42 protein-coding genes (1 of these 42 running past the window's edge) are annotated in these 57,671 nt (G+C 33.5%); 4 read left to right on the top strand and 38 right to left on the bottom strand.

What is annotated here, in order from left to right; all coding sequences use genetic code 11:
• Positions 1-340: 340 nt before the first annotated feature.
• Positions 341-1,210 (bottom strand): HAD family hydrolase, encoded by an 870-nt coding sequence (locus N4A68_11530; protein ID MCT4564925.1) that lies wholly within the window; start codon positions 1,208-1,210, stop codon positions 341-343.
• Between the two features lie 363 nt (positions 1,211-1,573).
• On the opposite strand from N4A68_11530, the gene N4A68_11535 reads away from it, so the two are divergent.
• Positions 1,574-2,767: an MFS transporter gene (locus N4A68_11535; protein MCT4564926.1), complete on the top strand. Its 1,194-nt coding sequence runs from the start codon at positions 1,574-1,576 to the stop codon at positions 2,765-2,767.
• 22 nt (positions 2,768-2,789) lie between these two features.
• Here N4A68_11535 and N4A68_11540 read toward each other — a convergent pair whose 3' ends face one another.
• Complete coding sequence (locus tag N4A68_11540; GenBank protein ID MCT4564927.1) at positions 2,790-3,446, bottom strand: MtnX-like HAD-IB family phosphatase; 657 nt, start codon at positions 3,444-3,446, stop codon at positions 2,790-2,792.
• Positions 3,447-3,584: 138 nt separating this feature from the next.
• A complete protein-coding gene (locus tag N4A68_11545; protein MCT4564928.1) occupies positions 3,585-5,015 on the bottom strand; it encodes an HD domain-containing protein in 1,431 nt (476 codons plus the stop codon).
• A gap of 410 nt (positions 5,016-5,425) precedes the next feature.
• Between N4A68_11545 and N4A68_11550 the strand changes: the two genes are divergently transcribed.
• Positions 5,426-5,671, top strand: a complete 246-nt coding sequence (locus N4A68_11550) for an AbrB/MazE/SpoVT family DNA-binding domain-containing protein (GenBank protein ID MCT4564929.1) — start codon at positions 5,426-5,428, stop codon at positions 5,669-5,671.
• Between the two features lie 223 nt (positions 5,672-5,894).
• Here the strand turns inward: N4A68_11550 and N4A68_11555 are convergent, their stop codons facing one another.
• The 11 genes from N4A68_11555 to N4A68_11605 form a co-directional block, all read right to left on the bottom strand.
• Entirely contained in the window at positions 5,895-6,101 is a 207-nt protein-coding gene (locus N4A68_11555) for a DUF1858 domain-containing protein (protein MCT4564930.1), read from the bottom strand.
• A 156-nt stretch (positions 6,102-6,257) separates the two neighbouring features.
• On the bottom strand, positions 6,258-7,100 hold the full coding sequence (rsmI, locus tag N4A68_11560) for a 16S rRNA (cytidine(1402)-2'-O)-methyltransferase (GenBank protein ID MCT4564931.1): 843 nt from the start codon (positions 7,098-7,100) through the stop codon (positions 6,258-6,260).
• 38 nt (positions 7,101-7,138) lie between these two features.
• Entirely contained in the window at positions 7,139-7,894 is a 756-nt protein-coding gene (locus N4A68_11565; GenBank protein ID MCT4564932.1) for a tRNA1(Val) (adenine(37)-N6)-methyltransferase, read from the bottom strand.
• Positions 7,895-8,010: 116 nt separating this feature from the next.
• Positions 8,011-8,637 carry a TlpA family protein disulfide reductase gene (locus N4A68_11570; GenBank protein ID MCT4564933.1) on the bottom strand — a complete coding sequence of 209 codons (627 nt, stop codon included), beginning with the start codon at positions 8,635-8,637 and terminating at the stop codon, positions 8,011-8,013.
• A 23-nt stretch (positions 8,638-8,660) separates the two neighbouring features.
• Complete coding sequence (locus N4A68_11575; GenBank protein MCT4564934.1) at positions 8,661-9,356, bottom strand: cytochrome c biogenesis protein CcdA; 696 nt, start codon at positions 9,354-9,356, stop codon at positions 8,661-8,663.
• A 117-nt stretch (positions 9,357-9,473) separates the two neighbouring features.
• On the bottom strand, positions 9,474-9,647 hold the full coding sequence (locus N4A68_11580) for a 4Fe-4S binding protein (protein MCT4564935.1): 174 nt from the start codon (positions 9,645-9,647) through the stop codon (positions 9,474-9,476).
• Between the two features lie 86 nt (positions 9,648-9,733).
• Positions 9,734-10,624: a stage 0 sporulation family protein gene (locus N4A68_11585; GenBank protein ID MCT4564936.1), complete on the bottom strand. Its 891-nt coding sequence runs from the start codon at positions 10,622-10,624 to the stop codon at positions 9,734-9,736.
• A 3-nt stretch (positions 10,625-10,627) separates the two neighbouring features.
• Positions 10,628-11,605: a DNA polymerase III subunit delta' gene (gene holB / locus N4A68_11590; protein ID MCT4564937.1), complete on the bottom strand. Its 978-nt coding sequence runs from the start codon at positions 11,603-11,605 to the stop codon at positions 10,628-10,630.
• Positions 11,606-11,730: 125 nt separating this feature from the next.
• Positions 11,731-12,057 (bottom strand): cyclic-di-AMP receptor, encoded by a 327-nt coding sequence (locus tag N4A68_11595; protein ID MCT4564938.1) that lies wholly within the window; start codon positions 12,055-12,057, stop codon positions 11,731-11,733.
• Positions 12,058-12,086: 29 nt separating this feature from the next.
• The gene (gene tmk, locus N4A68_11600; GenBank protein MCT4564939.1) at positions 12,087-12,713 is read right to left on the bottom strand and encodes a dTMP kinase; all 627 of its coding nucleotides are present in this window, start codon (positions 12,711-12,713) and stop codon (positions 12,087-12,089) included.
• A gap of 10 nt (positions 12,714-12,723) precedes the next feature.
• A complete protein-coding gene (locus tag N4A68_11605; protein ID MCT4564940.1) occupies positions 12,724-14,166 on the bottom strand; it encodes an aminotransferase class I/II-fold pyridoxal phosphate-dependent enzyme in 1,443 nt (480 codons plus the stop codon).
• A gap of 133 nt (positions 14,167-14,299) precedes the next feature.
• Here N4A68_11605 and N4A68_11610 point away from each other — a divergent pair, with 133 nt between their 5' ends.
• Positions 14,300-14,467 carry a hypothetical protein gene (locus N4A68_11610; GenBank protein ID MCT4564941.1) on the top strand — a complete coding sequence of 56 codons (168 nt, stop codon included), beginning with the start codon at positions 14,300-14,302 and terminating at the stop codon, positions 14,465-14,467.
• Between the two features lie 31 nt (positions 14,468-14,498).
• On the opposite strand, the gene N4A68_11615 is transcribed toward N4A68_11610, so the two are convergent.
• The 9 genes from N4A68_11615 to N4A68_11655 form a co-directional block, all read right to left on the bottom strand.
• Complete coding sequence (locus N4A68_11615; GenBank protein MCT4564942.1) at positions 14,499-15,020, bottom strand: hypothetical protein; 522 nt, start codon at positions 15,018-15,020, stop codon at positions 14,499-14,501.
• A gap of 317 nt (positions 15,021-15,337) precedes the next feature.
• Positions 15,338-15,529, bottom strand: a complete 192-nt coding sequence (locus N4A68_11620) for a hypothetical protein (protein ID MCT4564943.1) — start codon at positions 15,527-15,529, stop codon at positions 15,338-15,340.
• 414 nt (positions 15,530-15,943) lie between these two features.
• The gene (locus tag N4A68_11625) at positions 15,944-17,911 is read right to left on the bottom strand and encodes a hypothetical protein (GenBank protein ID MCT4564944.1); all 1,968 of its coding nucleotides are present in this window, start codon (positions 17,909-17,911) and stop codon (positions 15,944-15,946) included.
• A 53-nt stretch (positions 17,912-17,964) separates the two neighbouring features.
• The gene (locus N4A68_11630) at positions 17,965-19,392 is read right to left on the bottom strand and encodes a HAMP domain-containing histidine kinase (GenBank protein ID MCT4564945.1); all 1,428 of its coding nucleotides are present in this window, start codon (positions 19,390-19,392) and stop codon (positions 17,965-17,967) included.
• Complete coding sequence (locus N4A68_11635) at positions 19,382-20,032, bottom strand: response regulator transcription factor (protein MCT4564946.1); 651 nt, start codon at positions 20,030-20,032, stop codon at positions 19,382-19,384. The genes N4A68_11630 and N4A68_11635 overlap by 11 nt, the downstream gene beginning before the upstream one ends.
• A 153-nt stretch (positions 20,033-20,185) precedes the next feature.
• A complete protein-coding gene (locus N4A68_11640; protein ID MCT4564947.1) occupies positions 20,186-21,286 on the bottom strand; it encodes an ATP-NAD kinase family protein in 1,101 nt (366 codons plus the stop codon).
• Between the two features lie 105 nt (positions 21,287-21,391).
• A complete protein-coding gene (gcvPB, locus tag N4A68_11645) occupies positions 21,392-22,963 on the bottom strand; it encodes an aminomethyl-transferring glycine dehydrogenase subunit GcvPB (GenBank protein ID MCT4564948.1) in 1,572 nt (523 codons plus the stop codon).
• Positions 22,964-22,989: 26 nt separating this feature from the next.
• Complete coding sequence (gene gcvPA, locus N4A68_11650; protein ID MCT4564949.1) at positions 22,990-24,393, bottom strand: aminomethyl-transferring glycine dehydrogenase subunit GcvPA; 1,404 nt, start codon at positions 24,391-24,393, stop codon at positions 22,990-22,992.
• A gap of 30 nt (positions 24,394-24,423) precedes the next feature.
• Positions 24,424-25,218, bottom strand: coding sequence for an SDR family oxidoreductase (locus N4A68_11655; protein ID MCT4564950.1), 795 nt, complete (start codon positions 25,216-25,218; stop codon positions 24,424-24,426).
• Positions 25,219-25,626: 408 nt separating this feature from the next.
• Here N4A68_11655 and N4A68_11660 point away from each other — a divergent pair, with 408 nt between their 5' ends.
• On the top strand, positions 25,627-27,357 hold the full coding sequence (locus tag N4A68_11660; protein ID MCT4564951.1) for a sigma 54-interacting transcriptional regulator: 1,731 nt from the start codon (positions 25,627-25,629) through the stop codon (positions 27,355-27,357).
• Here the strand turns inward: N4A68_11660 and N4A68_11665 are convergent.
• From N4A68_11665 to ebgA, 15 genes are all read right to left on the bottom strand, one after another.
• A complete protein-coding gene (locus N4A68_11665; protein MCT4564952.1) occupies positions 27,338-28,048 on the bottom strand; it encodes a 4'-phosphopantetheinyl transferase superfamily protein in 711 nt (236 codons plus the stop codon). The two genes, N4A68_11660 and N4A68_11665, sit on opposite strands and share 20 nt — an antisense overlap.
• Before the next feature lie 28 nt (positions 28,049-28,076).
• Positions 28,077-29,180 carry a C39 family peptidase gene (locus N4A68_11670; protein MCT4564953.1) on the bottom strand — a complete coding sequence of 368 codons (1,104 nt, stop codon included), beginning with the start codon at positions 29,178-29,180 and terminating at the stop codon, positions 28,077-28,079.
• A 286-nt stretch (positions 29,181-29,466) separates the two neighbouring features.
• Positions 29,467-30,732, bottom strand: coding sequence for an ACP S-malonyltransferase (fabD, locus tag N4A68_11675; protein ID MCT4564954.1), 1,266 nt, complete (start codon positions 30,730-30,732; stop codon positions 29,467-29,469).
• 40 nt (positions 30,733-30,772) lie between these two features.
• Complete coding sequence (locus N4A68_11680) at positions 30,773-31,930, bottom strand: radical SAM protein (GenBank protein MCT4564955.1); 1,158 nt, start codon at positions 31,928-31,930, stop codon at positions 30,773-30,775.
• A gap of 94 nt (positions 31,931-32,024) precedes the next feature.
• Positions 32,025-32,297, bottom strand: a complete 273-nt coding sequence (locus tag N4A68_11685) for an acyl carrier protein (GenBank protein MCT4564956.1) — start codon at positions 32,295-32,297, stop codon at positions 32,025-32,027.
• 13 nt (positions 32,298-32,310) lie between these two features.
• Positions 32,311-40,272 (bottom strand): amino acid adenylation domain-containing protein, encoded by a 7,962-nt coding sequence (locus N4A68_11690; GenBank protein MCT4564957.1) that lies wholly within the window; start codon positions 40,270-40,272, stop codon positions 32,311-32,313.
• A 35-nt stretch (positions 40,273-40,307) separates the two neighbouring features.
• Complete coding sequence (locus N4A68_11695; GenBank protein MCT4564958.1) at positions 40,308-43,406, bottom strand: cyclic peptide export ABC transporter; 3,099 nt, start codon at positions 43,404-43,406, stop codon at positions 40,308-40,310.
• Positions 43,403-44,638, bottom strand: coding sequence for a hypothetical protein (locus N4A68_11700; protein MCT4564959.1), 1,236 nt, complete (start codon positions 44,636-44,638; stop codon positions 43,403-43,405). Before N4A68_11700 ends, N4A68_11695 begins: the two co-directional genes overlap by 4 nt.
• A gap of 37 nt (positions 44,639-44,675) precedes the next feature.
• A complete protein-coding gene (locus N4A68_11705) occupies positions 44,676-49,184 on the bottom strand; it encodes an amino acid adenylation domain-containing protein (protein ID MCT4564960.1) in 4,509 nt (1,502 codons plus the stop codon).
• A gap of 168 nt (positions 49,185-49,352) precedes the next feature.
• A complete protein-coding gene (pgmB, locus tag N4A68_11710) occupies positions 49,353-50,003 on the bottom strand; it encodes a beta-phosphoglucomutase (GenBank protein MCT4564961.1) in 651 nt (216 codons plus the stop codon).
• The gene (locus tag N4A68_11715) at positions 50,000-52,372 is read right to left on the bottom strand and encodes a glycoside hydrolase family 65 protein (protein ID MCT4564962.1); all 2,373 of its coding nucleotides are present in this window, start codon (positions 52,370-52,372) and stop codon (positions 50,000-50,002) included. The genes pgmB and N4A68_11715 overlap by 4 nt, the downstream gene beginning before the upstream one ends.
• A 123-nt stretch (positions 52,373-52,495) precedes the next feature.
• Positions 52,496-53,824: a sugar ABC transporter substrate-binding protein gene (locus tag N4A68_11720; protein MCT4564963.1), complete on the bottom strand. Its 1,329-nt coding sequence runs from the start codon at positions 53,822-53,824 to the stop codon at positions 52,496-52,498.
• 97 nt (positions 53,825-53,921) lie between these two features.
• Positions 53,922-54,770, bottom strand: coding sequence for a carbohydrate ABC transporter permease (locus tag N4A68_11725; protein MCT4564964.1), 849 nt, complete (start codon positions 54,768-54,770; stop codon positions 53,922-53,924).
• A complete protein-coding gene (locus N4A68_11730) occupies positions 54,770-55,702 on the bottom strand; it encodes a sugar ABC transporter permease (protein ID MCT4564965.1) in 933 nt (310 codons plus the stop codon). The genes N4A68_11725 and N4A68_11730 overlap by 1 nt, the downstream gene beginning before the upstream one ends.
• Positions 55,703-55,905: 203 nt before the next feature.
• On the bottom strand, positions 55,906-57,671 hold the 3' portion of the coding sequence (gene ebgA, locus N4A68_11735) for a beta-galactosidase subunit alpha (protein ID MCT4564966.1). Its footprint extends 1,327 nt past the window's final position; 1,766 of the gene's 3,093 nt are visible here — the last part of the coding sequence; the start codon falls outside the window, past its right edge; the stop codon is at positions 55,906-55,908.

A 57,671-nucleotide genomic window follows, 5' to 3' on the forward strand; every position in this document is an offset into this window, starting at 1 on the left:
ACTTTCTTCGGTTTTTTATTAGCCAGGCACTTCCGATAAACGCCTCAAACTTTCTTCGGTTTTTTATTAGCCAGGCACTTCCGATAAACGCCTCAACTTTAATAAAATTGTATCATTTTTACATTTTTCTGTCAACATGAAATCATATGCAGTACCTTAATTTGGCTAATAGACACTTATGAGGTGCCCTATTTTTATTTTTCCTATTTTTTTTCATTATATTCATAACATATATATACGGTGAATTAATACCATATGATTTTGAAATATGTAAAATCATTTCAAAACTTTGGTGAATAGTTAACACACATCTGGGATAAGGATTATCCCAGTAACAAATTTATGATATTTGCTCCTTTATTTGATTTTCTCCTCCATATACATCCTTAAGTATATACTTAACTACACTATCCTCTTCATTTCTACCTATTATTTCCTTAGCATGTTTTTTTAGCTCAGCTTTAGCATTTTTCACAGCCACTGCTTTGTCTGCCATCTTAAACATATGCACATCATTTACCTCATCGCCAAAAACAATTGTTTCATGATTATTTAAATCCATCGTGTTTCTTAAGGTTTGAATTGCCCTGGCCTTTGTAGCTTTTTTGTCGTGTATTGATAACCAATACCAACCGGGAGAATATTTGTTTTCCATGATGTGGATTTCAAGTGCATGAGCATACCTATATTTCAATTCCTTTTCTAGCTCTATTAGTTTTTCTTTCTTGTTAATAATGGTAAAGCATACTATATGTTCCTTTACTATCTTTCTAAAATCATTTACCCGACGTAATCTTTTGTCATTCATCCTTATTCTGTCATTTAAATACCACTCCATACCATAATTATTTGTTTCCCTATAGTATAGATTGTTTTTTTCTCCATCAAATGTTGATACATATGGAATACCATTATACTTATCCATTAAAGTTAAAAGATCGAAGCATAACTCACTATGGATATCATTAATTATTAGATGCTCTCCCGTATTAAAATCTGAGATATATGCCCCGTTAAATTCTATTACCGGCAGTTTAAAAGGTAGTCCTTTAAGTATCCTTTGTATAGAATAAATACTTCTAGCACTTGCTATGGTAAAGTTTATTCCCCTATTAATAATTTCTATTAAATTCTTTCTTGAATACTCCGAAAGGGTTGCATCATTTCTAAGTAATGTACCATCCAAATCACTAATATATATCTTACCCATTTCAGCCCCCAATATTAATAGAGCAAATTGCATAATTACTTTCTATAAAAATCATCTAATATATAGATTTCCCAAAGTTAAACTTAATTTATACATCTCAAAATATCCGATGCTTCTAGGGATTTTTGATGTGTATAAATTAACTGTTTAACTGGAATATCTATAGGATTTTAAAATCCCAATAGCTATACCATCAAATATACTTATCTCTTAAGCAATTAAATCAAGGATGATATTCCCATATTAGACTTAGCCAAGTAAGCGTTATGCAATTTCCTCAATAAATTATATGATTGTATTTTATTATAACATAATATATTATTACAGATGAGTGGGTAGTCAATAAGAAAGGAAATGAAAAAAATGGTATCTAATACAAGACACTTTAAAATATTGTATTTCTTTTTCTATTTTACAATTGCAATATTTTCTGGATTTACAATCGCTTATCTAAATGGCTTAGGTTTTAGTGCTACACAGGTGGGCTTCTTCATGTCGCTGTTATACTTTTTTGGTTTTCTAGGGCAATTCATAACTGGGTATATATGTGACCTTAAAAATACAATAAAGAAGGTATATTTTTTATGGATGATTTTCTTAACTGTCTTGATTTTTTTCTTTTTTAAGCTCCATGTGCCCGTTAAGCAAGCAATCTTTATCTCAATGATAGGATTTTTCCAATCTTCGATTATGGCTTTGTTAGATAGTTGGGTTCTTGAAAGCAATGATAGTATTAAGAATGACTTCGGCCCAATACGAGCCTTTGGATCTATTGGCTGGGGTATTTCCACATTACTGATTGGCAAAATAATAGACAAATTTGGTTGGGATATAGTAGGAATTTTATATATTGTATTTGCATCAATTGTTTTGATAATAACATATAATACAAAGGATGCCAAGGAAACAAAACAGGAAAAGGAACAAGTTGATTCTGATTTAGGAATTGCTACATTAAAAAAACTGTTTAAAAATAAACCCTATGTACAATTAATTACAATCTTTTTTCTACTATATATATCATTTCATTGCGTTGCAATGTTTTCTGTGATTTTAATAGAAAATTTCGGAGGCAACAAATCCGACATCGGTCTTTTTTTACTTGTAGCTGCCTTTAGTGAGGTTCCCATACTTTTAAACGCTAAAGGGCTAATGAAGAGATTCAATTTACCTGTGTTATTAGTTATATCTTCAGCATTCTTTCTTATAAGGACATTGTTAACCGCCTTTAGCAATAGTGTGTTTTCAATAATACTATTATCAACTCTACAAATGCCCTCATTTAGTATTTTTGTTTTTATAGCTAAATATTTAATAGATGAAGTGAGTCCCCATAGCTTAAAGACCTCATCCCAGACCATAGCCATGGCTGTATCGGGAGGCTTGAGCGGAATAATATCCTTAAACACTTCAGGCTATTTGGCCGATAGGCTTGGTATTCAGAAGCTGTTATTTATAATAACTGGATTATGTGCAATAGCACTGATCCTAAGTATTAAATATCTTTTAAGCTACTCCCTATATACCAAGAAAATAAATGGGATTGAAAGTAAATAGATAGGGTAAACCCTCAGAGGTTTTATAGTCCCTCCGAGGGTTTATTGTGGTTTAAATAATTTATCACATCTTTAAAGCTTTCATATTTTATATATTTTATTCCCTTTTCATCACAATACTTGGCTAAGTAGCTTTTAGCAAATAATACATCGGCATTTGCGGCCACACACCTGTCAGAATATCCATCCCCTACATATATAATCTCATCCGAATTCTTCTTCAGCCTATTGTAGATTTCTGTTTTACATGTTCCGCATTTCCCACAGTTTTTAGATTCATGGGGAAACTGTAAATTGTAATTTCCTTCATCATCAAAGAAAAAGTTATTGCTATAAATCTCTATATCCTTTATGCCATTTTTGTTTAATACCGTATTGATATTAAAATCAAATCCGTCACTAACTATGTATATGCCATAAGCATTTTCCCTACAAAGTTCAATGAACCGAGAAAAATAATCATCGATTTCAATGGTCTCAAGGAAGCTTTTAAGTCTAACCTCATTAAAATCCATTAATCCGAAAAGTATGTTACAGCAATCTTGAGTTGATAATTCCCCCTTAGCCCATTCTTCATCAAGACTTCGCCAATCTCGGGTCGCAAATTCGTTGGTTACAGCTACACATGTATCCCTCTTAGTAATTGTTCCATCAAAGTCAACCATAATAGTCCTTTTCATTTGTGCATCTCCTTTATCGGTTACAAGTTACATGTTCCAAGTTGTAGGTTTTGGGTCATTATTAGAGGAAAAAAATAAGTAAAACTAACACTAAAAACTATAGCTTTACCTAATATATTAAATCTACAACTTATCCATCTATATTAAACATTCCTCTATATACGTCAGTATCCTTTCCTTTTCCAATGGAATTTTCCCAAAGAATATGGCTTTTTTAACTGAATCTATGAGTTCACCAATAATTGTTTTATCTTCTATCTCAAAATTTTTTAATATATCATTTCCATTTATGGTACTCGATATATCTTCAAGCTTTCTAAACCTTGTCAAATAATTATTAGCAAGATATTCTGCATGCACCTTATACATACCCATTTCTTCATGGGGCTTTAAAAGCTGTCTTGTGGATATAATATCCGCAAGGCCTATTAGTATAATATCCAATGTACTTTCTCCAAAGTTTTTAAATAAATCATATAAGGCTCTTCCACTTACATCGTTTGTTTTATAAAGTGTCAAGGGCCACATATGCTCCCTAACAATCTTGCACAAAAACTTTTTCTCTATCCTTTTAAGCCTCAGTCTATCAGAAATATCCGCCATAATTTCTTCCCCAGCGATTTCATGTCCTTTGAACCTAACCCTACCCGTTTCATCCACCCATCTAGCCTTTGGCTTTCCTATATCATGGAATAGGGCTGCAAGTTTTATAAGTTGAATTCTAGCATGTTCATTATCCATGATTTGACTTGTATGCTTCTCATATGCCTTTCTAAGATGGTCTTCAAAGTAACCATCTGCATATATAATTTTCTCAATGGTTTTCATAGTGTGAAGGGAATGGGTCCAAGAATCTACCACGTGATATTTACATCTACCTACATTTTTCATTGGCTCAATTTCAGGAAATATCTTACCCAGTAAAGTAAGGTGCTTATCCATAAAATTAAAGTAGTAGTATGACCTTTTGAAAGCCAATATTTTGAAAAGCTCATTTCCTATTCTTTCACCTGAAACTTCTTTTATTCTATAGCTATTCCTTTTTATAAGTTCAAGAGTGTTGTCGGACATATCAAAATTTAATTCTGCCATAAGCCTAACTGCACCTATAAGTCTTACTGGATCTTCAAGATAAACATTTTCATCTACTTCTTTAATAATCCGATTTTTTATATCCTTTAATCCTCCATAGGGATCGATCACATCACCAAAATCTGCTTTTTCATCTTTAACCTCAATGGCCATAGCATTTATCGTAAAATCTCTTTTAGATAAATCTTCATATATATCCTTCCCATTCATAGTACAAAAGTCTATCACTGTTCCTTTATTGTCATCATTATCTAGTACTACTCTTACTCTCCCATTTTCTTTATCTAAGCTTATACATCTCCCATTATTTCTATGGGCTAGTTCATGAGCTAAGCCGTATATCTCTTCTAAAGTTACTATATCAAAATCTACAATTTCTTTTTTAGTAAGATAATCTCTAACAGCATTTCCCACTATATATATTTTCTTCTGGGTTAACTTACTTATCTCTTTAATATATTCGTTAGTGAAAACCAATTTATTCACTCCCAATCATTTATAGATAATGAACCTGGAATTGTAGATAGAATTGAGAAAAGCAACTATAAGAGTTCCTATTAGACAAAGTATATATTCCCATAATTTACTTGGTAAATTTGTATTTTATCCAATTTATTAACCCTCAAGGTCGCTTATCTTTAACTTTATTTAATCTTAAACCTTTTAAATAATCATGTCAATGTCACTAAAATATAGATACATATATCACTTATCCATTGATTTATCTCTTTTCTATTTGAATCAAACTATAGGGATTTATTTATTGGGAAATTTTTCTTAGATTTTTTTTAAAATAAATTGGTTTTTTAGGTTGACTTTTATTGGTAGTTCTGGTATTATTTAAAGTGAGAAATATGTCGAAAGATGTCTAAAGGAGGATTTTTTTGATGAAATCTACAGGAATAGTTAGAAAGGTAGACGAGCTTGGAAGAATTGTTATACCTAAGGAACTAAGAAAAACTTTTAATATTGGTGAAAAAGATGCACTAGAAATTTTTGTCGATGGCCCACAGATCATTTTAAAGAAATATGAACCTGCATGTATATTCTGTGGACAAGCTAAGAACAACATCAATTACAAAGGTAAAAACATTTGTCCAGATTGCGTAGTAGAACTAAAGGAATCAAAATAGGCTAAAAAGTTATAAAAACCTATAACCATTTCAGACTGTTGACAAAAGCCCAATTTCTATGTTGCTTATTACTTCTAATGCTATCGAACTTGAACTTTTGTCAAAGCCTGATATATGGTTGACTTTTTCAGCAATCTGAAATGCTTGTGGTAATCAATGCCCAAGCATTTTTTATTTCTATGCATTCCCTATAAGTTATAACCATTACAGTCAAAAGTTTAATTTAACCTAAGCTCTCCATATCTAATTCTTCCAAATCCCAAAGTATCTTATCCAATTCTATATCAAATACCCTTGATACCACCTCAAGACTCTCTGTTTCAGCTGCTAAACAACCTTGACATGGAAGTCCATATGCTTTAAAAACCTGAAGAACCCTAGGGTCAGTAAATAATATCTGAGAAATTGTCATATCCTTATTATATCTCATCTATATATAACCAACATAAAAAATTTAAAATGTATTTTAAGGAAAATCATGAATATTTATGCATATTCGTAAAATACATTTCACTTGAAAAGCCGGTTATTTTAATCCCCCCAATATCATATTATTCCATATAGGTTGTACATTTTCCTTTAATGTCTATATTTCAATACCATGCTTGTACACTTCCCTTTTTGGGATATTCCTTTCCTTAGCTACTTGCTTGATTGCCTCTTTTTTAGCTAATCCTTTATCCATATATGATACTATATGATCCTCTATAGAAAGATTTTCAAAACTTCTATCCTTACGCCCCTCTATACTCCCACCTTCAACTAAAAGTACAAATTCTCCCTTTGGAGCATTTTCTTTAAAATGCTTTATTACATGGGAAATATTGCCTCTAATTATTTCCTCATACTTTTTAGTGAGTTCTCTGGCTATGGCCATATTTCTATTTTCTAGTATTTGTTCCATATCCTTCAATGTATCCATAAGCCTATGGGGAGACTCATAAAAAATGAGGGTTCTATCATCGGTACTCAATATTTCCAGTCTTTCACGTCTCTTTTTCTTATTCCTATCTAAAAACCCCTCAAAGGCAAATTTAGCACTAGATAACCCAGATGCCACTAAAGCCGTTAGTACAGCATTTGCTCCAGGCAGCACCTCTACCTTTATTTCATTTTCAATGCAAAGTCTTATTAGGTCTTCACCTGGATCAGATATCCCCGGCATCCCAGCATCGCTAACTAATGCAATTTTATGACCTTCCTTTAATTTCTCAATAAGCTGGGGCCCTTTTTTAATCTTATTGTGTTCATGATAGCTTGTGAGGGGTTTACTGATTTCATAATGATTCAATAATTTGATAGTATGTCTAGTGTCTTCAGCGGCAATCAAATCAACAGTCTTTAAAGTATTTAAGACCCTTATGGTGATATCTTCTAGATTACCTATTGGAGTCGCACAAATATATAGTTTACCACGATGTATCTCCATGTCCTTTTCTCCTTTACTTGTTCACTAGCTGCTTGCTATTAGCTATCTATTCTTTCCTTTCCATATATATCATAGATTTCATCGGTATAGCTTCCATCTTCTTTATAGACATATAAGGGGTCTAAAAATTTCAGCTCCGGCTTTGCAGCCTTGATACATTTTAATAATAAAAGATTTGGTTTCTTATTTTTATTTGGATGTATAAATCTAAGCTTTTTGGGCTCAAGCTTATATGTTCTACATAAGCACATTATATCCGCTAATCTCTGGGGTCTATGAACTAAATAGAAATGCCCATTATGCTTTAGTAGTCTGCTTGCTGTTTTAATAACATCCTCTAATGTACACTTTATTTCATGCCTTGATATGGCTTTTAAATCTTCGGGATTTTTTAGCCCACCCCCTGAATTCATATATGGTGGATTAGATACAACTACATCAATAGAATTTACTTCTATTAAGCCCTCTATAATTTTAAGGTCTTCATTTATTATCTCTATCCTTTTTTCTAGATTATTTAATTTTACACTTCTAGAGGCCATATTGGCAACTTCTTTTTGAATCTCTATGCCATAGATTTTTTTTGCATTACTTTTCCCGGCTATAATTATGGGCATAATTCCTGTACCTGTTCCTAAATCCACAACCTTGGCATCGCGTTTCACCTCACAAAAATTGCCTAGAAGTACTGCATCTACACCAAAACAAAACCCTTTAGGGTTTTGTATAATTTTAAGACCTTTACATTGAAGATCATCTATTCTTTCATTTTCCCTTAATAAAGCTTCATCCATTATTCTCTCTCCAATCAATTTTATCTCCAAGTTCTAAGTGACAAGCTTTAAGCATTTTTGAAAGCCCATCAAGAATGACAATAAAACTTAGAACTTAGAACTTTAAACTTAGAACCTTATTTCATCCCTGCTTCTATCTGTTGCTTTATCATTTCTTCACTCATACTTCGCCTTACAAAATTTACAATAATGCCATCCCTATTGATGATATAGGTGGTTGGGATAGCTGATATTCTATATTTTTCTGAAACACTACCATCCTTGTCATATAAAACAGGAAAGGTGTATTTATTTTCATTCAAAAAATTATTAACACCCTCTATTCCATTTTTCTCGGAAGCCGTGATATTAACGGCTAGTATTACTACATCCTTATCTTTATATTCCTCGTATACTTTTTGCATATGGGGCATTTCCATCTTACAGGGTCCACACCATGAAGCCCAAAAGTTTAAAAACACAACCTTACCCTTTAGGGATGATAGACTTATCTCATTTCCTTCCCTATCAAGTAATAAAAAATCATATGCTTTATTTCCGACGAAAATCCCTTCTCTTATTTCTGCATCGTCCTTTGTTTCTCCTTCATCATTTTCATTTTTGCTTGTATTTTTTTCAATGTCTTTTTCCTCTTTATTTGTAGTTTCCGATTTGTCAGTTTGCTCATTGTCTTCTTTTACACATCCCGAAATTAAAGATACAGATAGCAGTAGAATTACTAATATGCTAAAAATTTTTTTCATCATATCACCTCATTCTAAATTATTCATGAAAATATTGATGAGATTGCATTTAAATTATTAGTATATAATAATGTTCCCATAATTATCAGTAAAATCCCACTTATCACTTTTATTATCTTTAGGTTCTTATCTAAATTGTTAATCCTTTGGAGTACTAGATTTAAAAATAAAGCTGTTATGAGAAAGGGTATGCTGAAGCCCAGGGAATAAATAATCAGAAGATATATGCCTTTTCCATAGGTTTCTAAACCAGCTGCCATCATAAGTACGGATCCAAGAATTGGCCCTATACAAGGAGTCCAGCCAAAGCTAAATGCCATACCTAATAGTATTGAATTAATAAATTTAGGTTTTTCAGCATTAAAGTTAAATTTTCTTTCCATATTGAGGAAGCTTAGATTGATAATTCCTAAATGGTGTATTCCAAAAACTATGACTATTATACCCCCAGCTTTTCTGATTATATTATTATTAAAATATAAAAATTTTCCAAAGGCTGTGGCTGTAGCCCCAAGTATTGTAAAGACTATGCTTAATCCCAATAAAAATCCTATGGAATTAATTAGAATCGATTTTCTGGCTGCTCCTTCTTCTATTTCTTCTAATGACTCTCCCGTTAAATAGGTTAAATATATAGGCATTAATGGTAATATACAGGGTGATAAAAAAGAAGCCATTCCCTGTAAAAATACTACTATAGCCGATATGTTATCATTCAATAAAACATACCCCCCGTTAGTATGGCGTTTAAATTTATCATACTATATTCCTACCCAATTTTAAGGATTAAAAACTAATAAAGAAGACCCCACTATTATATAAGGGTCTTCTTTGTTCTAGTCTTGAGGATGGGGGGCATCTACTGGGCACACATTGGCACAAGCCCCACAATCAATACATCCAGATGCATCAATAATATATATATTATCTCCAGCACTAATTACATCAACAGGACATTCCGGCTGACATGCCCCACAACTAATACAATTGTCATTAATGAAATACGCCATAATTTATTTCACCTCCAAGAAATTGTTTTTAATCCATTTCCTTTCGTAATAAATTATGTCCACTTGTAATACTTTTTATTATATTTTTATTCATAGATATCTTCTATATGGTCTATATCTAATTTTTCTTCTGTTTTGGGCTTACAAAGTCTCTCAATTTCTTGCTTATGGAATATATATATATCGTCACTTAAATCCATATAATGTCTTTCTTTATTTTCTTTAACTATAAGTCTTACCTTAACGGATTCAAGCAATACATTATTGTCAATAACAATTCCCTCCCCTTCAGGAGTTTTTATTCTTTCTCCTTGGTTAGGTAATCCCTTTCTTAGCTCTGTATAGCTTTCATACTCATATCTCAAGCAGCACATAAGTCTTCCACATATTCCTGATATCTTTGTGGGATTAAGGGATAAACTTTGCTCCTTTGCCATCTTTATAGATACGGGCTCAAACTCTCCAAGCCATGTAGAACAGCAAAGACTTACTCCACAAGGACCTATTCCACCTATCATCTTAGCTTCGTCTCTAACACCTATTTGCCTAAGTTCTATTCTTGTCCTAAAAACGGAAGCCAAATCCTTAACCAACTCTCTAAAATCCACTCTACCATCGGCAGTAAAGTAAAATATAACCTTATTATTGTCAAAGGTATATTCTACATCAATAAGCTTCATCTCTAAGCCATGCTCTTCAATTTTTTCTAAGCATATTTCAAAAGCCTTTGTTTCCTTTTCATTATTCTCTTTATTTATGATTTCATCTTCTAATGTAGCAATTCTTAAAACCTTTTTTAGGGGAGAAACTATTTCTTCTTCTGATATTTCCTTTGAGCCTACTACTACTTCTCCAAACTCTATGCCCCTTGCCGTCTCTACAATTACATTTTGTCCTTTTTCTACATCTATATCGTCGGGATCAAAGTAATATATTTTTCCTGCTTTTTTGAATCTTACTCCTATAACCCTTACCATAAATTATACCTCCTGTAAATTTAAAAGCATCGTCTCTATGCTTAGACCAAAATTCACATTTGATCCTATATTCTTTCTGGTCTTTTCTACAATATCTATGGATTTTCCAAGTTTTTCACAGGATACTGTATTTGTATGAATTCTTAATATATTTATTTTATCTATATTTAATAGATACTTTTCTTCTCCTGTTTCCACTAACAACAATAAATCCCTAAACCAAATACTAAAGAAATCCAATAGTTCTCCAATATACTCCTTATTCTTAACAAAAAAGTCTACATAATCCAAAAGCTTTAATTTATCTCCTCTAATAACCTCATCTATTATATCTAAAGTCGTCCCTCGTCTACTATTGAATTCTTCCGATTCATACAAACTTATAGCTCTGCCTATTGAGCCGTCGGAAAAGCCTGCAAATATTGATAAATTCTCATCTTTAATATTATAATTTTCCTTAAGATAATCTTCTATTATTTTTTTTTGTATTCTATTAAATTTAATAGTTTGACTTCTAGATTTTATAGTGGGAAGTAAACCATGAGAATTTTCAGCAATTAGAATAATCATACCATACCCTGGTGGTTCTTCCAATATCTTTAAAAGTCTATTTTGGGCACTTGTAGTCATAGTATGGGATGCCTCTATTATAAATATTTTTTTATTGCTTTCATAGGGTCTCAAAAGAATATTATTTTGAAACTCCTCAATTTGTTTATTTTTTATACTATTTCCCTCTGGTTTAATTATATTTATATCGGGGTGGTTATTATTATTTACCTTAATACAAGAAGAACATGTTTCGCATCCAAAATTCTCATTTTTACAATTTATAGCCTTAGCGAATTCTACAGCTGTCAGTATTTTCCCCACCCCAGCTTGTCCCTCAAAAATATACGCATGGGCAAGCTTGTCTCTTTTTATTGCAGTCTTAAGGAAGCTTATTATTTTATCATGTCCTATGATTTTTTCAAATCCCAAAGCTTACAATCCTTTCTATAATATAGGGTTTTCATAGTATAGCTTATACATATCCAAAACCTCGATGGATTAACAAGTTTTGGATATGTGTAGATTAATAGCTTTACCTGAATCTCTATATCATCTTATACTTTCTCGAATCTTTCTATATCAACAACAAATATTGTAGCTCCCCCTACTAACACCTCAATAGGGATAGGTATATAATTAGAATTATCTCCTAGCATGGGAGCTGTTGTTGTTATTTCCTTCCTTGTTTTGCTAACATCTTTAATGATTTTTATTACTTCATCTACCTTTTCCCTTTGAACCCCTGTAAAAAGCGTTGTGTTTCCTGACCTTAAAAATCCCCCTGTGGAAGCCAGCTTAGTAACACCAAAGTTTGCTTCAGTAAGCTTTTGGGTTACCCCATGGGCGTCCTCATCATGAACTATAGCAATAACAAGCTTCATTCTACTTCCCCCTCTTTTTTAAGTTTTAATTAAAACTTCAATTTATTCTCAACAATTTTTACAATATCCTTATACAATTCTTCTATGGATTTAGAAGCATCCACGCCTATTATCCTCTGTGGATATAAGCTTTCAAGCTTAAGATATCCTTCATAAACCTTATTATGAAATTCAAGCTTTTCCATATCCAATCTATTACATTCATCGGATGAAAATTTTCTATTCAAGCCTAGCTCTGGTGAAAGCTTCATTAAAAAGGTTATATCTGGCTGGGTTCCTGCTGTAGCCATATCGTTAATCTTCTTGATAAAGTCTATACCTAAATTTCTTCCTATACCTTGATATACTATACTGGAGTCCACAAATCTATCACATATAATCGCTTTACCCTCTAAAAGTGCTGGTTTTATTATCTGAGCAACATGCTGAGCCCTTGAAGCAGCATATAGTAATGCCTCTGTTATTTTATCCATTTCCATATTATTTTTATCTAGTATAACATTTCTAATCTGTTCACTTATATTTGTTCCACCGGGTTCTCTGGTTATCAATATATCATAACCCTTTTCCTTAAAGTACTTTTCTAATAGTTTAATCTGAGTTGTTTTTCCTGATCCATCTGGCCCTTCAAAGGTTATGAATACACCGCTCATAATATCCCTCTCTCTATTTTATGACATTTATTGTATTTAAAGACCTATCACTTGTTCCAATTATATTTATTTCTAAACCCTTAAGTATCTTAGCATATTCTATTATTTCTTGACTAATCACTTCACCAGGACAAACCAAAGGAATTCCCGGTGGATAGGGTATTATATATTCTCCACTAATTCTTCCACCGCTCTGGATAAAGGGTATACTTTTTTTCTCCCTATACACAGCATCCCTAGGTAAAAGCTCTACCTTAGGAATCATGAAGCTAAATTCCGGCATCTCATTTTTCTTATGGGCAATCCTTCTATCGTCATGTATTGATTTGAGAGACCTAGCTAGCCTTTCAAAGTCATGCTTATCATTTGCTATAGAAGATACTGCAAGTACATTATATATATCGGCCATCTCAACTTGAATACTGTACTTTTCCCTTAGAATTTCTTCAAGCTTAATGCCATCAATACCTATTTCCTTCATATTGATAGTAAGCTTTGTGATATCTATATCCTTCACACCGTAGCTTCCTATGATTTCCTTAGAAAAGATATCTAATCCCTCAGTTTTATCTATAGCTTCTCTAAAATCCTTAATATTGCCTATGAGCTTTTGCATCAAGTAATTTCCTTCTTCAGCCACTATATTTACTGCCATATCTAAGGCCGCCATGAGCAAATATGATGGACTACTACTTTGATTTAATGATAGCATAAATTTAAGCTTATCAATATCTATTCTTTTACCCTTGACATGAAGCATAGAGCTTTGGGTGAGGGAGGGTAATGTCTTATGGGTACTATGAACAACTATATCCGCGCCTGCATCCAAGGCTGATATAGGAAGGTCCTCACTCAGCTTAAGATGGGCTCCATGGGCTTCGTCCACAAGCAATATCTTATTATTGTTATGAACTATTTCAGCTATTTTTTCTATATCACTACATATTCCATAATAATTTGGATATGTTATAAGGACCGCCTTTGCATCGGGATTGTCTTTTATTGCACCTTCAATAGCTTCAGCAGTGATAGCCATACTTAAAAACAGCTTAGAACATATTTGGGGCTTAACATAAATAGGTTCTACCCCTCCAAGTATCATTCCACTTATAACAGATTTATGACAATCCCTTGGCACTATTATTTTATCTCCGGGATTTGTAGCAGCCATTATCATAGAAATAATACCTGAAGTAGTTCCATTAACTAGAAAAAAGGTATGATCTCCACCATAAAAATCCTTGGCCCTTTCCTGTGCTTCCTTTATCATTCCCTCCGGTGCATGTAAATTATCTGATCCAGGTATTTCTGTAATATCAAATTTACCTATATTCTCAATTCTCTCTAAATTATATTTTTTGAATATTTTCCCACCTTTGTGGCCAGGGACATGAAATGAAATCATATTTCTTCTTGAAAGTCCTTCTAATTCTTTCAGAATAACGGGTTTTTTCAAAGATACCCCTTCCCTTCAAAGAATTTTATAAATATTTATAATTTTGCAATTTTTTCTACGATTTGGGAATAATCTTAATATACAGCATTCCTATATATATCATATATTAATTATATCTTAAAGGAGGGTGTAAATGAAAGGCTATACTCCTATAACTACTTTAAAAGATTTTATTTATACATATTCTCCCCATAGAAGTGACACAGAAATCGCTTATTTACTTAATATAAGTGAAAAGGATATAAAAACAATCCGGGAGGAACTCAAAAAAAAAGCTGATGATAATAATCTAAAGCTTTAAAGGAAACTAAAAATTTTAAAGGGTTAATAGCTTAAGAGCTAATAACCCCTTCGTTTTTTTTAGTCTCCTCAAAATTACGTTTTAAAGCATTCAAAAAAGCCTCATTTGGTTCAAAAATAAGTCTGTAGGTTTTATTCTCTTTTAAAAATTCAATGGAATACCAGTTGTTCTTATCATTATCTATAACAAATCTATACTCTTTTATATCCTTAAAGGTCTCATCGGATTCATCGTATGGTTTAAGGCTGACAACATCCTTAGGTTTAATATGGAAGAATACGTGATTTGATCTACCTATAACTCTTTCCACCATTAATTCATCTTCTATTATTCTATAGTTATAAAAGGCTAAGTTCTTATACAATATATATCCACAAATTATAGAACATAGGATAAGGGATAGCATTGCAGCTACACTTCCATATGATGCCCCATACCGGCTGAAAAAATCAATAGCTACATTCATTATCACAACAGTAACAACAATCATAGCCAATATTTTCCAAAAACTTATATTCTTTTTCCTTACCGTTTGCTTAAATATTGGTGACATAAAAAAACTCCCTACTTATATTTTGTAGTAAATATTTGAAATATCAAAGCCATCATTCGATCCAGTTTTATCTAAAAAAATTATTATTGAGAAAGTTGCATAATATATATAGTAGATGATTTTTACAGAAGGTAATTATGCAATTTGCTCTATCATTGATAAACAACATTAAGACTTAAAATATATTAAACCTTGAAGTTGTTTATCTTTAATAACATATTATCATTAATCTCAAATAATTACAACTTTTTAGGTAGTTTCAGCTATTCCATTTAATATTTCTAAAAAAAAATAATCTACATAATTTCTATTGTAGACTATTTTGCGATCTTTAAGTATTCTTTTGTATAATAATCATTTTGCTTACCATCAGATTTGGATGACTTTTTTTTATCACTATTCATCACTTCATCGGCTGTACTTTTTACTATATAAAACTGAATGTAAGCAATTGGCAAACATAATAATATCAAGAATACTATTCTGAGGGATGTTTTTAAAACAGCCATAGTCTCACCATTCCTTTAAACTAAATTATTTTCATATAACTATTTATTCTATATTTATTTGAAATCTCCTTCATCGAAACCTTAGTTCTTTTGTACTATTTCATGTGTTTTTGTCTTTAAATGTAGAATTCATTATACTAAAACACACCATATAGTTGTTGATAAAATTTTATAACACTATATATATTCGACAGAATTGTGGAAAAATTGTGAATAAGTAAAAGCTATTCTTCTCCATAACCCTCTGAAAGGTAGATCATCACTTGATTTATGAGGTGTTCAGACTTATCCACAACTTGTAGGTAAATTTTCCTATGCTTTATAGATATTACAGTCAAAACCTTAATTTATTCTCCATATGAATAAAAAACCCATAAATATCCTGGCTTAAAAGGATATTTATGGGTTTTATTTTTAAAAGAACCTACCTAATCTCTCATTTGTTATTATTTTAGGTTTCCAGTCCCTATAATCTTTATTATTTAAAATCATTTTATATATAGTTTGTTTTTCATTTTCCTTTACTTTAATATATACTTTACTATAATTAGCATAATCTATATTGTCGGAAAGGTGTGGCTCACTCATAGTCCAAAACTGTATCTGAACTATTTCTATATCTTTCCCCTTAAGCTTGCCATTATATAATGTGCCCTTCTTTATCTTCTCAATATATTTTGCAGCTAATTTTCTTACTTCCTTGGCCTTCTTTGAATTTGGAAAGGTGCTGATTCCCATGACATACCATCTATCATCCTTCTTTATTAGTTCAAGTGGAAGCCCTTGACCCATCCCCGATCCTTCAGAATTGTGAACTGATGCTTTTACCCTTGCCCATGCTTTATTTTGAGAATCATCTATATAGATTTTATCTAAGGATAATGTAATGGTGTAGGGCCTAGTTAAGCGGGCCTTATCCTCTTTTGTATCTTTACACATTAGCTCCATATCAAGGGCTGCTGCTTGTTCTAGCTCCGGAATATTAATAAAATATTTTTCTAGGGCTTTATAGTCTGCTTCTGTATTTATTTGGAGTTTTAAGTATATATCCATTGCGCCCCTAATTGTTTTAAATACTTCCCCTAATTCCTTTTCTGATGTATCTATTAATTCTTCAGGGTTATTTTTTTGTAGCTTAATATCTGACATTTTATAGTTATTAAAATTCATATCGTGATAATAATTGGCTGATAAAATTCCAGTTTCACCCTCTGGTGTGACAAATATCTTGCTTGAGGAAATGTCATATTTATTTATCTCATTTCCTTCTTTATCGACGATATGAAGAAGAAAGCCATTCCCTTCAATATTTTCTTTATCTTCTACAATATAAGCGATTTTTCCATCCTCAACAAACTTTGCATCGTAGACATATTCTTCCGTGAGAATTTTCACATCCTCCATTCTCTCTATATCTGGATAATAGTACAATCCAAATGCCGACAAGCCTGCCTGTAGTATTGATCTTTTATAGGCATCTCTAAATCTTCCTCCTACAAGCTCTTTTATCATATTGCCTTCCTTATCAACGATAATAGTTCTATATTCAGGAGCCCCACCATATTTTAATTTAGATTCATCTATTTCCTGTAGGGTTGCAAAATAATAATTCTCGTCAAGTTTACCCTTATAATATAAGTTTTCCTTGGTTTCATATGCTTCTACAAGCTTTTCAGAATCTATATAATAAATACTACTATTTACAAGGTTCATACCCTCTGTATATATTTTTTTTCCATCATATGACCAGTTAAAGTATGTCACTCCATCCCTTTCAATATCTTCAAAAAGTAATCTCTCTTCATCTAGGTCATATACAATTAATTTCCTGCCACTAAGAAACGCCACTTGATTCCCCTCATTATTCCATTTTACTGAGGATATAAAATCAATATGTGGAGATATCCCTTTAGCTACTTTTTTATCTAGATCAACTTTATATAGATTTACCTTTCTTTCGGATTTTCCCTTAATAATCAATCCCTCATTGCTGGAACTAAGCCGCCATCTTGCAATATCAGTCAATCCATCGGATACCAGTTCCATGGCAAATATGGTTTTACCATCCTTTGGAACTGTTAAGGGTATCATCCTGTTCTTTTTCAAATTCATATTAGCTAAAGTATCATAAACTTCCTTGTATATACCTGGTTTCATATCATCTTGAATAAATCGGTCCATTCCTTCTGTTTGTATTTCATTATTAACTGATTTTGTGCCATCTAATGTATCTTCAACTTCTGTATTCTTTTTATTATCATCTTCTTCAACCACATATAGCTTATTATCCTCTATATCCCCTGGGCGACATCCATAAAAAATTAGAAATAGTAAATTCAGAATAACTAAAGCACCTAACATCAATCTCCTATTCTTCTTCAATTTATCACCTTCCCTCTATTACAATCTATCATCCTTTCTTTTCAAAGGTTTTTCTAACTTGTAACAGACTTGTAAAATATAATATTTACTGTAGTTCCCCTTCCCTTAGTGCTATCAATATCTATTTTTCCTCCATGCACCTTTATAATTTCATTACACAGCGATAGACCTAGTCCCGCACCTCCACTTTTTCTACTTCTAGACCTGTCAACTCTATAATAGGGCTGGATCACTTTCCTTATATGTTTAGTATCCATTCCTATACCTGTATCCTTAACAAAAATCATGTCATAATCACTATTCGACTCTATTCCTATGATGATTTCATCTCCAGCCTTTGAAGCATTTATGGCATTATCAAGTAAATTTATTATCATTCCTTTAAATAAATCCCTATTAATTTTTCTTTTTATATTTTCACCTATTATCTTAATATTCATATTCCTTGACTCAGCTTTTCCAGCTAGGACTTTCTCTACATCCTCTAATACTACTTTTAAATCCTCTTCCTTCATATCAAATGTATCTTTCCTAAGTAAAATTAGATTCATCAACTGATTGACCATTTTGATCATTCTGTTACCTTCCATATTTATGAAGCTTAAAGCTCTATAGAATACTTTTTCATCATATTTAATATTCATAAGGGTATCGGAGTAACCTATTATTGAAGTAAGGGGAGTACGTAGTTCGTGGGTAAGATTATCAATAAATTTTTGCTTTCTTTCGGCTTCCTCTCTGAGTTCATTAACTTTCTTTTCTATTTCATCGGCCATTATATTAAACTGTACTCCAAGCTGACCTATCTCGTCGTTATCATTTATCCTTAATCTATCGTGATAATTCCCAGAGGCTATTTCTCTAGAAGCCATTTTAAGATTCGCAATGGGTCTTATTATAATCTTACCCATGGCCCTTGTAACTATGGCTACTATTATAAGACCTACCATACCTACAGTAGTGAAAAATCTATACTGATCTTGTCTTTGCACATCTATATCAGAGATATCCTGTAGAAATGTTAATATAAGCTTTTCTTCTTCTATCACTATATAATCAGTAATTAGCAAATAATGCTTATTATCTATCCATTTCAATATGTAATTCTTTTTCCCCTTTACAGCCTCCATTAATCCATCCTGTATTAAATCCTGCTTAATGGATATTGTAGAGGATTTTAAGGCTAATTGTTGATTAAATATTGCTATATCAGTATTTTCTAATTTAAACATATCTATCAACCTGCTGCTGTATCTTTCGATATTCATTTTTTTATTCCCTAGCTGCTGATTTATTCTTATATACAAGGTGGCTGTATCATTGATATTTTCTTCTTCTCTCAATGCCTGTCTTATTTCATTTCTTAAGGATCTATGATAATTATTTTCAGTGATTATTACACCTATAACCCCTAAAGAAATTATGTATATGCTTATTGTTAGTATAAATATCTTCCACCTAAATTTAATTCTAATCTTCAAGCCTATACCCCACCTTATAAACCGTCTTGATTCTCTCAGTACATAGCTTACTCCTAAGTCTCTGTATGTGAATGTCAACCGTCCTAGTGCTTCCCTCAAAGTCATAATCCCAAACCAGCTGTAATAGTTTTTCCCTCGATAATGCCAATCCCTTATGCTCTAACAGTACTGTTAGTAGATCAAACTCTTTAAATGTTAAATCTATTTCATTTCCAGATTTTAATACCTTTCTTTGATCCATAAAAACTTCAACATCATCAAAGCTTCTTTTATTAGCTTGCTTTCCTATTCTTCTAAGGAGAGCATTTATCCTAGCTAATAGTTCTATTCCCTCAAAGGGTTTAGTTATATAATCATCGGCCCCTAGATTTAGTCCCATAACCCTATCCTCTAATCCATCCTTAGCAGTAACTAATATAACCGGAATATCCTTCTTTATTATCCTAGGCAGCAGCTCATAACCATCAAGCTCAGGAAGCATAATATCTAATAAAACTAGATCAATATGATTCCTTCCCAATATATGTACGGCCTCTTTACCATCAAAGGCTTGATATGTATTGTAGCCTACCATGGAAAGATTTAGTTTTATAAATTCTGAAATGGCTTCTTCATCTTCCACAATTAAAATGTTTATCATAATATAGACCCTCTTCTTTTTCTAGAATTCTATTTCATGGTATAGATTTCTACTTCAGTATATCAATCATGGTAAAGGTAGACAATATTCTTAACATAAAAATAAGCCAGTTCAGGTTTCTTCTGGCTTATTTTCTGTAAACATAATAAATTTTTATGGCTTTACCTTATATATCATCTGTTCCTTATATCCAGTGATTACTCTAATATATCCCCCTAGCATTTGATCTATATGGGTATCACCCGTATCTATAAGAAAAGGCTTACCTTGCAATTTACTTATTTTCTCCTTCGTTGCAGCTACAATAATATTCTTTTTACCCACAAGCTTTATAACCTCAGGACTGATCTGCTGATTGCCCCGCCCAAATAAATAGCCTTGGCCACCTATGGGGGTTATCACTAATTTACTTGGCCTATTTGAAATATGTTTTAATAATTCCTTCTCTGTAACATCTAATCCAACAATTTTCTTGTTAAATACAATATCTACACCTAAAAGTGTATATGGAAGCTTTAGATTTTCCATAATAGGTCTTGTTGTAGATCCCGGTCCAATTATATAAAGTACATCTTCCTTCATATTATCGATAACATCTAATGCAATAACATTTTGTGTAGCTTTTTCACTTAATGGGGTGCCTGCTTTGCGATTTTGCATATATTTTTTTTCAAAGGGTATATTTAGATATCCATACAGCCTTGTTTTAACACTTCCCCTTCTATAGGCCTCCTCATCTATATCTATAACCTCTACTTCACTTACTAATTTAACCCTTTCAGTAAGATATAGCTTTGCTAATTCCCCAGCCTTTAAGGGACTTTGGGCATAAACAGGGGAATGAATCTTTACCCCTGCCGGTATACCTATCACAACTACTTTCTGCCCAACTGCATTATAAATATCCCTAGCAGTTCCATCGCCTCCTGCGAAGAGAATTAAATCCACCTCTTCCCTTAGCATTTTTTTTGCCCCATTAATGGTATCCTGTGAAGTTGTATATCTATTTTCCATATTCCCAATTACCCTTACTTTAAAACCACATTCCCTAGCTTGATTTTCTCCCATATCACCGGAATAGGTAATAATCTCTATTTCATCCCTGATTTCCTTAAGGGCTTCAAGTGCTTTTTTAGCTCTTTCTGGGGCCCTGGGAAGGGCACCAAGCTCTAAGGCTCTCTCAGCTACGCCATCGGTACCCTTCAAACCAACTCTTCCACCCATTCCTGCAATTGGATTTATAATCAGCCCCATTTTTTTCACTTCTATCACCCTTTATAATTATTAAATACAACTATTTAAGATAAACCTTTAGCTCCCTAGAGAAGAGACATGTGGCTTCTCCATCATCCAACTTACTTAATCAACGGCGGATTTCTTTAAATAACTCCTCCAAGTAATAGCCCATTCATTAGGATCATCCATTCCTGATTCATCGACCTGGTGGCATACACTTCTATGGGGTGCAGTTTTTATTATTTCTGGATTTTCATAGGCTTCCTTGAATACATGCTTTAATGTCTCAATATATTCATCAAGGTCTTCCCTGGATGGAGTTTCAGTTGGTTCTAAGGTCATAGGCTCGGGAATATAGTATGGATGGTGACTAGTCCAGTAATGCATTCCAAAGTCCATCATCCTACGTTGAATATCCCCCGATGTGATGCCTGTATCCTGTGTCAATTTCTCTATAGTATATCTAACCTGTTCTATACGTTGCTTACCCTTAATGTATGGGGCATCTACACATTCAATTTCCATAAGTTTTTTAAATAAGTAATTATTATTAAGTACCGCAACCTTAGCAACTTCATATAGTCCTTCTGCTCCCATACTCATAATCCAAGAATATGCCTTTAAGATAACAGGTGCAACGCCATTAAATAATCTAACCTTACCAATACTAAATGGATTATTTGTTATCCCATAGTTCAAGAAATACTTACTGCCATCATAATCGATTAATGGAGCAGGAAGGTATCTTTCTAATTCCTTAGTAACTCCTGTTGCTCCCGTTGCGGGGCCACCACAGCCATGGGGAGTTGAGAAGGTCTTATGCAGATTGAAGAAGCACATATCAAATCCAGCTTCCTTTGCCCTAGTTACGCCCAATAACCCATTTGCATTTGCTTGGTCATATCCGCATAGTCCTCCAAATCTATGAACCAAATCTGTAAATTCCTGTACCCTTGGATTGTATACCCCAGTGTCCTCAGGATTTGCTACGATAAAGGCAGCCGTTCTTTCGCTTACAGCCTCCTTAAATGCTTCAAAATCCGGATATCCATTTTCATCGGGATGTATATATATGATTTTATAGCCTTTAACAGCCGGAGCCGCTGCATCGGAAGGATGGGAATATATGGTTGTAATTATCTCGTCTCTTTTATCAGCTTCTCCTCTTTCTTCAAAGTAAGCCCTTGCTATGGAGGCAATAGTTAGAACCCCTTGGCTTCCACCACTTGGTTGGAATGTAAATCTCTCCATACCAGATATTTCTCTCATATAAAGATCCGTCTTGTATATAATCTCTAATATTCCTTGAACTGTACTCTCATCCTGTAGTGGATGTACTTCGGTTATCCCAGGTAGTTTAGCTAATAGCTCATTTACCTTTGGACTGTATTTTACTGTACAAGTTCCTTGCCCGATTTCTATATTAACATCGGCCCCTAGGGTTTCCTGTGATAATCGCATATAATGCCTTAATACCCTTGGTTGAGATATTTCAGGAAGCTTAGCCCCTGTCTTTCTTCTCATATGCTCTGGTATTCTAGATACTCCATCGCCAACAGCCTCAGCGATCTCTTCTTCAGCCTGGGGAACTAATACGCCCCGTTCACCCTTTTTACTTAATTCAAATATGATTGGCTCATCCCACTTGGCCTGATGAAAATTTCTTACTTTAAAATCTCTATTAATTCTTTTCATCTAAATCCTTCCTTTCTATACCTAGCTTAGATACTCAAAACTTCTTCTATTGACGTAACCAATCTATCGATATCGGTCTTTGCATGGATTTCAGTTACACAATACAAAGCACTTTGTCCAAGCTCCGGAAAATCTACTGATAAATCCTTACCACCGAAAACTCCTTTTTCCATTAAAAGTCTATTGATTTCTTTCACTGTCTTGTTTGTTCCATTAAAGTCAACAACAAATTCCTTAAAACTTGTGCCGTTGAATAATGATCCCTTGACACCCTTTATTTCATTTAATCTTTTTATAGCATATTGGGATTTTTGCATTATTGTTTGACCTAATTCCTCCATACCCTTTGATCCCATTGTTGCTAAATAAACACCCGCTGTGATTCCCCATAAAGCCGATTGTGTACCAACATATTCCTTGCCATGCTCTCTATGATGTCCAAAGGATGTTCTATCATAGGCAACGTCACCGAATCCATATTCTCCCTCAACACTTGTAGGTGCAATCCCAAAAATACGAGAAGGAAACTCCATCACATACTTTTCTTCGTCACGGGTAGCCATAAAGCCAGATTGTCCCCCGCCATAGTTCATATGCATACCTAAGGGCTGTAAATCCCCACATATTATATCTACTCCATATTGAGCTGGTGGAGCTAATACTCCCAATGAACTCGGGTCAACTCCTACTACACTTATCGCTCCAGCTTCATGGGCCATATCCGATATCTCTTGACCATTTTCTTCTATAAATCCTAGAAAGGAAGGATTCTCGAAATATACTGCCCCAGTTTTATCAGAAAGCTTATTCTTTAAATCTGCCAAATCTAATTGTCCAGTTTCCCTGTTATAATCAACCTCTATCAAAGTAATATCTGGTCCACAATAGTTCTTCATTATTAAGAATTTCTCTCTATCCATGGTTTTTGGAACCAAGGCTTCTTTTCTTCCTGTAATTCTAGATGCCATTCTTACAGAAGTAGCCGCTGCCTGGGGCCAATCCATAGTTGGAACATTTACTACATCCATATCAACTAACTCAGCAACTAAGCTTTGGTATTCAAATAGGGCTTGGAATCTTCCAAAATCATTATAGGCCTCTCCCCCATAGGCTGTTAGAAATTCTCCCCTTGAGTTTATTTCATCACATATAGCGGGAACATAATGCTGCCAGCATCCCGCTCCTAGAAAGTTGAGATTTTCCTTGCAAGTTTTATTCTTAGATAGTAATCCTTCAACGTGTCTCTTTAGCTCATATTCAGACCTAAAGGCCTTTGGCAAATTCATGTTTTCCTTAAGTTTTATTGCCTCTGGAACTTCTTCGTGAAGATCCTCTAAACAATTTAATCCCAGTTCCTTTAACATCTCCTGCTGTACCTCTGGTACAGAGTTTGGGATATATGGATGATTTTTGAATCCATTTATAGTCATAAATTTTCCCTCCTATTTTAACCTAGATTATTATGCTATTCCTCCACCATCTACAACTAAAGCCGATCCAGTAACCCAGCTTGAAAGTTCACTTGCAAGGAATAGTACTGCATTTGCAATATCCTCTGGCATACCAATTCTTTTTAATGGTCTATCTGTGCCACATTCCTCTAGATACTTATCCCTAGATTTTTCATCTACTACGATTCCCGTTTGTACTCCTTCATCCCTAAGCATTGCTGTATCTGTATCACCTGGGTTGACACTGTTCACACGAATATTTTGTGGGCCATGATCTATAGCCATGGCACGGGTTAAATTAACAATACCACCCTTTACTGCACAATAGGCAGCCGCCTCATCTCCACCCTTTAATCCCCAGCCAGAGCCGGTATTGATTATACTTCCTCCACCGCCCTCAGCCATTACAGGGATAACAAATTTAGATAATAGGAAGGTTCCCTTTAGCCCTACATCTAAAACAAAATCCCATTCCTTTTCCTCTAAATCCACAACGGTTTTTCTAACTGTTACTCCGGCATTATTAAACAAGATATCTATACGTCCAAATTTCTCTTTTATAGCATGTACTGTGGCTTCTACTTCTTTAATTGAGGTGACATCACATTTATAAAACTTCGCAACTCTTCCCTCCTGTGTAATTTTTTCAGCCTCTTCGTCTCCACTTGGGCTTACATCAAGCATTGCCACAACAGCTCCATATGCTGATAAAAGCTGAGATACACCTAATCCAATACCCGATGCTGCCCCTGTAATCACCGCAACCTTACCCTCTAAAGATAGAAAATCCTTTTTTTGTAACATCTCAAATCCCCCTAACTATATTTAAAGTCATCATTATATTTAAAAGTTCTTTGTAACTGACAAGCACCTCCCCTTTATTCTATATTACTAATCTTTTTTCTTCTTACTTTATCTATTAAGCATTTTTCGTGCCAAATAAATCAACTTTATAATAATAATTTGATTTTTCTTTAAATTCCTGTGTTTTCAATATCTATATCTGTTACTTATATGAAAACTTACAACCTAATCACATGAAATATCTTAATAACTTTTGAAGAATCTAAATTTTCTAAAAAACATTTGCCACTATTGTCATTTTATTTGTCAGTTTGGACATATTGTTTTATAATTATTAGTGAGAATATTTTTACTTTTTTGTATTTAATTCTTTATAGCTGTAAAATAATCTATTTTGAGGTGTTTTATATGATTTTGCTTCAAGAGTTCAAAGAGGATTTACAAACAGTGATTAGTACAATAAGTAGCATTATAAATGTTGATGCCGCTGTCTTTGACATACAAAGTCAATTGGTAACAAGCACCGAATCCTATCTACATCACAAGGGTAAAACTGTACATGCCCCTTCAATAAAAGAGGTTCTTATAAATGACAATGTCTTAGTTAATAAGCCAGGCTATATGAAATCCTGTATTGGCTGTAGATTTAGGGAGCATTGTCCAGCAACTATAGAAATCCTAAACAGCATTAAGCTGGATGATGAACCAATTGGAGTCATTACTTTGACTTCTTTTTCAAAGGAAGGCCACGATAGGATAACAAAGAATACGAATGTCTACATTGAAATCCTAAATATTGTCACGGATTTGATCTCTAATATTGTATTCCAAAAGCATAAAAGGAACGAATTTAAAAACCTAGAGAAAACCCTTCAGGGAGTTTTGGATTTATCGGTGGATGCTTTACTAACTATTGATAGTAGTGGCATAGTGACCCATATGAACCCTCCGGCCTTCAATCTATTTTCATTTTGTAATTTCTACACAAAATCTATCTTTCAACTGCTTCCCCATAAAATGATTGATAGGATATTAGCTGGAGAAGCTATGGCAAATAAGCGTGTGAAAATTGACAACTTTTATGCTAACGTATCTACCATTCCCATTAAAAATGGCAGTGAAATTTCAGGAGCTGTAATACATATAAGTCAAAAGAAATTGACCCTTTTAAACAAAAAAAATATTGATGATAAGCCAAAAATATCCTTGGACATCATAAAGGGAAATAGTAAAACAATGCAAGACCTAAAATCTAAGGTTAAAAAAATCGCAAATAGTTCTTCCACTGTGTTAATAACTGGTGAAACTGGTACGGGTAAAGGTCTTCTGGCTAAAGCTATCCATCATATAAGCAATCGTTCAAAGAGTCCCTTTATTTCAGTTAATTGTGCCAGCATACCCGAAACCCTTTTTGAAAGTGAACTGTTTGGTTATGAGGAAGGGGCTTTTACCGGTGCCAAAAAAGGCGGAAAACCCGGACGCTTTGAACTGGCTTCAGGAGGCACTCTATTTTTAGATGAAATAGGGGAAATGCCTATGGCCATGCAGGCTAAGCTTTTAGGGGTGCTACAGGAAAATTTAATAGAAAGAGTTGGAGGAATCACCTCTATTCCAATAGATGTTAGGATCATAGCTGCGACTAATAAAGATATTGAAGAAATGGTACAGAAAAAAGAATTTCGATCCGACCTTTTTTATCGATTAAATGTTATTCCTATAGATTTACCTCCCTTAAAATTAAGAAAAAGTGATATTGAAACTTTGGCTAAAGAATTTTTAAATCAATATAATTCAAAGCTTGGAAAAAAAATTATCAAATTCTCCAATGAGGTACTGTCCCTATTTATGTCCCATGATTGGCCGGGGAATATTAGGGAGCTTGAAAACATAGTGGAATACTGCGTTAACATTGAGGAAACCAAGGTTATAAATCTACACAGCCTTCCGGAGAGATTTTTGAAAAATAAAAGGGGAAATGCACATAAAATCAAAGCCAAGGTGCAAAATACAGAGCTTGAAGCAATCATAGCTGCCCTAGATAAACACGGCTGGGATGTTCAAGGAAAAACCCTAGCTGCCAAGGAGCTAGGCATCGGTCTTAGAACCTTATATAGAAAGCTCAAAAATTATAATTGTTAAAGTTCAAAAATTCATTTATTAATTCATTTTGATTAATGAATGATATCTCATCTGGAAAATCATTATCCCTTGAGCAGGCAGCCATAGTGTAATTGCAGTCTATATCAAACTCTTTAAAATAAAGCCTTTTATTTAGCCCTACATCGATAGCTTTACAATTATCATCGGAGGTAATATCAATTGTAAATGCTTTTAATGGCAAAGCTAATCCTCGCCCATCGGCTTTTATATAGCTTTCTTTTAGTGTCCATATCCTATAAAAATTCTTAAGTCTAACAGCTTCATCACTATCAAGGATGAAGCTTGTTTCTTTTTGAGAAAAAAATCTATGGGCTATGTCCTTAAATTCTATGGACTGTATTTCTTCTATGTCTATTCCAATAGCTATATCACTTATAGCACATATAACCCAATGACCTGAGTGGGATATATTAAAATTAAAGTTAAGATCATTTTCCAAGTAGGGCTTTCCATTTTTTCCCCTTTTAAATATTATTGAATTGTTTTGTAAGCCTAGTTTTTTAATAATGATTAGCCTAATTAATACCTCTGCCAACATCAATCTGTATTTATCATCAATAAAGTAGGCTTTAGTTATTCTCCCTTTTCTGTCATCATCTAAATTACTTAAAACATTTTTAAATATACATTCATCTATATCCCCAGTAATTTTAACACCATAAATCTCCATCTTAGCTTAACCTCGACCTTCTTTAACCTCAATTTTTCTCCATTATATCTATAAGGTCTTCAATGAATTTTTTCTCCTGCTGTTTAATACTATCCAAAGCTTTGATTATTTTTGAGACGTTTTTGTTATCATTTGATAGATAATACTTTAAAAATACATTTAGCATAACCACCGCATCTTCTTCTATAGCCCTTATCCTATCTAAAAGGTTATTTGATTCATCTATGATTTTATTTTCTATCAAATACTCTACCCTATGCCGCATCAAGGTTTTGTGGTCTTTCAAGAAGCTAAAAATCCTTAAGTCCTTATAGACCTTGTTGTCATCCTCCATTAGCTTGTTTAAATATCTCTTAAGCATTTCATAGCAATCCATACCATAATATTCCTTGTAGCAATCCTCAAGTTCACCGAAATATAATAAAGTGGATAAGCTATACATACGTCCATAGCTTTTCTCAGGTAGTAAATATTCCTTTAAAAATCCTATAAACAATTCCTTATCAAATCTATAATCGCACTCCTGCAATTCTATTGCATGTATTATGCTAACCTCCCTTTGAAAGGTCTTATGGGGACTAAACTTACCTTTAAATAATTCGTCCACATTATTAAAAGCCCTTTCAACCTCATCAAAATCCACCTTCATAAAAGAAAATTTTGAAACATTAAAGTGATCGGCTATATAAAATTTCTTTTCCCTTAGATCATATCCGTAAATTAAGCTTTGATGGATATAATCATTACTTTTATCATCACCACGAAAGCATTGATCTAATAACACATAATTATATATACCTTCATTTATGGATTCTATTAAATACTCTGTAAATGACGGGTATTTGTTTTTTATAAACTTTCGATGATAAGCATATTTGTTTATATATGGGCACATATCCCATGAATTACCTAAATAATATGGAGAATAAGGGTTAACCCCCGGAACAAATTGAAAGTCTGGAGGTTGATCCTCAAACATCTCTACCCCTAAAATCTGAATAAATAGATTGTTAATCCACTTAAAGGACTCTTCGTTATTTTGAATAATAGAAAATAAATATGTGTTTCCTGCCCACGTATTCACAAGAGGCTCCTTTAAGGGCAATATTACAGTATCTTTCATATTAGCCATACGTCAACCTCCTATATATATTTGACTAAGAAAATTAATAAAAAGAAAAGAGAATGACTTCAAGAATTTAGTAAGAAAACTATCTGAAAGATTTGTGAAAAATTCGTAGAACTGATAGGACGTCAGTTCAGCGACCATGAGGCATGGACGCCTCACGGGAGCGTTAGAATTTTTCTCAAAGCTTGAAGATAAAGTTTTCTCTAAATTCTTGTCGGATTGAGCGTTCTTTTTATTAATTTTCAACAGCACACTTTTATAGTGTCATGTAGAATTAAAGCTTTATATCCTAAGTCCTTCTTATAGACTCTAAAAATTCATAAAGAATACTCTTTGTTCCTGTGGCACTGAATAGTTCTTCAAACCTTTCCCTTTGCTCCTCATCTGATACTTTTTTTGTACTAAATACACTGACAAGCATCTCTAAAGCTTGCTTCATCTCATCTATACTAGGCCCTCTTTCTTCTTGTTCAATAACCTCCTGTATACACTCTATCCCTCTATATGGCTCTATTACTCCTTTTCTATACTCATCATTGTTCAAATTGTTATTTTTAGTACAAACTGCAATAGCCATGGCCCTAGTTATGACAGTGTCTTTACCATATTCATAATCGCCGGAGGATACTTCACTCCCTAGACTTCTCATATCTGATTTGTTATCATATGCAAAGGCTTTTATACCAGTCCCACCTTTATCCATCAATGCTTTCAGTATCATATTAGGCCCAATTTCAACAGCCGTATCCACAGCTTGTTTATCCATATATTCTATGGTATCCCACCATCGTACCGGTAAGATGGTTTGAGCCTTTAGATTATCAATAATTTCACTGCTATCCTTATATGGAATAGCCTTTACATTTGCAATAACTGGCCACTTTGGTGCCTTAAAGGAATATTTTTTTAACTCATTATGGAGTCTGTCAGCTGCCCTCTCCATTAGTGGGGTATGAAAGGGGGCACTAACCCTTAGAGGTATTGTCCTTGCTCCCTTATCCTTAAGCACCTTTTCTAATTCTTCTACTGAATTTTTATAGCCACTCACTACAATTTGTGATGGCGAATTGTAGTTTGATATGTATACAGAATGTCCCAATTCCAACATCATCCCACAGGTCTCTTCAACCACTTCTTTAGGTATATCTGAAACCGCAAGCATTTTTCCATTGCCTAGGGCAACGGCCTCCTGCATAAATCTGCCCCTGTCCCTAACGATTTTTACACAATCAAAAAAGCTTATGCTTTCAGCACATGTCAGTGCAGTAAATTCACCAAGACTATGGCCTGCGGTTAAGAAGGGTTTTATACCTATTTCCTTCATATATATTCTAAAAGCGGCAACACTGACTGTAAGGATAGCCGGCTGTGCATTTTCCGTTTTGGTTAGATTCTTCATATCCCCTTCAAAGCACAGCTTCTTAATATCGTATCCTAATGCCTCACTCGCTTCCTCAAAAACCCTTCTAGCCTCTATATGGTTGTCAAAGAGGTTTTTTCCCATTCCAACATATTGGGAACCCTGGCCTGGAAATAATAAAGCAATTTTCTTCACTTTGTCACCCCATAATAAATCTCATATTCTATTTACCATCCTACCATAGGCCATTAAAAGCATCTGGATCAGCCCATATACGAGTACATCTATTACACATCTCAAGATTTTCTTTCTTTAAAAACTCTCTGAATTTTTTCAGCTTATTTCCTTCCCAAATATCCTTAAATGAGGCTTCGTATATATTTCCAATTTTATAGTCTGGAAGATCAACACAGGGATAAACATCCCCTGTTCTACGTATGGTTAGCTCATGCCAAGGGCCTATACATTTTGACTTACCAAAATTCTCATTAATATCTGTAAAATACTTATATACATCAATAAAGTTTGAATAATCTATACCCTCTGCTCTCCATAAATCCTCTAAATCCCTCTTTAACCTAGCGGCATCAATATCAATTGGGTCATCCTCTAAAAAGCCTTCCCAGCCAGAAGCAGATTCACAACCAAGCTCCTTCATCTGAGCTAAATATCCCATTCCCTTTTCCTTGGTAGTGAAATACAAGGGTTGAAAATTTATGGCTATATCCCTTTTCTTTGCCCATGGATTCGTTGATGAATCATATACTATTATCTTCTCTTCTTTAAAACGTTCCCTTAATTCTCTAACAAAATCCTTAACGCTTGCGTAATTGTACTGGGATATTGTCATATTAATTTGTATATAAGGAAACAGCTTCCTTAACCTCTTTTTTTCTTTCATCAAAGCTTCTAGATTTGAACAAATTTCTTGAAAACTACCTTCCTGTCTTATGGAATCATGATATTTCTCTGGTCCATCAATAGAAAGACATAGTCCAATAATGTTATTCAAGATAAAATCAATATTCTCTTTAATTAAAGTTCCATTAGTCAAAAGATAGGTGGTCAACTTTTTACTCCTTAGGTACTGACCTAATTCTACGATGTGTTTATATAATAGTGGCTCTCCCCCTGAAAGAAGAACAGAAATATTTTTATTCTCTACCAATACTTCATCTATAAATCTCTTAAGTACAGTTATTTCCAACTGCTCACTAATAGCTTTTTCTGGTTCCTTTCTAGCCCATCCAGTCTCCCCCCAGACATGGCACATTTTACAACGATAATTACATAATTCCGTTGGTAGTAAAGTAAGCTGCTTTATCTTTGGAGTTAGATTGCGTACATACTCCACAAGCCTTTCATCCCTTAATTCCCCTGGATTTACCCACATAGTTTCACTCACCCTCATTTTTAAATTATATTTTTATATAGGGTTTATCTCTACTTAAATCCCTATAACATACTTTAAAACCCAAAGATTATTCCTATGCCTTTGCTTGTTCGGCTTTATTATTGATAGAGCTTTCAATATAGCTTGTAATATTGTTAATAGTTGAAAATTTCCCATAGCTCAAATCCCTATCATCCCATTCAATCTCAAATTCCATCTCGGCAGCAATCACAACCCTCATAAAGGTTACAGAGTTTAGACCAATAGCCGATAGACTATCATCGGGTCCTAGATTTTCTAACCCCTCATCCTCTCCTATAAATTCCTTTAGCATGTTGACTACTCTTTTTCTGATTTCCTCTGACATTTTAAATACCCCCTTAATTGATAATTTCTATTAATTTTAAAAATAAAACTTCATTAAACACCCTTTCATCCCTTGCAGCTTCAATCAAATTTTGATATGATAATTCAAAAACCTCAGGTTTATATACAGGCATATACATAAACCTAATTAATGGCTTTCTTATCAATTCCCATTTCTCAATAATCCTGTCTAATAACTCAATAATCTCACTCTTATCTTCAAAAATCCTTAAAAGCCTATATTTTTCAAAATTTTTAGCATTGATAACGGCATTCAAGAACTCTATCAAATAATCAATATTCTCCTTTAATTCAATGTTAGACGATGATAGTTTTTTATAGCTTCTTATAAAATCACCTAATACCATCATGCTTGCTTCTACCGTTTCTTTATGGTTAAGCATATTTTCTGCAAATTCTCTTATATATTTCTTTATAGGCATCTGAGCTTTTTCATTTCTTTTATTACCTTCATTGAAGTCAAAAACATAATGTGTAGCAGCTTCCTTACCCTTTAGAAAATTCTCTATATAGCCATAATATGCTTTCTCTACATCAAGGTAGGGAATAACACATTTTTTATAGGACAGATTCTCAAATCTATCATGCTCAATAACGTTAAACAGCTTTTCTTTTTGGTTATATCCGTATATTAGTAATGAATGCTTTATATGCTGCTTTAGATATACATCCCTTCTTATTGACTCATAATATCCATCAACCCAAAGCACCACAGGTCTATCATCTGATATGGCTTCTATAATCTCCAAGATTATTTCCTTAGAGTTATATCTTTCATCGACTTCTATATCCTCTTGTTTGCAGACATGCTTTAAATCATCTTTTGCAAGATACTCAATTACATAGCTATTATTGTTATCATCTTCACTTTTTTGAAATACTATTATGTCCCTTAGTATAAAGGGCATTATATCTCCATTGAAATGATGTACTATGGGAAATAATGAGTTGTAAAAACAGTTTCTGTAAAATATATCATTAAAGGGCTCGAATTTATCTAGGATTTTACTATCCCTTTCATGGGATTTATTATATCCTATGTCATGTACAATTGTTTTCTGCATTTCAAAAGGCTTTATGTTAGTTTGAATACCTTCCTCATTTCCTCCAGATAAATGCTTAGCTAATTTATTAATGGATGGATATTTATAAAGATCCCTAGATGAAAACTCAATATTTAACTTTTCAAGCTCTACCTCTATTCTAATAGCAGATATGGAATTACCACCAAGCTCAAAGAAATCATCATCTATATTTATTTCCTTATGTCCAAGGATTTCTCCCCATATGTTTCCCAGGCATCTTTCCAGCTGTGAGTAATCCTTATTTTTTCTTCCCCTTAGCAAAACATCCTTCTTTTTAGGTTTTTCTATATCCTTTAATGCATCCGACTCTCTCTTTTCATATTTTTCCTTCAATCCTTCATTTACTTTAATTCCAATATCAAATATTGTCTTATCAAAATCACAACCATAATAATTAAAGTCACCTATCATAATCCTATCTTTATCTTTTATATTTTCACCTACAACCTTTTTAAAGGAATCTATAGCCTGTTTAGTTGTAAAGGCTCTAAATATGCTATTATCAATCTCTCCGATGTAGCCTACAGCCATTCCGGTTTCCTTCCATCCTGTCCAATTGATGGTTAGAGTAGGTTTTCCCAATCCATTTCTATAGTAAGAAAATGCATCAAGATAAGAATTAGCAGCTGTATAGTCTCCCTGTCCTGGAGCCCCGGATATTGAAGTAATAGATGAAAATAATATGAAAAAGTCTAATTCATCATTTTTTGTCATATCATCAAGTAGCCATGTTCCCTGTACCTTTGGAAGCAGTACATCCTTAAATACTTCTTCATCTTTATTAATGATAAATCCATCTCCAGGTACCCCTGCACAATGTATGATACCATCGATACCCCCATAGCTTCCTCTAACGTCCTCTAACACCCTTTTAAGTTCATTGGGGTTAGATATATCAGCATTATAGTAGGACACTTTAGCCCCCATAGCTTCAATTTCCACTATGTTTTTTATTTTTCTCGTAATGCTATTTTTTTCACCTTTAAGCTTTAATTGCCACTCCCTAGAATCTGGCAATTTTGTCCTATTAATAAGCACTAGATTCACTTTATGGATAGAAGCTATGTATTTTGATATTTCTGCCCCAATACCTCCCGCTCCACCTGTTATGATATACACGCCTCCATCTTTAATCCCCAATCCCTTAATATCAACTTTATCTATATCTACATCAATTAATTGTTCCACATATCTTGTATTATTACGGTATGCTATCTGATAAGGTCTATCCCCTAACCATATCTCTTTAATGATTTGCTCCAAATCCGTACAAGCATCTATATCTACCTGCTTGCAGCTTAAATTTTTATTCTCAAAGCCTATCACTTTGCCAAGACCCATTAATGTCCCATTCTCAGGATTAAACCTTTCTTCTTTTCCCGTCACCCTATTTACATAATCAGAAATTATTGTTATATCTATCTTTTCCTTCAAGTTAACATTACCAATGGCTTTTACTAAATAAAACAGACTGTAGACCCCTATCCTCTGGGTATGCTGAAAATCTTCCCAGCTTTCTATTTCCTGAGTAGTTTTGATAGAAGCCATATGTATTATTTTCCTTATATCTCTATTCTTAAGCTCCTTAATAAGCTTTATATAGCTCTCATAACTATCATCTATGCTATAGCTATTATCATTAATTTTTTTATATTCCCTGTCCATGCTAATCTCTATGGTATCTATTCCCTTATACTTAAGCTTTTCAGCTATTTTATTTCCTTTACCTGTACTATCCTTAAAAATTAAGACGAAGCCCTTTTCCTCAATACTTATACTGTCACTAATTGGTTCACATATCCATTCCATTTCATAATAATAGCTGCTATTTTTATGGATTTCATCTTCTTCAATGCCAGGGATATCGAGCCAGCATCTATTTTTTACAAATGGATAGGTAGGAATGCTTATTCTTTGTCTTCTTTCATGTCCATAGAGTCTTTCCCATCCAATATCAGCTCCTTTTATATATGAATCACAGATATCATGTAATACAGCCTTCCTATCCCTCTGTGAATCAATATATTCTTTGATTTTTATATCCACCAGCTTACACATACCCCTATTATTCTTTTCCATAAGTTTATCTTCATTTTGTCTATTAGTAACATTAAAGCTTGTATAGCATAAATCCTGTAATTCAATCTCTTTAAAACCATTAAGTCTAATATCCCTTAGCAATGAAAGTAATTCTTCCTTATCCTTTGCCAATAAAGCTACTCTATAGCTGTAATGCCCTCTTCCAGTATTTGCTGTATAGCACAAATCTTTAAAATTTATATCATCATATGTACTTAAATAATCACAGTATCTACCTATCAAGCTCTGGAGTGCCATTTTGCTTTTAGCTGAAATAGTTAGTATCTCAAAGCTCTTAAAGTCTTCTTTTTTGACGTTTCTAATTATAGGTGACTCTTCAAGTACTATATGACAATTGGTACCGCTCAATCCAAAGGCACTTACTCCACAACGTCTTTTCTCCCTATTTGAATTCCATTTTCTCAATTTATCATTAACATATACAGGGGAGTCAACAAATGGGATTTTTCTATTTGGTCTTTTAAAATGTAGTGTCGGGAATAATTCCTTATATTTTAAAGATAGTATTGCCTTTACCAGGCCTACTGCTCCAGCGGTATTATCTAAATGTCCAATATTGCTTTTTACTGACCCAACTGCACAAAATTGCTTTTTATCGGTGTATCTCCTAAATGCCCTTGTTATACCTTCGATTTCTATAGGATCTCCAAGCTTAGTTCCTGTGCCATGGGCTTCTATATAGGATATTGTCTCCGGATTAATACCCGCCCTGTTCCACGCATCTACAATAACTTCCTCCTGGGCCCTAGCATTTGGTGCCGTTAGACCGATTGAACTGCCATCCTGATTTATGGCACTGGACTTAATAACTCCATATATATTGTCCCTATCCTTTAAAGCTCGTGTTAAGGGCTTTAGTAGTATTACAACTACACCTTCCCCAGCACCTGTTCCATCAGAGCTGTCATCAAAGGTTTTTGCCCTTGCCGTAGAGGATTCTATTCCTACCTCATAGTTTCTCACTGGTATTAAATGAAGCTGTATACCTCCTGCTAAAGCTAAATCACATTCACCATTTCTTATGGACTGACAAGCTAGATGAATAGCCACAAGGGAGGATGAGCATGTAGTATCCACCACCATGCTTGGTCCCCTCAAATCCAATATATATGATAGCCTGCTTGCTATAATGGGTCTTGTATTTCCAGGCATAGCCATGGCTGCACAGTCTGGTTCAATTTCACTTATCATTCTTTTATAATCCGGTTCAGAACCAAATCCCAAATATACTCCTGTCTTACTTCCAACAAGCCTTTGTCCTCCATAACCAGCATCTTCAATGGTATTCCATGCGGTTTCAAGGAATAGCCTTTGATTCGGGTCTAATAGGGAAGCCTCCTTAGGGGATATTTTATAAAAATTATAGTCAAACTTATCTATATCTTCGATATAAGCAGCCTCTCCATATTTTATCTTTTTCAAATCTTTTCCTAAAAACTTGAAATATCTATCTACATCGTTCTTTCTAGATAAAGGCATTTCTCCAACGCAGTCGGTACCACTTCTAAGATTGTTCAAGAACTCCTCCATAGTATTAGCCCTAGGGAGCTTCAAGGATATACCTATTATTGCTATATCATTCTTTGATACTTCATCAAGCTTGACTTTTTCAGCTTCTTGATATAAGGCGTTATCTATTTCTGAATCTACACCCCTATTATCTATGTATTTTCCTTGCTTTGATATGGTTGTATATGTGAATAAATCTGTAATAGTGAGTCCAAAGGAATATTGCTTTTCCATCATCCCGTACATCTGCATTAACAGTATGGAATTTCCTCCCACATCAAAGAAATTCTCATTTAGTCCAATACCCTTAGTATGAAGTACCTCCTCCCATATCCTTAGGAGTTTTTCTTCCGTGGAGCTTAGATTTTCCTTAGTTTTAACTTCATTATCAAAGGGATTATTACAATTACTTAGGGCCCTTATATCAACCTTTGAATTAGAAGTCATAGGTATACTATCGATCCTATAAAAATATGCCGGTATCATGTATGAAGGAAGCTTATTACCTAGGTAATCCCTTAATTCCTGGGGTTTAACTTCATGTCTAGGAATTATATAGGCTCCTAGGCTTTTTATGCCCCTTGGGGAATCAATAGGTATAACTACTGCATCTTCAACGGAATCATGTATTTTCAAATGGTACTCTATTTCACCGGGTTCAACTCTAAATCCCCTTATTTTAACTTGCTCATCATACCTTCCTAAAAACTCAATATTTCCATCATCAAGCCATTTTCCAATATCCCCTGTTCTATACATGACATTGTTAGAATCAAAGGGGTCCTTAACAAACCTATCCTCTGATAATTTCCTATTGTTGATATATCCCCTTGCAATACCAGCCCCCGAAATACATATCTCTCCGGGTATCCCAATGGGCATCATCATATCGTCCTTATTAAGTATATATATTCTATAGTTATGAATGGGCTTTCCTATAGGAATATTTATCTCATTATCATCCATACAACATCTATAATAGGAAGCACATACAGTTGCCTCAGTAGGTCCATATGTATTGTATACTCTAGCATAACTACTAAGCTTTGAAATATGCTGAGGTTTAAGCACATCAGCTCCACTCAAAAAAGTATGTACACTTTCCAGCCTTGGTACTTTATTTAACTCGTTTAAAAGAAGGGGCTGACAAGTGACTACACTTATATGATTCCTATTTATTATTTCTATTAGCTTGTTGATATCTAATACATCAAGCTTATCCACAATGACGATACTCCCACCATTAAGTAATGCAGGATATATCTCCTCTACAGAGTGATCAAAGGAGCATGGTGCCTGTTGAAGAACAACGTCATCAGAGGTAAGGCTAAATTCCCTTTGAAAAGCATTAACATAGGCTATAAGATTTCTATGTTCAGCCATAACCCCCTTGGGTTTACCAGTAGAACCTGAAGTATATATGATATACGCCAAATCTTTATTGGAATTAATGTTTTCAAGATTGTCACTGGCACCTGTATATATATTCTCATCATCCATATATATAGTTGTCCCTTTATAATCAAAGCCTGGCAATAATTTTCTTTGGGTCAGCACTACTCCAGCTCCAGAATCCTCCAGTATATAGGATATCCTTTCTAAAGAACACCCATGATCTATTGGGATATATGCTCCCCCAGATTTCAATACTGCCATCATGGCTATGATTGAATAAACTGAACGTTTAACAATAATTCCTACTGTGTCCTCAGCCTTTATACCATTTTGTCTTAATAATCTAGCTAACATATTTGCTTTTGCATTTATCTCCCCATAGGTATATTCTTTGTCATTATAGATTACAGCTACGGCATTAGGATTTTTAAGGGTCTGCTTTTCAAAAAGCCCATGTATAACTTGATTTTCAAAGTTATTTTCTATGGGACTGTTAAATCCATGGAGTATTTGCTTTCTTTCTTCCTTTGAGGTTATGTCTATGTTTGAAAGCATTTCATTATGATCACCTAGTATTTGCAACAGGATTTCCTTAAAATGTCCTGCCATTCTCTCGATGGTATCATCCATGAATTTTTGTGAATTATAGGAGAAATCCAATTCAAGAACATCAAAGCTTGTTATTCCAAGGGTAATATCATAATTTGTTGTTTCATACATGCTGTAGCCTTCAATCTCTATAACTCCTTTATTCCTTATGCTGTCATCAAGGGGGTAGTTCTCCAAAACCACAATAGAATTAAAAATACTATCGCTGCCTTGTATTTCTGAGCAAGCTTTAATATCGACTAAGGGTGTATTTTCATGTTCTTTTCTTTTCTTCAAATCAGAATTTACACTTTTTATCAAATCTATTAATTTATAATTATCCTTAGATAGTATTCTTAGAGGTATTGTATTGATAAATAAACCTACAATTTCCTCCACTCCTTTAATATCAGTTGTTCTTCCCGCCACAGTTGTTCCAAAAACCACATCCCTTGAACTATTATACTTTTGGAGTAATATCCCCCATATGGTGTAAAAAACAGAAGCTAGGGTTATTTCATGACTCCTTATAAAATCATATAAATCCTTGGTTTGTAAGGTGGTCAGTCTTGAAGTGAAGCTTTTCATTACTGCTTCATTAAGATTATTATTGTCATAGGGAAGTGCAGTTCTCCCATGGAACTCCTTTAAATAACCCTTCCAAAAGCTGTTGTTGAGTTTTTCATTTTGGGTTTGTTCCCATTTTATGAATTCCTTATATCTATTTTTCGCAGGCTTAACTAATTGATTATTGTAATGAAAAGCATTGTAGGCATTTATAAATTCCTTTAATATTATTCCATTGCTCCAGCCGTCAAATATAATATGATGCCAAGTCACAACCATTTCCCATTTATTTTCCCTTAATTTATATACATCTACTTTTAATGGTTGAGTCTCAATATCTAACTCCTGCTTCCTATCCCTTTCTTTAATGCTTTTTAGCTCTTTATCACAATCTCCCTTGGATAGATCTGAAAAATCATGCTCATTTATAGGCACTTTAAATTCCCTTAGAATAATTTGAGCTGGCTTTGAAAGCTTTTCCCATCTAAAAACAGTCCTCAGCATTTCGTTTGTTTCTACCACAAAATCCCATGACCTTCTAAGGGTTGTCATACAAATATCCCCCGATAATGATAGGCTCAGTTGCTGACAATAATAACCCCGACCCTTATTTTTTAAATAATGAAAAAGCAACCCCTTTTGTATGGAGGATAACGCCAGTATATCTTCAATATTTTGCTTATCAATTTTTTTCGAATGATCCTTTATCATATTCCTCTCACCCTCCAATGATAAACAACTTTTTATTAATTTTTTAGTCCCTTATCTATGATTGATTTACTAATAATTTTTCCCATTTCCATTTTGATGACCCTATCTGCAATGTCAAAATAACTATCGTCATGGGTTATAGCTATTATGCACTTACCCCTACTGCTGAGCTGAGGTAATAATTCATTGTAAAAGAATTTTCTAAACTCTGGGTCTTGGTCAGCTGCCCATTCATCAAATAGATATACGGATCGGTCCTCAAGATAGCTTATCAAAAGTGCCAATCTTTTTCTTTGACCTGTAGAAAATTTGATGCTGCTGAAAACCCCATTATCTATATGTACTTTGTCATTCATTCCTAGTATCTTTAGGTATCTTTGTATTTCATTACCCCTTAGCCCATCATCAATTCCATATAGCTTTTCAAACAAATGAAAATCACTAAAAATTGCTGAGAAGCTTTGTCGGAGTTCTAAAGAATCTACTTTTTTACCATTGATACTTATCTTTCCATTGTCAGGTGTATATAGGCCAGTAATCAGTTTAGCTAGAGTGGATTTCCCGCTCCCGTTTCCCCCTGTTATAAAGGTAATTTCTCCAGCTTTGAAGACTTCGTTAATAGGCCCAATTGAAAAGCCCTTTCCATTATTTTTTACATATCGATACTCTACTTCTTCCAGCTGTATTGACAAATCCTTCAAACCATTACTATTAGTCACTTGTATCAATTTAGCGTTTTCCATGGAATCCAGCTTATCAGCCATTTCATTAATCCTTCTCCAACTAATTCTTACTTTATATATTTCTGGTATAGCTCCTAAGATACCGTGAACTGGACCTGTCATATATAAAAGAATAAATACATAGGTTCTCAGAGAGTTAAAGTGCAAATCCTTAAACATTATAGGAAATGCAAAGGCTACGGCTCCAATAACAAAGGTGAATAGAAGCTCCCCAATAATATTTACATTTGCAAACTTAAGATCCCCCTGTATCCTTTTATCCTTATAAGCATTACAACTATTTTCCATATCTACCTTAAAATCATTCAGCTTTCCACTGTGTAAGCTAAGCTCTTTAAAGCCTCCTATTAAATCATTAATGAATTTGAAAAATTCGTTTTGTATGTCCCTGGTTTGCTCCCAAAACCTATTTGCGTGTTTTCCAATAAAGTAATATAGGGATGCAGCAAAGAGAATCACAAGTAATGCAACAATCAACCCGTAGAAATTTATGATCCCCATATATACAAAACAACATAATAGCGTTACAAAGCTTGTAGCTCCCGTTATTATTATGTTTGCAAATCTACTGATTATCTCAGTATCATTATTTAAAGCGGCTTGAATTTTTCCATATTCTATTTCTTCAATCTTCTGATATGATGTATGAAGTATTTTGTTAATTAACACCATTCTTTTTTCATATACAATATGATTTGCTATATTAATTAGTCTAGTTCTTACAAGCTTTTGTCCATAGACATATATAACTATGGCAATAGCAAAGTATAGAAACAGCCCACTTTGAAAGCCATGATCTCTGTTTAAGGTTTCATTTACTGTAAAAATAATAACTGCATTACCTAGTCCGCTGGCGACACTTAAAATAATCAAAGTAAATAGGGACTTATCATCCTGCTTTGGAAATAAAATTGTCATTATAAAATACAAGCTAAATACCAAAGCTAGGATAAATATTGATATAACTGCGTAAATAAGGCTTTGGGGAGCCCATACATCTACAAAGCTCCAGTTTAATCCCTCGTATAATATGTCTGGTATACTATATAGGCAATAAGTAAAGGCTGTCATGAATACAATAGCTGCCATAATGCTGATAATATTTCTTCTATTATTTCTTTGAACTCCATTCTTCTTTGTAAATATATCCATGAAATATCTAGAAAAAAAATATAGAATTAAAATTATTATGGGCACAGTGATAAAAACTATTGACGATGACACATTATCAAGACTTTTATACATATCCTTTTTAGGCTTAGGAAGCTTTTTATCACCAATAATATCCACAATTCCCTGACCAATTGTATATGTATTTTCTGAATTAAGGTTAGCTAGTACAGCAACCCCTATTTGATCTTGAGGTCTAAATACTATAAAGGATGAAAAATTAGGATTATTTCCACCATGGGATATCTCACCCGTTCCCTTTTGATGCACTGTCCAGCCCCCAGCATAGGAAGAACCTTCACTACCCGGTGGAACTGAACGATCAGCTTCATGGGATTTTTCAATAAGCCTTTTATCAAGCTTTATTTCATTATTCATATCCAGCTGTATCTTTAACCATTTAGCCATATCCTTTGTATTGGATATGAAATAGCCTGCTGGAGTATTCCCCCTATAGACAGGTGCTTGATATTCTCTAGGCTTTAGAAGACAAAGCTTATATCCCTTTGCCATATTCTCTAAAGGAATATTGTGTCTTGATAAATATGTATTATTGAGACCTAACTTATTCAAAATATTGTACTTAACATATTTTTCAAAGGACTGCCCAGATACTTTTTCAATTACCAAACCCAAAACATCGTAGTTTATGGTTGCATAAAGATACTTTTCACCGGGCTTAAAATCCAACTCTTTATTTACTAAGGTTCTTACGGTTTTTTCAAGGGCCTCATTACTATCATCAATGGGAATATCCCCAATTGTATTAAAGGGTACCCCACTTGTATGATGTAAAAAATGCTTTAGCTTGATGTCAACCGCTTTACCTTCATAATACACTTTAAACCAAGGTAGATACTTTGTTACTGAATCCTCCAGATTCAAAAGCCCCCTTTCCTCAAGCTCAAAAACTGCCAGAGCCGTAAAGGCTTTACTTGTTGACCCAAGCTCAAATAATGTATCAGCTGTAACTGGCTTCTTTTCTTCAATATTAGAAAATCCAAAGCCCTTTTGATATATGGTTCCATCTCCCTTTACAATAACAACAGAGAGTCCTGGTATTTTAGATTCCTTCATATTACTCTTTATAAATTCTTCTATTACTGCTTCCTTGTGTGAATTTATATCATTGAAGGCTGTGGTCACTAAGACTTCATACTGAAATATGAGTAATATGGAAAAAACAATTGAAAGAATTCCTATGAATTTACCTTGTTTCATGGTTTTTGCCCTATATATTCAAAAATTCTATTAACTGCATAGTCCAATCCTCCCGTTGCATCAAGGGACTTCCTTATTTTTGTCGAATTGTTCTTATATTTTTCATTGGTTAGTACTTCATTGACAGCATTCTTTAACTGTTCTGTACCTACTTCATCATTCCCGATATATATACCGATCTTGGCTTCCTCTATCATCCTTCCTCCCATGAATTGATCAAAGGATTGTGGAATTATGACAAAAGGAACCTCCATACATATGGCCTCATATACGCTATTAGTGCCACCATGGCTAACAAAAACATCTGTATACTTTAATATTTCAAGCTGTGGAACATATGATCTGATAATAAAATTATCTGGAATATAGTCTAAATCCTCTACCTTAATCTTATTGCCAATGGATAGAACCACTTGATTTTCTGTATCTCCAAAGGCTTCGATACAATTTCTATAGATATCTAGGGTTTCATTGAATATAGTCCCAAAGGCTATATATATAAGAGGTTTATCACTCAGCTTTTCATATGGAAAATCTACTTCCTCCACCCTAGGGTTTATAGAATATCCTACAAAAACATAGCTATCATCAAAGGCTTCTGAATACAATTGAAATTTCCTTGATGAAAAAATGATATTTAGCTTTTCCTTGCTGCCGAATATATCATTTATAACATTAGCGTCCTCTAGATTATATTTTTTTGACATCATTTTAGATGTTTTATCCATAAGCTTTCTATAGAAGCCTTCTTTCCCCCTATACTTCCTATATATAGCTTCATTGTCAGCTCTAAGTATGGTTTCCATAAATAATTTAGAATCTATATTAGACATCTCATCTATGAATGGATAATGGGTAGTAAGGGAAATACCGGGAATACCCAGCCTCTTAGAAACTTCCTTACCCCAATAGCAAAAAGCATCATGGATGATATAGTCCGGCTTTAAGGCTTCTATCTCATGGATTAACTCATCCATGATTATCCTACTTTTTTCTAAAAGATAGTCGGCAAACATCAAAAATGTATCTATACCATTTCCATCATAGGTTCCAAAGCCAAGTAACCCTCTATAGCTTTTAAATTTAGCTCCCGTTCCTTCTATCTTGTCACGGAACTGGTCGCTGCAATAGTATGTTACCACTTCACCCTTTTCTACAAGCTTTTTTACCAAGCCAATACTACAATTCACATGTCCATGTAAATCTACCCCAAAATATATGACCCTCGACATAACCAACATCCCAACCTTTTTTTATACATTATAAGCATCAAGCAAAAATACTATCTAGCTCATCCTGTGATAAATCAATAGTGTCAAAATCTGAAGAAGTAAAGTCTACTGTTTTCTTTCTGCAACAGTAAATTATTATGCCTTCTATATAATCCTTAAATGTATTCATAAAGCTATCGATATTTTCTTCTTGAAATTCATCCTGGCAATACTTTAATATTACATTTAGCTTTTTATCAATTACATAACAATTAATCTCCAATAGACAGGTTAAGTGATTCAATCTACAGCTATCATCACCTGATTGTTCATTCAATATCTCAATAATTTCTTTATCCAGATTTCCACTAAAATCCCCAAGATAATTGAATCTTATGTATCTCTTTTCTTCCTTAGTAAAAAATCCAGATAAATACTTTAATATACCAAAACCGATTCCGTTATTTGGAATCTTCCTCAACTCCTCCTTTACATGCTTTATATCCTCAGATAAATCCTTATCTTGAATATTTATCTTAAAGGGATATAAGCTTGTAAACCATCCAACGGTACTCGTTATGTCAATTTCCTTAAGTATGTCCTCTCTGCCATGACCTTCAAGCTCAATAACAATATCCTTACTCCTTGAAAATTGACTAATGGTTTTCAAAAGAGCAGTAATTAATAAATCCCTCGTATCGGTATTAAAGGCTTTATTAGCTCCTAACATTAACTTTTCTGTTATATCTTCACTAATTTCAATATCTATAGAACTACTATATCTAAAAGAAGTTTCATCCAAATCATAATCTGTAGGGAATTTAAATCCTCCTTCTACAACTGATTTCCAATATTCAAGCTCCCCATAGGCTTCATTTTCACTGTAATACTTAAGCATCTCAGCCCATTTTTGAAATGAATGGGTTTTTAAGGGAAGCTGTATATCCTCACCCCTAGCAATCTGCTTTAACATAGTATCTATGTCCTGCAATATGATTCTCCATGAAACTCCATCTATTACTAGATGATGTGCCGTCAACAATAGTCTTTTACCATTTTCACCTAGATTAAATAAACATGCTTTAATTAAAATACTATTTTCTAGATCAAAGCTTGCCTTTATCTGACCACCTATGCTTTGCATTTTGTTTGATTGTTCACAGATGGAAAACCCAGATAAATCATATTCCTTAACATTGTAGTGTTTAGATAGGTAATCATTATTATAGTATAGGACTTCGGTTTCTAGGCTATAGTTTATTCTCAATGAATCATGATGCTTTATTAGTTTATTAAGCATAGTTTCGAGACTTCTAACATCAATGTCCTCTTTTATTTTGAGTAGGATGCTTTGATTATAGTGTTCTGGCTTTACGAAGCTCTGTGATAAAAACCAAGCTACTATAGGTGTGGGCTTTATACTTCCCTTACAAGGCTCCTGACTAATGGCAATATCTTGGATTTGTCCAATATATAATGCCATATCTTCAATTATTGGATGGTCTAGTATGTCTTTAACCCTTAGCTTTAATCCTATTTGATTCATTTTTGATGAAATCTGTATAGCCTTTATGGAATCCCCACCAAGATGATAAAAATTATGCTTAAGTGATATCTCTTTAATCTTTAGAATTTCACAAATAATATTTACTAATTTCTCCTCACTTATATTTCCGTATGAAATATAATTTTGTTTCTCAACAGTCTCTGTTTGTGGTGGGGGTAATGATTCCCTATTTACCTTACCATTTGAAGTCAGTGGAATTTCATCCAGCTTAATAAAATATAGGGGTACCATGTAATCCGGTAAATATCTAGAAAGATAGTCCTTTAACTTATCTATTGAAATTTCAGTTTTTTGAACTATATATGCAATGAGATATTTGCCTAGTTCATTATCTTCATTGACTATAACAACGGCATCCTTAATCCCTTCATGGATTACTATATACTTTTCTATTTCCCCTAGTTCAATACGATAGCCCCGTATTTTAACCTGATTGTCTATTCTCCCAATATATTGGATTTCACCGTCACTTGAAAATCTTGCTAAATCACCGGTTCTATACATCCTCTTCCCATTGATAAAAGGATTATCTATAAACTTCCCATTGGTAAGCTTTGGCTTATTGAGATATCCCCTTGCAACGCCCTGCCCTGATATATATATTTCTCCTACAGCATTTTTAGGTAATGGATTAAGGTTTTTATCTAATATATATATCTGCACATTATCTGCGGGGATTCCTATAGGGACTGATTTATCATTATCCTTTTCAAAATCATATCCATGTATCATACAGCCTACCACTGCTTCTGTAGGCCCATATTCATTAAATATTTCAATATCTCCATTGAAGCTTTTATAAATACTTCCTGCAAGACTAACCTTTAAATCCTCTCCTCCAACAATAAACCTTTTTACCGAAGACCTTGTATTGTCCATATCCTTTAGCAGGGATAGATGGGAAGGAGTCAGTTTAATTACAGTTGCTTTATTATCTTTCATTATCCTATATAGCACATACTCATCCCCATCATCCCTGTATACTATGATCTCGTTACCACTTATCAATGGCGTGAAAATCGAGGTTATTGTAAGATCAAATGCTAAAGATGAATACAATGGAAAGACCTCTTTGTCCCTAACATACATTTTTACCGCCCAACAAATGTAATTAACTAGCCCTTGATGCTCTACCATTACACCCTTTGGCATACCTGTGGAGCCCGATGTATAGATTACATATGCTAAATCCTGTGGCTTACTGGGTCTATTTAGATTTGTCTTGTTCCCGCTATATATTGGGGAGTACCTAATATCTATAACTTCTCCCTTAAAATCAATATCCTTACTAAAGGAGAAATTGGTAAGCAAAATATCCACTCCACAATCTTCAAGAATATAATTGATCCTTTCTACTGGATAATTGGGATCAAGGGGTAGATATGCAGCCCCCGCTTTTAAAATCCCGAGTATCCCCACTACAGTCTCTATTGAGTGCTTTGTATATAGTCCTACAACAGACTCTCTTTCTATATTCCTTTGAATCAATACCCTGGCAAGTTGATTTGATTTTTCATTAAGCTCACTATAGGTTAGCCTAGTATCATTAAAGGAAATAGCTGTTTTATCTGGAGTTTTTTCTACCTGCTCTTCAAATAATTTATATATTATTTTATCCATGGGGTAATTTGATTTAGTAGAGTTAAATGTATATAGAAGCTTCCTCTTTTCAGCTTCTCGTATAATGCTTAGCCCACTTACCTTTTCCCCAGGATTTAGTATTGAATTTCTAATGATATGTATTATTTGATAATACATATTTTCTATTTGTGCCTTGGTATAGTCACCATACTTATAATCAAAATCCAGCATTATATTTCCTAAGTCAGACCATTCTCTTATAATCAATTGTAGAGAATAATTTTGTTTGCCATTATACAGCTCTATATTTTCTATAGGTAATCCATTTAATTGAGTATCAAGGCTAGTGTTATAGTAATTGACACAGATATTAAATAAATCGCCGTATCCTTTTTTCTTTAAATTCAGATCCTGTATTAAAAGATCATAGGGATACTTTTGATTGAAATAGCATTTTTTCAGCTTATAATTTACATCTGATATTATGTTTAACAAAGTAGATTTGTCATCTATATTGAATCTAAATGGCATTGTACTTGTAAACATACCAAAAATACTTCTTTCTTTTTTTCCACTTCTATTTAATACCGGTGTTCCTATTACAAGGTCATTATGCTGAGTAATCTTATATAGATATATTAAGAAAATAGAAATAAAAAATGTATTTAATGAGCATTTATGTTTATAAGCAAATTCCTTTATTTCCTTGGACATATTTATATCTAGATCAAAGGACCTTCTATTCCCCTCAATACCATTAGCACTATTACTTAAAGGACTTTGGGGCAGAGTGATAAACTCATTGTTCCAAAACTCCTTATTCTTAGTAAATCTCTTGGATTTTAAATACTCCTGTTCTCTTTGAATATATTCTATATATGAGGTATTGTATTTTTCATCAAGAATCTCTTTGTTTAAAAGCTTCATATATATATTGCATATCTCTTCAGTCATAATATTAATAGACCATCCGTCGGCAATAATATGATGAAATTTTACAAAATACCCACACTCTGCATCTGATATCTTAAATAGGGCAAAGTAAAATAATTCGTTTTTATATAATGAAAATGATTTTCCTATTTCCTTATCTATCCAAATATTAAAGTGTTTTTCACTTTCTTCATAGCAGCTAAAATCAAAAAAATCCAGCTTGTGATTTTTAAATTCATTGATATACTGCTTCACATCTCCATCATTTTCAATTAATTGCAGCCTAACCCCCTGATTCTTTTTAATAAAGATATTAATGGATTCTTCCAAGATATTAAAATCCACTATACCCTTTATCCTCACAACTCCACCAATATTATGCATAGATGTGTTGGGATGTATTTTTTCTATATACCATATTCTTTTTTGAGGATGAGTTAAATCATGGTATTCCATGTTATTTTGTAATAGCTTTGACTCATTCATATTGACACCTCGAATAAATAATCTCTATAGAACATATAGATGTTCCAGTTAAGCAGTTAATTTATACACATCAAAAATCCCTAAAAACATCGGATATTTTGAGATGTATAAATTAAGTTTAACTTTCGGAAATCTATACTTATAAATCTAGATTTCAACTTCTATGGCTTAAATGATATTTATTAATTCATCTACCTTTATTGTGGTTAAATCTACTGCCCTCATATCTAGTTGATTAAGCCTTGCTGCATAGCCCACTCCAAGCACCTTCATACCTCCATTTATTGCGGCTTTTACTCCAGCTTCTGCATCTTCAACGACTAAACAGTTTTGTGGCAAAACCTCTATTGCCCTAGCTGCCTTCATGAATACCTCTGGATCAGGCTTGCCTTTGGAAATATTATTACCATCTACTATGGCATCAAAGTATTTCTCTAATTGTATATTTTTTATTATTTTTGCTGCATTTTTACTTGATGAACCAATAGCAATTTTTATACCTTTTTCTTTTAAACCATTAAGTATAGTTATTACGCCGGGCAAAATATCCTTTGGAGTAATTTTATTTATAAATTCTTTATAATAATTATTCTTTATATCCGTCATCTCAAGCTTTTCATTTTGAGAGTATTCTTTATCTGCACTTTTTAATATTATTTCAAGGCTCTCCATTCTGCTGACGCCTCTCAAATGCTCATTAATTTTTCTATCAAAATATATGTCTCTTTCATCGGCCAGCCTTTTCCAAGCCTCAAAATGATAGTTATCAGTGGTTACTATTACTCCATCCAAATCAAATATGACTCCCTTTATCCTCATATATACTCACCCTTGAAGGACTCTCTTATATCAAAGGTTTCACCATTAACCCTTATTGTCATATGGGGGTTCTTTGCCTTTAATAACCTAACATTTATATTTTTTCTATCTATTTCAATCTTAAGTAAATTTCCTCTCCAATATAATTTAAAGGATAACTTCTTCCATTTTTCTGGCAGCCATGGATTAAAGGAAAGTATCCCCTTTTCATCTACTCCCATTCCTCCAAATCCACATATTACAGATTGCCAAGTTCCACCGGCAGAAGCGGCATGTATTCCTTCTCTGGTATTCCCTTGATTATCGGCTAAATCCACCATTACAGATCTTCTTAAATATTTATAGGCCATGGAATGGTCCTTTACTCTCAATCCCATAATCGAGTAAATACTAGGGCTAAGTGATGATCTGTGAAGAGTTCTTTTTTCATAATAATCATAGTTTATTTTTTTGATTTCATCGTTAAATTCTTCATCTAATAAAAACATGAGCATTAGTACATCGGCTTGTTTATTAATTTGTGTTAAACTCCTCTTTAAGCCCTTAGCACCTTCCGGACAAATAGGCATATCATTTTTATCATATTGAGTTATAATGAAATCCTTTAAATTAAAATAACCTTCAAATTGTTCTATTAATTTATCTTCTTTTCTAAAAGGAATATATATTTTCTCCTCTATTTTCTTCCATATGTTGAGTTCATCGTCGAATAGGGATATCCTTAAGCTTATCTCTTTATATACATTACAATAATCCTTTTTGATCCAATCAATTAATTCAAAGGCCTTTCTTATATTCCATCTGGCAAGATAATTTGTATATGTGTTGTTGTCAACTGCCTCATGCCATTCGTCTGGCCCAGTTACTGATTTTATTTCATATCTATCATATTCCTCATTATAATCGCATCGTGATACCCAGAATCTGGCGGTTTCTAGTATAATCTCAACACCATATTTAAGCATAAAATCTATATCATGAGTAATTTTGAAGTAATTATTTATACCATAGGCCACATCGGCAGTAATATGATGTTCATATTTTGCTACATAGCATCTATAGCATGTTCCGTCGGGATCGATTGTCCAATCTGGACATTGTTCATCGCCAGTATCCGCTGACTCCCAAGGATACTTCGCACCTTTGTATCCATTAAGCTTGGCATTTTCCCTTGCTTTATCAATTAAATTGTATCTATATTTTAAAAGAGTTCTTGCTGTATCTGGATTTGTGTATATAAAAAATGGAAGCATAAATAACTCGGTGTCCCAATACACATGACCTCCATACTCCTCCCCATGAAGGAGCTTTGCTCCTAAACTTACTCTATCATCCTTACCATTTGCGGTACTCATCAAATGAAAAATGTTGAACCTCAAAGCTTTATCTACCTCTTCGTCGCCTTCAATATTAACATCAGCTATATCCCACATTTTTTCATATATTTTTATATGTTCACTCAATTCTTTTTGGATTCCATCATTTATAAAAGCTTTTATTTCCCTTTCAACACATTCTTTTATTGAATCTCTGCTTACATCTCTTTCGGTAAAAACCGAAGCATATTTATTAATTTCTATGGTTTTATTTTGAACAACATCAAAATCTACAAATTCAAGGGCTAATTCCCCAAAGGCCGAAAATCTTTTGTTCTTTATAATGTTGTTGTTTTCATTTTTTTGATATACCCTTACACTTGATCCTGTTCCTATATGCAAGTCAAAATCCCTGGTAGCCGATTCTATGTAACACCCCTGGTCATTCATACTAGAGTTTTCAAGGGTATTTAAATGCTTGACTCTAAATCGTGGAAAATCTTTGAAATTCAAGACTGTCCCGTCAACTATGTTTTCCATTTCCATAACTCCACTATAGTTTAAAGGAGTCACATAAAGCTTTATTGCCGCCCTATGAACATTATTTCTACTTAAAAACCTATACCCCTCAATCAATGTCTCCCTACCAAAGGGATCGCGTAATTTGACTCTTTTAACAAGGATTCCTTTTTTCATATCCAGAACTCTTTTAAATTCCAATACCTCACATTCTTCAACGCTTAGCATATTTCTTTCAACATACAATCTTATTCCAAGCCAGTCAGGAGTATTTGCCAGCTCCCTCATAAATGCCTCGGATTTATCAAACACCCCTGCAATATATGTACATGGAAGACTTCTCTTTACACACTCTTCATGGGAACCCCTCGTACACATATATCCATTTGTAAGGGCAAAATTTGTTTCATATACTAGATTAAAATCGGAATTGTATTCTTCCTGCCATATCAACCATCTATCTTCACTTAATAAACTTCTTATATCCTCAGAAAATTGATTTTTCCCCATACTTTTTATTGAAATAGTAGACATATCATACATCTACTCCTTTCATAATTACTTTAATTTATTTAATCCCATTATTAACCCCTATAAAAAGTGTAGAAAAGGGGCTTGCTCAAAGTATAATCCCCTGAGCTTAGACCCCTTAATAAACTACTTACCTATCTTATTTACAACATTTTTTTGTAATTCTTTCATTGTAGGCTCTACATCTGCACCCTTTAATGTAATCCTTGCTTGAGCATCTACAACTAGGTCGTTAACCTCTGAGAAGTTCTCTGTAAAATTTAATCTTGGAATCTCTTTACCGGCTTCTGTAAATAACTTCCATATCCTTTGACCTTTAAAATACTCTACCTCCGCATCAAAAATAGGATCAGAATAGCTTGGTATATATGATGGATATAAACCATAATCAGAGAATCCCTTAATTATTGATTCCTTATCGGTCATAGCAAATTTAACAAATTCTACAGCCGCTTCTTTATTTTCTGATGCCGCTGGCACTACTATATTGGAGCCACCATTAACTGCACCTGTTTTTCCGCCTTCTTCTACTAAAGGTAATTTCATTACAGCCCATTTACCGTCTAAATTATCACATTCGTCCTGTAATGTTCCTGCCCACCAAACCGCATTTACCACTGTAGCTACCTTGCTTTCTTTTGTACAAGTTACTAATCCATCCCAATTGACATTGTCATATGTAATATTTGCATCATACATCTTTTTAACAATTGACATGGCTTTGATTGTAGCTTCATTATCTAATACTGTTTTACCTTCTCCATCAAAATAGAAGGCTCCCAATTGGTTAAGAATTATCCTGAATACTGTATCATTTTTAGATACCGCTAAGGGAAGCATCTTTACACCAATTTTATCTAATTTTTTACCAGCCTCAATGTAATCGTCCCAGGTTTTTATATCCTCTGCCTTTACTCCTGCTTGTTCAAATAAATCTGTTCTATAGAATAATCCGCATGGAGCAGCATCCCAAGGAAAAGCAACTACCTTTCCATTTGAGGTAACCTCAGCCATTTTTACAGGTAAGAAATGCTCTTCCTTTACTACATCTGTCAAATCCACAAATCCATTAGGGAATTTCGCAGAATATAGTGGAACAGCGTCGCCCTCAAGGGATACAACATCGGGCAAGCCTGTACCTGATGCTAATCCAGTTAACATCTTGTCATAGATTTGGCTATTTCCCATATCTTCAAATTGAAAATCTACCTTTGGATGTTCTTTCTTAAAGTTCTCAGCTGCAACTTGAAGAGATTTTAAAGCAACGTCCCAACTCCACACCACAATTGTTCCTGATAGCTCTTCCACTTTACCCTCGCCAGCTTCTGAATTATTATCCGACGAATTACTTTCAGCCCTATTATTATTTGCCGGTTCACCATTTTGTCCACACGCAACTAATGAAAACACCATCATCCCTACAAGTAAAATTGATAATAACTTTTTAAATCTCATTTTTTTTCCCCCTTAACCTTAATATTTAAATTTTAGATAAAAAGCTTTAAAGCTAGTTATCTTAAAAATAAACTTTATTAAGAAATCATATCCCTATCTAACCCTTAACAGACCCACCTAACATGCCAGATATAAATTGCCTTTGGAATATTAGAAATATTATCATAATTGGTATGGTCGCTATTGTTGATCCAAACATAATCACTCCAAAATCTCTTCTTTGAAGTCCTTCCAAAGCTGACAGTGCCACAGGTAAGGTATACTTATCCTTTGTACTTAAGATAATCAATGGCCACATAAAGTTACCCCATTGAGCCATGAAGTTATATATTCCCAATGCCCCTATTGCCGGTCTCATAGTTGGTAATACGATCTTAAAGAATATAGCAAATTCTCCACTTCCATCTATCCTGGCTGCTTCTATTAAGGAATCTGGAAAAGAAATCATATTTTGTCTCATTAAGAAAATTCCAAATGCATTTGCCAACGCTGGTATTATTACAGCTTGATATGAGTTTTGCCAGCCTATGCTATTCATCATTTTGAATAAAGGTATAAGCAATACCTGTAATGGAATCATCAAAGTAATGAGTATTATACTAAAAATTAAGTTTTTCCCCTTAAATTCAAACTTTGCTAGGGCATAACCCGCCATAGAATGTAGTAATAAGGATAAAATCGTATAGGTTATTGTGATAAATATTGAGTTAAATAAAACCTTTGCCACATTAAATCTTTCATTAAAATTTTTATAGTTATTGGCTAGATTAGATCCAAATATCAGCCTTGGCCTTTCAGTAAGGATTTCTTTGTTTGATAATGTGGAAGATACAAACATCATATAGAATGGAAATAATGATGCAAACACTACTACAAATAGCAATGTATAAGTCACTACCTTTACTGTTAACCCTGCATCCCCGGGTTTTTTCTTTGTACTGATCATTAGCTCTCACTCCCTGCTACTTTAAATTGAATTAACGAAAGTACTGCTATTATTGCAACAAGTACATAACTCATGGCTGCTGCATAACCAAATTTCATATATCTGAAGCCTTGATTATACAAGTAATGAGCTACCGTTGTGGTTGCATTATCCGGTCCACCATTTGTTAAAATATAGGCTTCATCAAATAATTGCAATGTTCCAATGGTGGAAGTTATGGCACAAAATAGTATAATAGGTTTCATTAGGGGGAGTGTGATTTTCATAAATGTCTGAAATCTACTGGCCCCATCTATATCACAGGCCTCATATATTTCATAGGGAATTCTTTGAAGTCCTGCTATCATGATTATCATATTATATCCTGTCCATCGCCACGTAATAGCAATCATTATTGAAGCCTTTGCACTTAAAGGTTTATTTAGCCAATCTACTCCTTGAAATCCAATAGCCCTTAAGAAATGATTTATTAATCCATAATCACTATTTAACAGTAATTTAAAAATTAATGCGTATGCAACCAAACCAGTAATAGCCGGCATAAAGATTGATATTCTGAAAAAACCTTTAAGCTTTAAAAACTTTTGATTTAACACAACTGCAAATATTAATGCGAGCATTATCATTATGGGAACTTGTATGATTAAGTACACGAATGTATTTTTTAAAGATGTAATAAATATTTGATCCTTGAATAGCATGGTATAATTCCTCAGTCCAATGAAATTATATTCACCATATTTAAATTCCTTGAAGCTTAAGATGAGTGAATCTATAATAGGATAGATCATGAATACACAAAATATTATCAAGATAGGAGATAGAAAATAATAGGGTGCAGTTTTTTTACTAACCTTTAATTTTTTTAATATATTTAAAATCTTATATAATAAGCTCTCTTTCTTTTTTATATGCTCTTTGCTTTCAATCATTTTTGAAGCCCCTTTTCTAATAAAGATTTTTATAAATTAAGGAGTTTTGTTGAAATCCATTATATTTTAAATATTATTTTTCAATTCAATTTAATAAATATTTGGAAAATTAAAAGCATAATTCTTGCTGCTTCAATAAATATTTTCATTTCGACTCCTTAAGCACCTAGCCTAAGAAGTCAAAATGAAGATCTATGAATGTATTATAAATCTAGGGTCTTACTCAATTCCTTTTCTGAAACTTCTTCCTTTGAAAATGCCTTTAATGCTATTGTAAATTCAAAGGGTTTAAGCTCCAATTTATGCTGTGGAAGCTGTTCCTGTCCCCAGCTTGCACTACCTAGACCATTTTGTTTATGATCTATATTGAATGTTATAAAATCTTTCTTCTTTAAATCAACGGTATGTTTGGCTTTTTCAAAATCCTCTGTTTCATAATAATGGGCACTAAAATTTATTAGTTCTTCACCTACTACTATTAAACCTATTCCTCTTTTATCCGTAAGGGACACCCATTTCACATCACTTCTATTTCCATTTTCCTGGGGATATATATAGGGTGTATATAGGTCTTCAACATGCTTAGAGTAGATACCAAAGGGGCTTGCCTCTTTGCTATCCACATAGTTTTCTCCCTCTCCCCTACCATACCAAGTTGCATTTTCAAAACCTTTATTTATCCTCGTTTTAAAACCAATCCTAGGAATCATATCAGGTGTTTCCCCATAGGGTTGCCCCTTGGTCTTAATTGTGACTACACCATTTCCATCTATCAAATAGCAAATATTACATTTTATTCCCCATGCATAGGCTGGTGGTGCGATCTTAGTTTCTATTTCTACCTTTACGAGGTTATCATGGATTCCATAGTTTATTCTGCAAACCTTTTCCTGAAGCATGTGTAAAAATTTATCTCTCCATACCTTTGCCGCATGCATATCATTGTCTATTGTGGCGCGCCAAAGGTTTAATCTTGGTCCATCAATAAATAAATCTATTCCATTGTACTTCCACTTAGTTATGTTCCCATAAATCTTGTGAAAATCTATTTCAAAATCCCTTCCCCGTATTATGATCTCGTTATTCTCCTCTTCAACCATTAATGGATAGAAGCTGCCACCACTTAGTCTGCTTTTTCCTTCAGTTATTTTAAACTGCTCCCATGCTATTACGTGTCCCACCTCACCCCAGGATACTTTGCTATTTAAAACGAAGGAGATATTTAACCAATAATCATATTGTGAATTTATAATATCTGCTATATCATAATCTAAAATAATTTCTTTTTTGTTTTTACTTGTGAATCCAGAAAGACATTTGCAACCTGATTTTAGGATTATATCTTCCTTTGTGATATTCCATGTTAGAAGACAATGATCCAAGGATAGAAAATCATATAAATTATGTATAAGTAATCTTCCATTTTGTAAATCTAGGGCTTCTACCCTTATAGGCTCAATAACTTTCTTGAATTCAATCAGTCCTGGAGATGGCTTTCTATCCGGCATAACTATGCCATCTATTACAAAATTAGAATTATTAGGTTCATCCCCAAAATCTCCACCATAGGCAAAATATTCATTCCCATTTGAATCCTGTTGTCTTATTCCTTGATCAATCCATTCCCAAATAAATCCCCCTTGAAGTCTGTCATATTTATAGAAAACATCCCAATAATCCTTCAATCCTCCGGGTCCATTACCCATGGCATGGGCATATTCACATACAATATGGGGCTTATCTGTATTTTCAAGCTCCCCAAGCTTAATAAGGTCCTCAACTTTTGTATACATAGTGCTATAAACATCACTTACCTCAGCATTCCTATCTTCTTCATAGTGTACAAGTCTAGTATCATCTATTTCTCTACAAGCTTTAGCCGCCTTTACAAAATTTCTTCCGAAGCCTGCCTCATTACCTAAAGACCACATGATGATGGAAGGATGATTTTTATCTTTATGGACTGTTC

Source organism: Maledivibacter sp. (assembly GCA_025210375.1).
Taxonomy (GTDB): Bacteria; Bacillota; Clostridia; order Peptostreptococcales; family Caminicellaceae; genus JAOASB01.

Excerpts from the sequence above, each read along its gene's own strand:
- N4A68_11530 (MCT4564925.1), bottom strand. The coding sequence starts at position 1,210 with ATGGGTAAGATATATATTAGTGATTTGGATGGTACATTACTTAGAAAT.
- N4A68_11535 (MCT4564926.1), top strand. The coding sequence starts at position 1,574 with ATGGTATCTAATACAAGACACTTTAAAATATTGTATTTCTTTTTCTAT.
- N4A68_11540 (MCT4564927.1), bottom strand. The coding sequence starts at position 3,446 with ATGAAAAGGACTATTATGGTTGACTTTGATGGAACAATTACTAAGAGG.
- N4A68_11550 (MCT4564929.1), top strand. The coding sequence starts at position 5,426 with ATGAAATCTACAGGAATAGTTAGAAAGGTAGACGAGCTTGGAAGAATT.
- N4A68_11555 (MCT4564930.1), bottom strand. The coding sequence starts at position 6,101 with ATGAGATATAATAAGGATATGACAATTTCTCAGATATTATTTACTGAC.
- rsmI (MCT4564931.1), bottom strand. The coding sequence starts at position 7,100 with ATGGAGATACATCGTGGTAAACTATATATTTGTGCGACTCCAATAGGT.
- N4A68_11565 (MCT4564932.1), bottom strand. The coding sequence starts at position 7,894 with ATGGATGAAGCTTTATTAAGGGAAAATGAAAGAATAGATGATCTTCAA.
- N4A68_11570 (MCT4564933.1), bottom strand. The coding sequence starts at position 8,637 with ATGAAAAAAATTTTTAGCATATTAGTAATTCTACTGCTATCTGTATCT.
- N4A68_11580 (MCT4564935.1), bottom strand. The coding sequence starts at position 9,647 with ATGGCGTATTTCATTAATGACAATTGTATTAGTTGTGGGGCATGTCAG.
- N4A68_11585 (MCT4564936.1), bottom strand. The coding sequence starts at position 10,624 with ATGGTAAGGGTTATAGGAGTAAGATTCAAAAAAGCAGGAAAAATATAT.
- N4A68_11595 (MCT4564938.1), bottom strand. The coding sequence starts at position 12,057 with ATGAAGCTTGTTATTGCTATAGTTCATGATGAGGACGCCCATGGGGTA.
- N4A68_11610 (MCT4564941.1), top strand. The coding sequence starts at position 14,300 with ATGAAAGGCTATACTCCTATAACTACTTTAAAAGATTTTATTTATACA.
- N4A68_11615 (MCT4564942.1), bottom strand. The coding sequence starts at position 15,020 with ATGTCACCAATATTTAAGCAAACGGTAAGGAAAAAGAATATAAGTTTT.
- N4A68_11620 (MCT4564943.1), bottom strand. The coding sequence starts at position 15,529 with ATGGCTGTTTTAAAAACATCCCTCAGAATAGTATTCTTGATATTATTA.
- N4A68_11635 (MCT4564946.1), bottom strand. The coding sequence starts at position 20,032 with ATGATAAACATTTTAATTGTGGAAGATGAAGAAGCCATTTCAGAATTT.
- N4A68_11640 (MCT4564947.1), bottom strand. The coding sequence starts at position 21,286 with ATGGGGCTGATTATAAATCCAATTGCAGGAATGGGTGGAAGAGTTGGT.
- gcvPB (MCT4564948.1), bottom strand. The coding sequence starts at position 22,963 with ATGAAAAGAATTAATAGAGATTTTAAAGTAAGAAATTTTCATCAGGCC.
- gcvPA (MCT4564949.1), bottom strand. The coding sequence starts at position 24,393 with ATGACTATAAATGGATTCAAAAATCATCCATATATCCCAAACTCTGTA.
- N4A68_11655 (MCT4564950.1), bottom strand. The coding sequence starts at position 25,218 with ATGTTACAAAAAAAGGATTTTCTATCTTTAGAGGGTAAGGTTGCGGTG.
- N4A68_11660 (MCT4564951.1), top strand. The coding sequence starts at position 25,627 with ATGATTTTGCTTCAAGAGTTCAAAGAGGATTTACAAACAGTGATTAGT.
- N4A68_11665 (MCT4564952.1), bottom strand. The coding sequence starts at position 28,048 with ATGGAGATTTATGGTGTTAAAATTACTGGGGATATAGATGAATGTATA.
- N4A68_11670 (MCT4564953.1), bottom strand. The coding sequence starts at position 29,180 with ATGGCTAATATGAAAGATACTGTAATATTGCCCTTAAAGGAGCCTCTT.
- N4A68_11680 (MCT4564955.1), bottom strand. The coding sequence starts at position 31,930 with ATGTGGGTAAATCCAGGGGAATTAAGGGATGAAAGGCTTGTGGAGTAT.
- N4A68_11685 (MCT4564956.1), bottom strand. The coding sequence starts at position 32,297 with ATGTCAGAGGAAATCAGAAAAAGAGTAGTCAACATGCTAAAGGAATTT.
- N4A68_11690 (MCT4564957.1), bottom strand. The coding sequence starts at position 40,272 with ATGATAAAGGATCATTCGAAAAAAATTGATAAGCAAAATATTGAAGAT.
- N4A68_11695 (MCT4564958.1), bottom strand. The coding sequence starts at position 43,406 with ATGAAACAAGGTAAATTCATAGGAATTCTTTCAATTGTTTTTTCCATA.
- N4A68_11700 (MCT4564959.1), bottom strand. The coding sequence starts at position 44,638 with ATGTCGAGGGTCATATATTTTGGGGTAGATTTACATGGACATGTGAAT.
- N4A68_11705 (MCT4564960.1), bottom strand. The coding sequence starts at position 49,184 with ATGAATGAGTCAAAGCTATTACAAAATAACATGGAATACCATGATTTA.
- pgmB (MCT4564961.1), bottom strand. The coding sequence starts at position 50,003 with ATGAGGATAAAGGGAGTCATATTTGATTTGGATGGAGTAATAGTAACC.
- N4A68_11715 (MCT4564962.1), bottom strand. The coding sequence starts at position 52,372 with ATGTCTACTATTTCAATAAAAAGTATGGGGAAAAATCAATTTTCTGAG.
- N4A68_11720 (MCT4564963.1), bottom strand. The coding sequence starts at position 53,824 with ATGAGATTTAAAAAGTTATTATCAATTTTACTTGTAGGGATGATGGTG.
- N4A68_11725 (MCT4564964.1), bottom strand. The coding sequence starts at position 54,770 with ATGATCAGTACAAAGAAAAAACCCGGGGATGCAGGGTTAACAGTAAAG.
- N4A68_11730 (MCT4564965.1), bottom strand. The coding sequence starts at position 55,702 with ATGATTGAAAGCAAAGAGCATATAAAAAAGAAAGAGAGCTTATTATAT.